Annotated in this window: 45 protein-coding genes (2 of these 45 only partly in view); 16 read left to right on the forward strand and 29 right to left on the reverse strand. The window is 70.9% G+C overall.

What is annotated here, in order from left to right; genetic code table 11:
* Positions 1 to 1,158, reverse strand: the 5' portion of a protein-coding gene (locus H577_RS15685) for an MDR family MFS transporter (protein WP_051191874.1). The gene continues 477 nt to the left of window position 1, outside the view; 1,158 of the gene's 1,635 nt are visible here — the first part of the coding sequence; its start codon is at positions 1,156 to 1,158; its stop codon lies beyond the left edge, outside the window.
* A 218-nt stretch (positions 1,159 to 1,376) separates the two neighbouring features.
* On the opposite strand from H577_RS15685, the gene H577_RS0108350 reads away from it, so the two are divergent.
* Positions 1,377 to 2,069, forward strand: coding sequence for a GTP pyrophosphokinase (locus H577_RS0108350; protein WP_029145579.1), 693 nt, complete (start codon positions 1,377 to 1,379; stop codon positions 2,067 to 2,069).
* Positions 2,070 to 2,475: 406 nt separating this feature from the next.
* On the opposite strand, the gene H577_RS17365 is transcribed toward H577_RS0108350, so the two are convergent.
* Positions 2,476 to 3,153 carry a cutinase family protein gene (locus tag H577_RS17365; protein WP_169566271.1) on the reverse strand — a complete coding sequence of 226 codons (678 nt, stop codon included), beginning with the start codon at positions 3,151 to 3,153 and terminating at the stop codon, positions 2,476 to 2,478.
* A gap of 454 nt (positions 3,154 to 3,607) precedes the next feature.
* On the reverse strand, positions 3,608 to 4,954 hold the full coding sequence (locus tag H577_RS15690) for an IS1380 family transposase (protein WP_051191875.1): 1,347 nt from the start codon (positions 4,952 to 4,954) through the stop codon (positions 3,608 to 3,610).
* 739 nt (positions 4,955 to 5,693) lie between these two features.
* Here H577_RS15690 and H577_RS0108360 point away from each other — a divergent pair.
* The 7 genes from H577_RS0108360 (at position 5,694) to H577_RS18175 (ending at position 15,294) form a co-directional block, all read left to right on the forward strand.
* On the forward strand, positions 5,694 to 6,176 hold the full coding sequence (locus tag H577_RS0108360) for a hypothetical protein (RefSeq protein ID WP_029145580.1): 483 nt from the start codon (positions 5,694 to 5,696) through the stop codon (positions 6,174 to 6,176).
* A gap of 84 nt (positions 6,177 to 6,260) precedes the next feature.
* Positions 6,261 to 8,429 (forward strand): glycogen debranching protein GlgX, encoded by a 2,169-nt coding sequence (glgX, locus tag H577_RS0108365; protein ID WP_036284286.1) that lies wholly within the window; start codon positions 6,261 to 6,263, stop codon positions 8,427 to 8,429.
* A gap of 91 nt (positions 8,430 to 8,520) precedes the next feature.
* A complete protein-coding gene (locus H577_RS0108370; RefSeq protein ID WP_029145582.1) occupies positions 8,521 to 9,132 on the forward strand; it encodes an RNA polymerase sigma factor in 612 nt (203 codons plus the stop codon).
* Entirely contained in the window at positions 9,122 to 9,577 is a 456-nt protein-coding gene (locus tag H577_RS0108375) for a hypothetical protein (RefSeq protein ID WP_029145583.1), read from the forward strand. Before H577_RS0108370 ends, H577_RS0108375 begins: the two co-directional genes overlap by 11 nt.
* A gap of 46 nt (positions 9,578 to 9,623) precedes the next feature.
* The gene (locus H577_RS17625; RefSeq protein ID WP_029145584.1) at positions 9,624 to 12,206 is read left to right on the forward strand and encodes a CHAT domain-containing protein; all 2,583 of its coding nucleotides are present in this window, start codon (positions 9,624 to 9,626) and stop codon (positions 12,204 to 12,206) included.
* 252 nt (positions 12,207 to 12,458) lie between these two features.
* A complete protein-coding gene (locus H577_RS15695) occupies positions 12,459 to 14,030 on the forward strand; it encodes a S8/S53 family peptidase (protein ID WP_051191876.1) in 1,572 nt (523 codons plus the stop codon).
* 418 nt (positions 14,031 to 14,448) lie between these two features.
* Complete coding sequence (locus tag H577_RS18175) at positions 14,449 to 15,294, forward strand: LysR substrate-binding domain-containing protein (protein WP_084516001.1); 846 nt, start codon at positions 14,449 to 14,451, stop codon at positions 15,292 to 15,294.
* A gap of 122 nt (positions 15,295 to 15,416) precedes the next feature.
* Here the strand turns inward: H577_RS18175 and H577_RS0108395 are convergent, their stop codons facing one another.
* Together H577_RS0108395 and H577_RS0108400 are read right to left on the reverse strand one after the other, a co-directional pair.
* Positions 15,417 to 16,820, reverse strand: coding sequence for an aspartate aminotransferase family protein (locus H577_RS0108395; protein WP_029145585.1), 1,404 nt, complete (start codon positions 16,818 to 16,820; stop codon positions 15,417 to 15,419).
* Positions 16,817 to 17,290, reverse strand: a complete 474-nt coding sequence (locus tag H577_RS0108400; protein WP_029145586.1) for an Lrp/AsnC family transcriptional regulator — start codon at positions 17,288 to 17,290, stop codon at positions 16,817 to 16,819. Before H577_RS0108400 ends, H577_RS0108395 begins: the two co-directional genes overlap by 4 nt.
* 109 nt (positions 17,291 to 17,399) lie before the next feature.
* Here H577_RS0108400 and H577_RS0108405 point away from each other — a divergent pair, with 109 nt between their 5' ends.
* Positions 17,400 to 18,764: an NAD(P)/FAD-dependent oxidoreductase gene (locus tag H577_RS0108405; RefSeq protein ID WP_211217905.1), complete on the forward strand. Its 1,365-nt coding sequence runs from the start codon at positions 17,400 to 17,402 to the stop codon at positions 18,762 to 18,764.
* A 38-nt stretch (positions 18,765 to 18,802) separates the two neighbouring features.
* Here H577_RS0108405 and H577_RS0108410 read toward each other — a convergent pair whose 3' ends face one another.
* The 7 genes from H577_RS0108410 to H577_RS0108440 all read right to left on the reverse strand — a co-directional run bounded on the left by H577_RS0108410 (position 18,803) and on the right by H577_RS0108440 (position 27,081).
* Entirely contained in the window at positions 18,803 to 20,221 is a 1,419-nt protein-coding gene (locus H577_RS0108410) for a gamma-aminobutyraldehyde dehydrogenase (protein WP_036284237.1), read from the reverse strand.
* A 17-nt stretch (positions 20,222 to 20,238) separates the two neighbouring features.
* Positions 20,239 to 21,606 carry an aspartate aminotransferase family protein gene (locus H577_RS0108415; RefSeq protein WP_029145589.1) on the reverse strand — a complete coding sequence of 456 codons (1,368 nt, stop codon included), beginning with the start codon at positions 21,604 to 21,606 and terminating at the stop codon, positions 20,239 to 20,241.
* Between the two features lie 18 nt (positions 21,607 to 21,624).
* Complete coding sequence (locus H577_RS0108420; RefSeq protein ID WP_051191877.1) at positions 21,625 to 23,196, reverse strand: CoA-acylating methylmalonate-semialdehyde dehydrogenase; 1,572 nt, start codon at positions 23,194 to 23,196, stop codon at positions 21,625 to 21,627.
* Between the two features lie 450 nt (positions 23,197 to 23,646).
* Positions 23,647 to 24,054, reverse strand: coding sequence for a transferase (locus H577_RS0108425; RefSeq protein WP_029145591.1), 408 nt, complete (start codon positions 24,052 to 24,054; stop codon positions 23,647 to 23,649).
* 56 nt (positions 24,055 to 24,110) lie between these two features.
* Entirely contained in the window at positions 24,111 to 25,886 is a 1,776-nt protein-coding gene (locus tag H577_RS0108430; RefSeq protein WP_211217906.1) for an MFS transporter, read from the reverse strand.
* A complete protein-coding gene (locus tag H577_RS17025; RefSeq protein WP_051191878.1) occupies positions 25,883 to 26,710 on the reverse strand; it encodes a TetR/AcrR family transcriptional regulator in 828 nt (275 codons plus the stop codon). The genes H577_RS0108430 and H577_RS17025 overlap by 4 nt, the downstream gene beginning before the upstream one ends.
* A complete protein-coding gene (locus tag H577_RS0108440; RefSeq protein ID WP_029145593.1) occupies positions 26,707 to 27,081 on the reverse strand; it encodes an SPW repeat protein in 375 nt (124 codons plus the stop codon). The genes H577_RS17025 and H577_RS0108440 overlap by 4 nt, the downstream gene beginning before the upstream one ends.
* A 473-nt stretch (positions 27,082 to 27,554) precedes the next feature.
* On the opposite strand from H577_RS0108440, the gene H577_RS0108445 reads away from it, so the two are divergent.
* Positions 27,555 to 29,297: a PucR family transcriptional regulator gene (locus tag H577_RS0108445; protein WP_245570364.1), complete on the forward strand. Its 1,743-nt coding sequence runs from the start codon at positions 27,555 to 27,557 to the stop codon at positions 29,295 to 29,297.
* A 101-nt stretch (positions 29,298 to 29,398) separates the two neighbouring features.
* Here the strand turns inward: H577_RS0108445 and H577_RS0108450 are convergent, their stop codons facing one another.
* The 11 genes from H577_RS0108450 to H577_RS15725 form a co-directional block, all read right to left on the reverse strand.
* Positions 29,399 to 29,746: a cupin domain-containing protein gene (locus tag H577_RS0108450; protein WP_029145595.1), complete on the reverse strand. Its 348-nt coding sequence runs from the start codon at positions 29,744 to 29,746 to the stop codon at positions 29,399 to 29,401.
* Positions 29,743 to 31,173 carry an NAD(P)/FAD-dependent oxidoreductase gene (locus H577_RS0108455; protein ID WP_029145596.1) on the reverse strand — a complete coding sequence of 477 codons (1,431 nt, stop codon included), beginning with the start codon at positions 31,171 to 31,173 and terminating at the stop codon, positions 29,743 to 29,745. The genes H577_RS0108450 and H577_RS0108455 overlap by 4 nt, the downstream gene beginning before the upstream one ends.
* Before the next feature lie 117 nt (positions 31,174 to 31,290).
* Positions 31,291 to 32,937 carry an amidohydrolase gene (locus tag H577_RS0108460; RefSeq protein WP_029145597.1) on the reverse strand — a complete coding sequence of 549 codons (1,647 nt, stop codon included), beginning with the start codon at positions 32,935 to 32,937 and terminating at the stop codon, positions 31,291 to 31,293.
* A gap of 275 nt (positions 32,938 to 33,212) precedes the next feature.
* Complete coding sequence (locus H577_RS15710) at positions 33,213 to 34,166, reverse strand: ABC transporter permease (RefSeq protein WP_084516005.1); 954 nt, start codon at positions 34,164 to 34,166, stop codon at positions 33,213 to 33,215.
* Positions 34,163 to 35,053, reverse strand: a complete 891-nt coding sequence (locus H577_RS15715; protein WP_156876593.1) for an ABC transporter permease — start codon at positions 35,051 to 35,053, stop codon at positions 34,163 to 34,165. Before H577_RS15715 ends, H577_RS15710 begins: the two co-directional genes overlap by 4 nt.
* The gene (locus H577_RS0108475) at positions 35,046 to 36,239 is read right to left on the reverse strand and encodes a polyamine ABC transporter substrate-binding protein (RefSeq protein WP_029145598.1); all 1,194 of its coding nucleotides are present in this window, start codon (positions 36,237 to 36,239) and stop codon (positions 35,046 to 35,048) included. Before H577_RS0108475 ends, H577_RS15715 begins: the two co-directional genes overlap by 8 nt.
* A gap of 108 nt (positions 36,240 to 36,347) precedes the next feature.
* Entirely contained in the window at positions 36,348 to 37,526 is a 1,179-nt protein-coding gene (locus tag H577_RS15720; RefSeq protein ID WP_051191880.1) for an ABC transporter ATP-binding protein, read from the reverse strand.
* A 177-nt stretch (positions 37,527 to 37,703) separates the two neighbouring features.
* The gene (locus tag H577_RS0108485; RefSeq protein WP_029145599.1) at positions 37,704 to 38,477 is read right to left on the reverse strand and encodes a DNA-formamidopyrimidine glycosylase family protein; all 774 of its coding nucleotides are present in this window, start codon (positions 38,475 to 38,477) and stop codon (positions 37,704 to 37,706) included.
* Positions 38,478 to 38,491: 14 nt separating this feature from the next.
* Positions 38,492 to 38,764 carry a hypothetical protein gene (locus tag H577_RS0108490; protein WP_029145600.1) on the reverse strand — a complete coding sequence of 91 codons (273 nt, stop codon included), beginning with the start codon at positions 38,762 to 38,764 and terminating at the stop codon, positions 38,492 to 38,494.
* A 6-nt stretch (positions 38,765 to 38,770) separates the two neighbouring features.
* Positions 38,771 to 39,004, reverse strand: coding sequence for a hypothetical protein (locus H577_RS0108495; RefSeq protein WP_029145601.1), 234 nt, complete (start codon positions 39,002 to 39,004; stop codon positions 38,771 to 38,773).
* A 94-nt stretch (positions 39,005 to 39,098) separates the two neighbouring features.
* A complete protein-coding gene (locus tag H577_RS15725) occupies positions 39,099 to 44,165 on the reverse strand; it encodes an Lhr family ATP-dependent helicase (protein ID WP_084516007.1) in 5,067 nt (1,688 codons plus the stop codon).
* Positions 44,166 to 44,251: 86 nt separating this feature from the next.
* Between H577_RS15725 and H577_RS0108505 the strand changes: the two genes are divergently transcribed.
* Together H577_RS0108505 and H577_RS0108510 are read left to right on the forward strand one after the other, a co-directional pair.
* On the forward strand, positions 44,252 to 44,665 hold the full coding sequence (locus tag H577_RS0108505; RefSeq protein WP_029145602.1) for a GreA/GreB family elongation factor: 414 nt from the start codon (positions 44,252 to 44,254) through the stop codon (positions 44,663 to 44,665).
* 223 nt (positions 44,666 to 44,888) lie between these two features.
* Complete coding sequence (locus H577_RS0108510) at positions 44,889 to 45,842, forward strand: 1-phosphofructokinase family hexose kinase (RefSeq protein WP_029145603.1); 954 nt, start codon at positions 44,889 to 44,891, stop codon at positions 45,840 to 45,842.
* Positions 45,843 to 46,004: 162 nt separating this feature from the next.
* On the opposite strand, the gene H577_RS0108515 is transcribed toward H577_RS0108510, so the two are convergent.
* Complete coding sequence (locus H577_RS0108515) at positions 46,005 to 47,657, reverse strand: ABC-F family ATP-binding cassette domain-containing protein (protein ID WP_029145604.1); 1,653 nt, start codon at positions 47,655 to 47,657, stop codon at positions 46,005 to 46,007.
* A gap of 446 nt (positions 47,658 to 48,103) precedes the next feature.
* The gene (locus H577_RS0108520) at positions 48,104 to 48,769 is read right to left on the reverse strand and encodes an alpha/beta hydrolase (protein WP_029145605.1); all 666 of its coding nucleotides are present in this window, start codon (positions 48,767 to 48,769) and stop codon (positions 48,104 to 48,106) included.
* A gap of 141 nt (positions 48,770 to 48,910) precedes the next feature.
* Here H577_RS0108520 and H577_RS0108525 point away from each other — a divergent pair, with 141 nt between their 5' ends.
* Together H577_RS0108525 and H577_RS15730 are read left to right on the forward strand one after the other, a co-directional pair.
* Positions 48,911 to 49,540: an NUDIX hydrolase family protein gene (locus H577_RS0108525; RefSeq protein ID WP_029145606.1), complete on the forward strand. Its 630-nt coding sequence runs from the start codon at positions 48,911 to 48,913 to the stop codon at positions 49,538 to 49,540.
* A gap of 269 nt (positions 49,541 to 49,809) precedes the next feature.
* Entirely contained in the window at positions 49,810 to 51,300 is a 1,491-nt protein-coding gene (locus H577_RS15730; protein WP_156876594.1) for a DivIVA domain-containing protein, read from the forward strand.
* 80 nt (positions 51,301 to 51,380) lie between these two features.
* Here the strand turns inward: H577_RS15730 and H577_RS0108535 are convergent, their stop codons facing one another.
* The 4 genes from H577_RS0108535 to H577_RS0108550 all read right to left on the reverse strand — a co-directional run bounded on the left by H577_RS0108535 (position 51,381) and on the right by H577_RS0108550 (position 55,672).
* A complete protein-coding gene (locus H577_RS0108535) occupies positions 51,381 to 52,451 on the reverse strand; it encodes a threonine aldolase family protein (protein WP_029145607.1) in 1,071 nt (356 codons plus the stop codon).
* 31 nt (positions 52,452 to 52,482) lie between these two features.
* Positions 52,483 to 52,905, reverse strand: coding sequence for a hypothetical protein (locus H577_RS0108540; protein WP_029145608.1), 423 nt, complete (start codon positions 52,903 to 52,905; stop codon positions 52,483 to 52,485).
* Between the two features lie 420 nt (positions 52,906 to 53,325).
* Positions 53,326 to 54,015, reverse strand: coding sequence for an SDR family NAD(P)-dependent oxidoreductase (locus H577_RS0108545; protein ID WP_029145609.1), 690 nt, complete (start codon positions 54,013 to 54,015; stop codon positions 53,326 to 53,328).
* 220 nt (positions 54,016 to 54,235) lie between these two features.
* Positions 54,236 to 55,672: a DUF6421 family protein gene (locus H577_RS0108550; protein WP_051191881.1), complete on the reverse strand. Its 1,437-nt coding sequence runs from the start codon at positions 55,670 to 55,672 to the stop codon at positions 54,236 to 54,238.
* A 95-nt stretch (positions 55,673 to 55,767) separates the two neighbouring features.
* Here H577_RS0108550 and H577_RS15735 point away from each other — a divergent pair, with 95 nt between their 5' ends.
* Together H577_RS15735 and acnA are read left to right on the forward strand one after the other, a co-directional pair.
* Positions 55,768 to 56,292: an Lrp/AsnC family transcriptional regulator gene (locus tag H577_RS15735; protein WP_051191882.1), complete on the forward strand. Its 525-nt coding sequence runs from the start codon at positions 55,768 to 55,770 to the stop codon at positions 56,290 to 56,292.
* Between the two features lie 180 nt (positions 56,293 to 56,472).
* Positions 56,473 to 57,671, forward strand: partial view of an aconitate hydratase gene (gene acnA / locus H577_RS0108560; protein ID WP_036284240.1) — the 5' end (the start) only. The gene runs 1,606 nt beyond the window's last position; 1,199 of the gene's 2,805 nt are visible here — the first part of the coding sequence; its start codon is at positions 56,473 to 56,475; the stop codon falls past the right edge of the window.

Below are 57,671 nucleotides of genomic sequence, written 5' to 3' on the forward strand. Positions count from 1 at the left end.
GCACAGCCCGAGGCCCAGGCCCATGACACCCAGGTACACGCACATGATCCACACCGGCAGCGTGCTGGTCATGGTCGACAGCAGCAGCATGCCCCCGGCGGTGACCAGCGTTCCCGCGATCGGCGCCCACTTGTAGCGCCCGGTGCGGCTGACCAGCGCCCCCGAGACGATCGAGGCCACCAACACGGTTCCCATCATCGGGATCATGAGCAGCCCCGACTGCGTGGCGTCGGCGCCGGTGACCATCTGCAGGTACGTCGGGATGTACCCCAGCGCACCGAACATCGCCACTCCGATCACCAAGCCGGCCGCGGTCATCAGGTTGAAGTTCAGCTTGCGGAACAGGTGCAGCGGCATCACCGGCTCGGCGGCGCGCAGCTCGACGATCACGAACAGCACCGCGGCGACCACGGTGCCGACGATCAGCCCGATGATCTGCGGCGAGCCCCACGGGTAGCCGTGCGGCTCGTCGTGTCCGCCCCAGGTGCTGATCAGCACGATGCCGGTGGATGCCAGGGCCAGCAGCGCGATGCCGAGCACATCCAGGCGCACCTTGCGCTTCGGCCCGGCCGGCAGGTGCAGGAACACCGCGGCGGCGACGATCGCGAGCAGGCCGAGGGGGATGTTCATCCACAGTCCCCACCGCCAGCTGAGGTCGTCGGTGAACCATCCGCCCAGCAGCGGCCCGGCCACCGACGAGATCGCGAACACGCCGCCCATGATGCCCATGTAGCGGCCGCGCTCGCGGGCCGGAACCACGTCGGCGATGATCGCCTGCGACAGGATCATCAGGCCGCCGCCACCCAGGCCCTGCACGCCACGGCCGATGATCAGCCAGGTCATGTCCTGGGCCCATCCGCCGATGATCGAGCCGAGGATGAACACCGTGATCGCGGCGATGAAGATGCCCTTGCGTCCGATCAGGTCGCCCAGCTTGCCGTAGACCGGCAGCATGATCGTCGACGCGAGGATGTAGATCGTGATGACCCAGCTCATCTCGTCGACCCCGTCGAGGTCGCCGACGATGGTGGGCAGGGCGGTCGAGAAGATGGTCTGGTCGAGCGATGCCAGCAGCATCGTGACCATGAGGCCGGCGAACACCAGCAGCACGTTGCGCGTGTGGTGGGGGTCGGTGGCGGGTTCGGGCGTCGTGCTCATGGGTGCCTTTCGCGGGTGTCGGGACCGTCCGCCCGGGATGTGGCATCCACCCGGGTGCAGGCAAGCGGGGACCGCAGAAGTCTGCACCCCTGCCCGGGTCGGCGCAAGCACCGACGACGAACGCGTGCCATGGCTCGGCACGGGTGCGGTGCCACGGTTCGTGACGGATTCATAGGTGCGCAAACCGCACTGTCAGAGACCGGGCCTATGGTGTCGCCATGCTCGATGACACCGACGTCGACGCCCCCGTCGAGATCTCACCGGCGCAGCTGCGCAGCCTCAGCGACGAGCTGCAGCGGTTCCTGCTGCCGTACCGGTTCGGCCTGCAGGAGGTGGCGACCAAGATCGACATCCTGCGTGACGAGTTCCTGTACCTGCACGACTACAACCCGATCGAGCACGTCTCCAGCCGGGTCAAGTCTCCGGACAGCATCGTCGACAAGGTGGGGCGCAAGGGCATCGAGCCCGACTTCGACAGCATCCGTCGCCGTATCACCGACATCGCCGGCATCCGCATCACAACGAGCTTCACCGCCGACGCGTACCGGCTGTTCGACCTGCTCACCGCGCAGGCCGACATCTCGGTGCAGCGCGTGAAGGACTACATCGCCCGGCCCAAACCGAACGGATACAAGAGCCTGCACGCGGTGGTGCAGGTGCCGGTGTTCCTGTCGACGGGACCGGTCGACGTGCCCGTCGAGGTGCAGTTCCGCACGATCGCGATGGACTTCTGGGCGAGCCTGGAACACAAGATCCACTACAAGTACCGGCAGCAGGTGCCGCCCGAGCTACTGGCCGAGTTGAAGGATGCCGCCGACTCGGCCGCCGTGCTCGATGAGCGCATGGAGCGGCTGCACCGGGAGCTGCACGAGGGGCCGCGTCCGCAGGATCCGCGGCTGCTCACCGTCTGACCTGACTTCACACAGGAATCCGCGAGGCGCGAAAGCAGGATGGTGATTCAATGTCCCGTTGCCTGACCATATAGGGCCGCGGCGAGAAAGTATCCAACAAGTATGAGAAGAGCGCCCAGGGCAGGGACCCAGGTGAAGTCACGGTCGGTGCGGAGGCTTCCAATGCAAGCGACAAGAGTACTCGCAAAGGACACGCTCACGATACCTAGATAGAGTGTATTGGCAATTCCGGCTGCCTGCCAGTTACACTGGCTTCCACACCTCTCGCCTGTACTGAAATGTATCCACCACCACGCGACGCCGGTGATTCCGAGCGCGAAGAACTGGAGTGAGGACATTGCCAGGACCGCCAGAAGTGCGTGCTTCGGCTGTCTGTGAGAGCATTTATTCATCTTCACAGATTCGCTCACCGCGTGTCGGTTATCAGATAATACATCCAATTGTATGCATCCTCGGCCTTCGAAGTGTATGCGTTGTGGGCTGACGCGTCCCAAAGGCCGGCGATTGGATTCCTGCAAGCCCAGTCGTCCTTGTTGCAGTATGCCCGCACTCGGGGATAGTGCTTGGGTGTTGCAATCGTCGGATTATCGTACGACCATCCGAAGTATGTATAGCTGTTATTGATGGTCGTGGTCTGCGCGTCCGTGCGATGGAAGACCCCCGTCGATGAGGTTACCCCCTTTGCGTTATATGTTTGCTTAGAGTTGGTCGACGGATCTCCGTAGACGACAGCACCCTTGATGGCAAGCGCCGTCGACGTACCAGCAAGATTGTAGAGAGTGTGCGTCACGATGTCCGCGCCACCAGAATGGCCCGCAAGGAATATGTGTGGAACGACTGAACATTCGCTCACGATCGATTGGATTTCCTGCGTTAGTAAGTTCATTCCTTCGTTGACGCGTGCCGCGTAGAAGTTATCACCCGAACTAAGGTTTGCATTCCAGGCGAGGCTCTCGGTCCACACAGGAAATGGCGAGAGAGACTTGAATTCTGAAACAAGGGGTTCAAGCTGGGCACCGTTGCCGCCGGAAAGCCAGACGCGTCCATTCTGTGGGTTTGTTTCGGGATGGCGCGTTGATGCCACGCACAGTGATCAGGACGGCAAATGTGGCGCACTTGCCAGACGATGTCTTTGCCGAAGCGGCCGAAGGAACACCCACCTGGGCTAATAATGCTATGCATGCTGCAACACTGAATAGAAACATTCTGACTGCGCCTTTACTCACTACACCCTGCTCGTCCGTCCCTTTCGGGGCGCCTGAAACCATACTGCGAAGGCCCTCTTGGTTCAAGAGCAGTAGACGCTCGCATGGTGATCTACGCGCGTAATGTTCAGTGTGGCCACCTCTTGCTCTCATGTCAAGAGCTCGACGAGACTCAGTCTGCCTCGATCTTTCGTCGGGCTGTTGAGTCGTCGCGTTGGGCGTCGTTGCCGGGGTCGTGGTGCTGATTTTGGCGTGCGGGTATGACAGTGGCCGCGTTGCGCTGCGGTGGCGGGTCTCCGGTCTTGGTCGTGATGGTCGGCGGGATTGATGTCCTCAGCCGGAGGGTGCGGGCAGGGCGCGGATCTTGTGGATCCCGGCGAGCATGGTGGCCGCCCAGCGGGTCCGGTTCGAGAAGTGCAGGATCGTGCGTCGTCCGTGGCGGGCGATGGTCGCTGGGATCGTGAACAGCCGGTGCCTGAGGCGTTTGGGTTCCCACCGTCTGGCCTCATGCGTCGGGTGGGCGAGGATGCCGGTCCAGGCGAGTAGGTCGCTCGCGAGGGCGACGATGGCGCACCAGATCCGGTTCTGGTCGAACCCGTGCAGGGGCAGGTTGCGCAGCCCGGTGTCTTTGGCGTGCCGGATGCGGTCCTCGCAGCGGGCCCGGCGGCGATGCCGCAGCTCGAGTTGCTGCAGTTGGCCTCTCCTGCTGTTGGTGGCGAACGCGGTCAGCCGGTACCCGTCGACGTCATCGAACCGGAGCTGCGCTCCGGGGTGGGGGCGTTCTCGCCGGACGATCACGCGCATGTCTTTCGGCCACCCGTCCAGGTCGAGGATCCCGGTCAGTTCCGCGACCGCGGCCCCGTCACGGACATCGCCATCGGCGTCGAGCGCGGGTTCCCACGCATTGTGGTCGGTGAGGAGCCGGTAGAGCTCGGGGGTGTGGAACGGGAGCGTGTATCCGACCGAGTACGACAACCTGCGCTTGGTGAGCCAGGTGACAAACTCCTTCGTCCCGCCGGCACCGTCGGCGCGGATCAGCACGCTCTTCCCCGGCCGGGAGGCGCCGCCGGGCAGTTGCTTCAGCGCGTCCTTGACGACGTCGATGTGATCGGCCGCGGTGTTCGACCCCGCGTTCCCTGGCCGGAGTTTGACCGCGAGCATCTCCCCCGTGCCGGACGTGCCGTGATCGGCGAACGCGATCAACGGATGGAACCCGAACCCGCGTTTGAACGTCGCAGCCGCCTGTTCCTTCTCCGAGTGCGCGGTCAGCAGCGTCGCATCCAGATCGATCACCAACGGCGCGTCCGTACTGGTCGCAGCATCGGGTGCGTGTGTGTCGGCCAACACCCACGCCCTCTCCCTCGCTGCTCGCCGAGCGGAATCGATCGCGGCCAGGGCACGCACCGGGTCCGCGGCGAGGGCCGTGATCGTGCGGGACACGGTCGGATCCGACGCGACCAGACCGTAGACGCCTGGTTCGGTGCGGACGGTCGCGATGTCGCTGAGCGCGTCGCCGCCCAGGGCGAGCGTGACCGCGAGGTCGAGGACAACCTTGCCCGGCTCGTGCTTGGCCATCGGTTTCCGCCACGGCCCCAGCGCTTCGGACAGTGCCCGGTCCAGGCCCGTCGCACGGATCGCCTCGGTCAGCAGCACCCCGCCCGCATAACCGATCGCGGACACCGCCGCAGCATCAACACGGACACGGGAAACGCTCCGGTATTCTTCACCCTGAAGGTGCTCCTCGAACTGAGAGAACTGGCTTCTAGACAATCCCAATTCTCCCAGATCAGGAGCACTTTCCACGTCTACACCACCACACCACGGGCCATCAACCACGAAAGCCCGAGGCTAGCCGACCAAACGGTATCAGCCAGACTCGCCATACCCACTGCGGTGTGCCGTCGCAGAGCGCCGCCTCGGCGACTCCGCGGCCCTCAACATACGGCCAGGGAGCGTTCAACCTGTCCATCACATGATCTTGGAGGACGGAGGCGACCTCCACGGAAAGAGCCGGCCGGTCAGATACGTCGCCCGCGAGTGAAGTGATGTTCCTGTCGTACAGCAAGACAACCTGCGTTTCTCGGTCTTCTGGGACCCAGTCTCGCCAATCAGGAATCGTTGTCTCCACAACTGTGTCCGGAGCCCGATCCAACACGGCGAGCTGAAGCCGAATGCCCGGGTGAAGGGCATTGGAGAGTCAGCGAAAACGTCTGGCAGGACGTCTGCCACCGAGAGTAGGCGGCTCATCCACGCGATTTTACACTTTGCGGAGAACGTCGGAGGATCGCGCCCTCTTCGGAGGGATCGGGCCGAATCCTCCGAACCTGACGCGATCCTCCGAACCCTGTGGGGGCAGCCCGGGCCGGCGACCCGGCCCGGCCCGTGACCCGGGGTGCGGCGGCGTCGGTATCCTGGCCGGGTGCAGGTGGCCGAGATGCTGGATGCCACGAGGCGGCGTCTGGCGGACGTTCCGCTCGAGCGGCTCGGCGAGCTGGTGCCGGCCCGGCGCGTGCTCGGGGTCCGTCGCGCCGCACGCATCGTGCCGGCCGGGAGCGCCTGGCACCTGGGCGTGCTGCTGTTGACCGGCGACGGGGTGCTCGCCACGGGCGACATCCTGCGGGCGCGCGCCGAGGTGCGCCGCGGCTTCACCGCCGAATCCCAGCGTGAACGGGCGGCCCTGGCCGCCGCGGCGCGCCGCGGCGGGTTCGCCGAGGGCGAGACCGTGCACCTGGGCTGGACGGTGATCGACCTCGACGTGCTCGCGCGCACCGGAGCATCCGGTCCCCTACGCATGGTCGACGGTGTGCCGCAGATCCGCTGGAGTCGCACCGGCGGCCTCGCGCCGTTGCAGGGCTACCTCGACGATCGCATCGCGCTGTTGAGTCATCCGGCACCCGACTGAGCCCGTGACACACACGCCCGGCCACGGCCGGAACGGCGCCGCGCCCCCGGCAGGGTAGCCTGAGACGGACAGAGGAGGATGCCGGTGGAGACGTGGCCCGGAACGGCCTACCCCCTGGGTGCCACGTACGACGGCAACGGGACCAACTTCGCGCTGTTCAGCGGTGGGGCCGAGCGTGTCGAGCTGTGCCTGTTCGGCAAGGGCGGCGCCGAGACCCGTGTCGACCTCGTCGACGTCGACGCCTACGTCTGGCACGCCTACGTTCCCCACATCGCGCCGGGCCAGCGCTACGGCTATCGCGTGCACGGGCCGTACGATCCGGCGACCGGCCGACGGTTCAACCCGAACAAGCTGCTCATCGACCCCTACGCGAAGGCCACCTCCGGCCGCACCCGATGGGGCCAGTCGCTGTTCGGCCACGACCTCGCCGACCCCGCGGTGCGCAACGACGACGACTCGGCCGCGGCGATGATGAAGAGCGTCGTGGTCAACCCCTACTTCGACTGGGGCGACGACCACGCCCCGCGCACCCCCTACGCGCAGACGGTGATCTACGAGGCACACGTGCGCGGCCTGACCCGGCGGCATCCCGACATCCCCGAAGAGATCCGCGGCACCTACAGCGCCCTCGCCCACCCCGCGATCATCGCCCACCTGCACAAGCTCGGCGTCACCGCCATCGAGTTGATGCCGGTGCACCAGTTCATGGATGCCGTCGCCCCGGGCGATGAGGCACGGTCGAACTACTGGGGCTACAACACGGTGGCCTTCCTCGCCCCCCACAACCGGTATGCGTCGACCGGCGACCGGGGCCAGCAGGTGCAGGAGTTCAAGGCGATGGTCAAGGCGCTGCACGCCGCCGGCATCGAGGTGATCCTCGACGTCGTCTACAACCACACCGCCGAAGGCAACGAGCTGGGACCGACGCTGTCGCTGCGCGGCATCGACAACCGCGCCTACTACAAGCTCGACGAGGCCGACCCGTCGAAGTACACCGACTACACCGGCACCGGCAACAGCCTGAACGTGAGCCATCCACACACGCTGCAGCTGATCATGGACTCGCTGCGGTACTGGGTGCTCGAGATGCACGTGGACGGATTCCGGTTCGACCTGGCCTCGACCCTCGCACGCGAGTTCTACGAGGTCGACCGGCTTTCCGCGTTCTTCGACATCGTGCAGCAGGACCCGGTGATCTCGCAGGTCAAGCTCATCGCCGAGCCGTGGGACGTGGGCCCCGGCGGCTACCAGGTCGGCAACTTCCCGCCACTGTGGACCGAGTGGAACGGGCAGTACCGCGACACCGTCCGCGACTTCTGGCGCGGCGAGCCCCAGGCGCTCGGCGAGTTCGCGTCGCGGCTGACCGGGTCGAGCGACCTGTACGCGCACTCGGGGCGGCGGCCGGTGGCATCCGTCAACTTCGTCACCGCGCACGACGGCTTCACGCTGCGCGACCTCGTCTCGTACAACCAGAAGCACAACGAGGCCAACGGCGAGCAGAACCGCGACGGCACCGACGACAACCGCTCGTGGAACTGCGGCGTCGAAGGACCCACCGACGACCCCGAGATCCGGGCGCTGCGGGCGCGGCAGCAGCGCAACTTCATCGCCACGCTGCTGCTGAGTCAGGGCGTGCCGATGATCTCGCACGGCGACGAACTCGGCCGCACCCAGCAGGGCAACAACAACGCCTACAACCACGACGACGAGCTGACCTGGATCGACTGGGACACCGCAGACCAGCCGCTGATCGAGTTCACCGCGAAGCTCGCCGCGCTGCGCCGCGAGCACCCGACCTTCCGCCGCCGCCGGTTCTTCGACGGCCGCCCGGTGCGCCGCGAGGCGGGCGCACCGTTGCCCGACATCGCCTGGCTGCGGCCGGACGGCACGCAGATGCAGCCCGAGGACTGGGAGTCGGGCTTCGGGCGTGCGATCGGCGTGTTCCTCAACGGCGACGGCATCCGAGAGCGGGATGCTCGGGGCCGGCCGATCACCGACCGGCACTTCATCGTGCTGTTCAACGCGGGCGACGAGCCGATCGAGTTCCGCATCCCCGAGGTCGACGACAGTCCCACCTGGGACCTGCTGGTCGAGACCGGCGCGCACGGCAACGGCGTGCACCCGGTCGAGCCCGGCGGTACGGTCACGTTGCAGGCGCGGGCGCTCGCGGTGCTCGGCGCGCACACCGATACGGCGGCCGATGCCGACCACTCGGTGGAGGCATCCCTGGCCGCCCCGAACACCCCCGCCTGAGCGGGGCGGGGGCCGACCCGCGTTCCCGAGCGTCCGGTGTATCACGCACACCGGTTTCGTGCTCTAGGCCTTTGTGGAGACAATTGTCGATGTGACGACGCCGAGCGGGCCGGACGAGGCCACCGCCGACGAGCCGACCCGCTGGGAGCTCGCCGGCACGCTGTTCGCGGCGTGGCGCGAGGGGGATGCGCGCGCCATGGACGACCTCGTCCGCCTGATGACGCCGACGCTCTGGCATGTGGTGCGGGCGTACGGGCTCGATGCGGCGCTCGCCGAAGACGTCGTGCAGACCACCTGGCTCACGCTCGTGCGCCGGCATGACACGATCGCAGACCCGCGCGCCGTGTCGGGGTGGCTCACGACCTGCGCGCGCCGTGAGGCGTGGCGTGCCGGGCGTGCGCAGCGGCGCGACGACGCGGCCGACACCGACGATCTCGAACCGCGGCTTCCGGTGCACGAGTCGGCTGAGGCATCCGCCGCCCGCAGCGACGAGGCCCACGTGCTGTGGGAGGCGATCGCGCAGCTGACCGAGCGTTGCCGCCGCCTGCTGCGCGTGATCGCGTTCGACGACCGCCCCGACTACGCCCGCATCGCCGACGACCTGCAGATGCCGATCGGCTCGATCGGACCCACCCGGCAGCGCTGCCTGCAGAAGCTGCGCTCACTGCTCGACGAGCAGGGGGTGACCGCATATGGCACGTGATGACGACGCCCTGTTCGCACGCCTGCGCGCCGCCTATGAACAGCGCGACCCCATGCCCGAAGGACTGGTCGAGCGTATGGTCGCCGCCGTGGCCGTCGCCGACATCTCGCGCGAGTACGCGCTGCTCACCCTGGTCGAGGGCGAGTACGCCGAGGTGCGCGGCGAGGGCGACACCTCGACGTTGCAGTTCAGCGACGGTCGCACCAGTGTGCTGCTGCACGTCACGGTCACCGAGGGCGACGGCCGTCGTGTCGACGGGTGGGTGGATGCCACGGCCCTGACCGTGCGGTTGGTGCAGGGCGAGAACGAACTGACGGCCGACGTCGACGAACAGGGGCGGTTCGCGTTCCCCGATGCGCGTCCGGGAATCGCCCGGGTGCGGCTGACGGTGCGCGCAGCCGACGGATCGACACGCGAGTTCCAGACCCCGCAGTTCGAGGTGTGAGCCCGGTTCCGAGGCGCGTGTCGCACGCCTGGGCCAAGATGGGAGCGTGACCCCCACCGCCGCCGAGCTGCACCGTCGCGCCGTCGACGAGAGCATCCGCGGCCGCTATGCCGCCGCCGAGCGTACGCTGCGGCGCGCGGCAGCCGCCGAGGCCGGCGACGTCGATCTGCGTGCCCGCATCATGGGCACACAGGCGATCGTGCTGCGTCACACCGGCCGTGCCGAACAGGCGGAACGGTTGTGTGACGAGGCGCTCATGCTGCCGGGCCTGCACGACGGCACGCGCGCGGTACTGCTCGGTCAGCTCGGTTTCCTCGCGAACCTGGGCGGGCGGCTGCACGATGCCGAACGGCTCCTGACCGAGGCGGTCGACGCCCTCGGGGCAGACCCGGTCGCGCAGGCGCGCGTGCACGTGAACCGCGGGCACACCCGGCTGCAGCTGCGCAACCTCGATGGGGCCGCCGACGACTTCGAGCGCGCCGCGGCCGCGTTCGACGCGGCCGGGCTGACCGTCGACGGGGGACAGGCCGCGCACAACCGTGCGTATGTCGCCCTGCTGCAGGGTGACCTGGTCACGGCGCTCGAGGGGATGCAGAACGCCCGGCCATATGCCGCGGCATCCCCCGTCGCCGCCGGCATCTGCGATGCCGATCGCGCTGAGGTGCTGCGCGACGCCGGGCTCGCCCGCGATGCGGAGCGCCTGCTGGAGTCGGTGGCACTCGTGTTCGGCACGCACCGGATGCCGCAGCTGCGCGCCGAAGCCGAGTATCAGTTGGCGTCTTCCCAGCTGCTGCACGACCCCGCGCGCGCCCGGCGCACCGCCGCCGCCGCAGCCCGACGGTTCCAGTCCACCGGCAACGCGACATGGCAAGCCCGGGCCGACGCCGTGCGCATGCGCGCCGCACTCGCACTGGGCCGAGGCATCCCCAGCGTCGACGAGGTGGCGGCACTCGCCGCCCGACTTCGCCGCGTCGGATTCCCCGCCGACGCCGCCGCGCTGCGGCTCAGCCTCGAGCTGTGGCGCGCAGGCCACGGCCAGTCGCCGGGTGCCGTGCGGGTGCCGCCCGGCGCGCCCGTGCAGGTGCACCTGCTCGCCCACGAGGTGCGGGCCGTGCGTGCGGCGGCACGGGGGCAGGATGCCGCGGCGCGACGGCACGCGGCATCCGGGCTCGATCAGCTGGCCGAATGGCGCGAATCGTTCGGCAGTCTCGATCTGCAGAGCTCGGTCGCCATGCACGGCAACGGGCTTGCGCGGGTCGGGCTGCGCAGTGCGCTGCGCTCGCAGCGCCCCGATGTCGTGTTCGAGTGGTCGGAGCGTACCCGCCACCTCACCCAGCAGGTGGTTCCGCTGCGACCGCCGCCCGACCCCGAGCTGGCCGCCGACCTCGCCGAGCTGCGCATGCTGCGCGCCGACGACCCCGCGTGGGCGACCACTCCGCGCGGCGTGGCGCTGCGTGAGCGTGCGCGCGCCCGGCAGTGGGCCGGCACGGGCGCCGGCGGCGTGTACCGCCGCATCACGCTCGACGAGTTGTGCACCGCGCTCGATGCGCGCACGGCGCTGATCTCGTACGTGTTCTCGGGCGACCGCCTGGCCGCCCTCGTCGTCACCGACGACACGCGGCGGGTCGTCGCGCTGCCGGATGTCGCGGCGATCCGCGAGCTCATGGACGGGCTGCGCGCGGACCTCGACATGTCAGCCAGCGTGCGCACCGGGCCGATGGCCGCGATCGTGCAGCGCTCGCTGAACGGCCGCCTGCAGAAGCTTGCCGGCGTGCTGCTGGACGAGCCGTTGCGCGCGGTGGGCGACCGGCGCCTGGTGATCACCGCGCCCGGCCTGCTCTCGGGCATCCCGTGGGGGATGCTGCCGGGCATGGCCGCGCGCCCGTTCACCCTCGCGCCGTCGGCCTCGCAGTGGGTGCGGGCGCGCGGCGGGTCGACCGGTGGCGCTGGGCCGGGCGCTCGCGGCGATGCGCGGGTGGGGGGCGGGGCGGTCACGGGGCGGAGCCCCGGTGCCGCAGACGCGGGAGTGCCGGTCGACGGTGCCGCGGTTGCGGGTGCGCCCGTGGGTGGCGCTGGGCCGGACGCTCGCGGCGATGTGCGGGTGGTCTTCGCCGCCGGGCCCGGTGTCGCCCGAGGTGACGAAGAGGTGCGCACCGCGGCGGCGGCGTGGGCGGGCTCACGCGTGGTCACCGGCGAGGCGGCCACGGTCGACGCGGTCACCGCGCTGGCCGCCGACGCCGATGTGCTGCACATCGCCGCCCACGGCCAGCACGCGGTCGACAACCCGCTGTTCTCGGGCTTCGAACTGGCCGACGGCACGCTGTTCGGCTACGACATCGACCGCATCGCACACGTGCCCGACACGGTGATCCTCTCGGCATGCGAGTCGGGCCGGTCGTCGGTGCGGTGGGGTGAAGAGGCGATCGGCATGGCGCGCATCTGGCTGGCAGCGGGCGCCCGGTGCGTGGTCGCCACCCCGGTGGTGGTCGATGATGCGACGGCGTGCGAGCTTCTGAAAGCCATGCACACCGAGCTGGCCGCCGGTGTGGATGCCGCCGAGGCGCTGGCTGTGGCATCCGCTCGCACCGGGCTGGTGACCCCGTTCCAGGTGCACGGCGCGGGGTTCTGACCCCATCGCGGCCCGGCGCGGAATCGGATGTATCAGGGGCGGATGCCGAGGCTCTGACACTGTGGGACGTTCGCCGTGTGGGCCGCACGACTGGGGAGTCGGGTCCGGTTTGGGGATGCGGCGAGTGGGGGACGGTGCACTGGGGGCACCGTCCACCGGACCCACCGGGGAGGACACCGGCTCGGCCGGGGTCCTCCCTGTGTGTGGGGGACCGCTAGAGTTCGTGCGAACCGACACGGCGAGGAGGCCGGCATGGACGACGGAACGAGCAAGGACGTCGGGCGCGAGGGCCGCGGCGGCGGCGCGAGCTGGCAGGAGCGCGAGCACGCGATCAAGCCGCTCGGGGTGGTGCTGCAGCCGCCGGCGCTGCCCGACCACAACCAGGTCTTTCCGACCGTGTACATCCCCGATCGGCTGCTGGTGTCGGGTCGGCGCGATGTGAACGAGGTGGTGCGCGAGTTGAACCGCGCGTTCGTGAGCGCCGGGTGGGAGTTCCACCCGCAGCCGGTGGTGACGATCGAACGACGGGCCGCGCGGCGGGCGCGGGCCGCCGCGGTCACACGGGTGCAGGTCGTGGGCGCGGGGGCGACGGCCGCAACCGCGCCCGATGCCTGGGCCGTGCTCGACGCGGCCGCGCGGCAGGGCGTCGACCTCGACGGCGTCGGGCTCGACCATCTGCTGACGGTTGCGCCGATCGGCATGAACCCGTTCACCTCGACCAACCCGTTCGGGTCGACCAACCCGTTCACCTCGACCAATCCGTTCACGTCGACCAATCCCTTCACCTCGACCAACCCGTTCGGGTCGACCAACCCCGCGTCGGCGGGGCTCGGCGCCTACGCGCTGCCCGGGTTCGGTGGCCGGCAGGCGGTGACCTGGGTGGGGGCACCGCCGCACCGTTCGGCCCGGCGCCGCGGTCGGCCCGTGGTGATGATCATGGACACCGGCTGCGCCCCGCACCGCTGGTTCGCTCCCGGGGTGGTGCGCACCCGCGTGGAGCTGGACGGTGTGCCCATCGGGTTGGACGATCCGTGGCAGGACCCCGAACTCAATCCCGATCTGGTGGGGCCGCTCGACGGGCAGATCGATCCGGTCTCAGGCCACGGCACGTTCCTGGCCGGCATCGTGCACCAGGCGTGCCCGGATGCCGACATCCTCGCCCCGCGGATCGCCGACAGTCTCGGCCGGGTCGTCGAGTCCGACCTGATCGAGGCGATGGACAAGGTCGCCGAACTCGTCACCCGCCACGCGAACGGTGAGAAGGGCGGGCAGCGGATCGACGTGCTGAACCTGTCTCTCGGCTACTACCACGAGACGCCCGACGACGTGCTCTACAGCGCCGCGCTCCGGCAGGTGCTGCTCGAGATCGCCGCGGCCGGCACGACCATCGTGTGCAGCGCCGGCAACGATGCCACCGACCGGCCGATGTTCCCGGCGGCGTTCCCCGGCGAAGACGGGTGTGCGCCGTTGGTGTCGGTCGGGGCGAGGAATCCCAACGGGCGGTCGGTGGCGTTGTTCAGCAACACCGCGCCATGGGTCGACCTGTACGCGCGCGGCGTGTCGGTGCTCTCGACGTTCCCGTCCTTCGACGGCGGGGCGCAGGCCGTCACCCGCCGCGACGCGCACGGACAGCGACGCGAGTCCCTCGACCCGGACGACTTCACGGGTGGCTTCGCGGTGTGGAGCGGCACCTCGTTCGCGGCGCCGCTCGTGGCCGGCACGATCGCCGCCCGGCTCGACGCGCTCGACGAGGCGACGGATGCCGCAGCCCGCGCTGCGCGCGCCACCGAGATCGTCGAGGAGCTGAAGGCCGAGGAGCTGTAGGGCGCGGGCCGCCGCCCGGTCGTTGAGCGGGGCCGCCGCCCGAGTCGAAACGCCGCCACACCCACGGTGCAGAACTCCTCCACTTTCGGCCCGAAGGCCGCCCAGACGGGGCTCTTGCGGCCTGCATCGCCCGGATCGGAGGAGTTGTGCACGCGCGACACCCCGCACCGCGTGCGGACATCTTGTGAGACACGGTGGCGGGGTGTGTCTCAGAAGATGTGACCTGCGCGGCCCGCAACCCGCATCTTGTGGGACACGGTGGCTGGGTGTGTCTCAGAAGGTGCGACCTCCGGGCCGCGGTGTCCGCATCTTGTGGGACACGGTGGCGGGGTGTGTCTCAGAAGATGTGACCTGCGGGGCCCGCAACCCGCATGTTCTGAGACATGCCCCTGTGCCCCTGCGCGGCTATCGTGAAGGGATGCCGCGACGCGCTACGCCGAAGCCGGGCAGGCCCGGAAAGGGCACCGGGCGCAGTCGGGGGACGCCGACCCGCGCGCAGCGGCCCCGGCATCCCTCACCGAAGCCCGGGTCCGCCGCGAAGCCCGGGTCCGCCGCGAAGCCCGGGCCTGCCGCGAAGCCGGGGTCCGCCGCGAAGCCCGGGCCTGCCGCGAAGCCCGGGCCTGCCGCGAAGCCCGGGTCCGCGCCGGGGTCGCAAGCTGCCCCCGCACCACCGCCCGGGCCGTTCCGGCTCGGCGCCATCGAAGGTGCGACGCCGGGCAAGTGGATCGACATCTGGCGCGAACGGATGCCACGCACCCCGCTCGAACTCGTCCCCCTCGCCGTCGCCGCACAGCGTGACGCGATCCTGAGCGGTGAGGTGGACGCCGCGCTCGTGCGCCTGCCGATCGACCGCGACGGGCTGCACGTAATCGCCCTGTACGACGAGGTTCCGGTGGTCGTGTTCCCGGCCGACTCGCACCTGGCTGCCGCCGACGAGCTCGAGGCCGCCGACCTCGCGGGCGAGGTGCTCGTCGCCGCGCGCGACGACGTGCTCGGGTTCGAGGCATCCGGCACCCGGGCGCCGGCGTTCGACCCGCCCGAGACGACGAAGGATGCCATCGCCACGGTCGCCGCCGGAGTCGGGATCGCCGTCGTGCCGATGTCGCTGGCGCGATTGCACCACCGCAAGGACGTGGCCCACCGGCCGCTGCGCGGCGGACCGGTCTCGACCGTCGCACTCGCGTGGGACGCCGACCGTACGACCGCGCTCGTCGAGGCGTTCGTGGGCATCGTCCGAGGCCGCACCGCCAACTCGTCGCGGTGAGCGTCGGCACCGGTGCCCGTACAGCCAACCCGTCGCGGTGAGCCCGCGGCCGTTCGCACCGCGAACCTGTCGCGGTGAGCCCGCGGCTGCTCGCATCGCAAACCCGTCGCGGTGAGTCCCGCCTACAGCCGCGACCAGGCCTCGGTGAGCACGCCCCGCAGGATCTGCTCGATCTCGTCGAACTCGGCCTGTCCGATCGTCAGCGGCGGCGCAAGCTGGATGACGGGGTCGCCGCGGTCGTCGGCCCGGCAGTACAGCCCGGCGTCGAACAGCGCCTTCGACAGGAACCCACGCAGCAGCCGCTCTGACTCGTCGTCGTCGAAGGTCTGCTTGGTGGCCTTGTCTTTGACCAGCTCGATGCCGAAGAAGTAGCCGTCACCGCGCACATCGCCGACGATCGGCAGGTCGCGCAGCTTCTCGAGCGTGGCACGGAAGGCGGGGGAGTTCTCGCGCACGTGCTCGAGCAGCTTCTCTTCTTCGAAGATGTCGAGGTTCTCCAGCGCCACCGCCGCCGACACCGGGTGGCCGCCGAAGGTGTATCCGTGCGGAAAGGACGTGTGCCCGTGCGCGAACGGCTCGTACACCCGGTCGCTGACGATCGTGCCGCCCAGCGGCGAGTATCCGCTGGTGACCGCCTTGGCGAACGTGATCATGTCGGGCCGGTAGCCGTACGCATCGCAGGCGAAATACTCGCCGATCCGGCCGAACGCGCAGATGACCTCGTCCGAGACCAGCAGCACGTCGTACTCGTCGCAGATCTCCCGCACGCGCTGGAAATACCCGGGAGGCGGGGGAAAGCATCCCCCCGAATTCTGCACCGGCTCGAGGAACACCGCCGCGACCGTCTCGGGACCCTCGAACCGGATCATCTCTTCGATGCGGTCGGCCGCCCACAGCCCGAACTGCTCGGGGCTGCCGCCGGGAAAGCCCATCTCGCCGGCCCGGTAATAGTTCGTGTTGGGCACCCGGAACCCGCCCGGGGTGACGGGCTCGAACATCTCCTTCATACCCGGCAGGCCGGTGATCGCCAGCGCTCCCTGCGGAGTGCCGTGGTACGCGATGAACCGCGAGATCACCTTGTGCTTGGTGGGCCTGCCCTGCAGCTTCCAGTAGTGCTTGGCGAGCTTGAACGCGGTCTCGACGGCCTCGCCGCCACCCGTCGAGAAGAACACGTGGTTCAGGTCGCCCGGCGCGTGGTCGGCCAGCCGGTCGGCCAGCTCGATCGCCGCCGGGTGCGCATACGACCAGATCGGAAAGAACGCCAACTGCTCGGCCTGCCGCGCCGCGGCCTGCGCGAGCCGGGCGCGCCCGTGCCCGGCGTTGACCACGAACAGGCCGGCGAGCCCGTCGATGTAGCGCCGGCCCTGCGCATCCCAGATGTGATGGCCCTCGCCGCGCACGATGATCGGCACGCCCGGCCCCTCGGTCATCACCGACTGCCGGGCGAAGTGCATCCACAGATGGTCGCGCGCCATCTGCTGCAGTTCGGCCTCGCTGCGGACCGTCGCGGTCTGTGTGGAACTCATCGTGTCCCCCAGTTGTAGAGCTGCTTGTGGAGTTTGAGGTAGACGAACGTCTCGGTCGAGACGACGCCGTCGATTCCGCGGATGCGGGAGTTCAGGATGCCGATGAGGTCGTCGTCATTGGTGCACACCACCTCGATGAGCAGGTCGAACGACCCGGCCGTCATGACCACGTAGGTCACCTCGGGGATCTCGGCCAGCGCGTCGGCGACCACGCGGATGTCGCCCGAGACGTTGATGCCGATCATCGCCTGACGGGCGAACCCGACCTGCAGCGGATCGGTCACCGCGACGATCTGCATCACACCGCCGTCGACGAGCTTCTGCACGCGCTGGCGCACGGCGGCTTCGCTCAGTCCCACCGCCCGGCCGACATCGGCGTACGAGCGGCGCCCGTCCTCCTGCAACTGCTCGATGATCGCCTTCGCGGTCTCGTCGAGCAGAGCCCCGGTCGGTCGCGGCGTTCCGGACATGGATGCCTCCTTCGCGGTGCGCTCACGATATCAACGGCTGGATGCCACTGGCAAGACGGAATCCGAAGCTAGGCTATGGGCAAACAGCGGAAACCGCACAAGAGCGAGGATGGTCGACGTGCGCAACGGTGACGTGTCGTTCTGGTGGCGGCAGATCGGGATCCCCGCGGCGCGGGCACCGCTGCCCGGCGACATCGACGTGGACGTGTGCATCGTCGGCGCCGGATTCACCGGCCTGTGGACCGCGTACTACCTGCGCCTGCTCGACCCCTCGGTGCGGGTCGCGCTGGTCGAGGCGCGCTTCGCCGGGTTCGGGGCATCCGGCCGCAACGGCGGCTGGCTCACCAACTCGGTGACCGGCGGACGGGAACGGTACGGCCGGGACGGTGGCATCCGTCAGCAGGCGGCCATGAACGCGGCGGTCGACGAGGTGATCCGGGTGACGGATGCCGAGGGCATCGACGCCGACGTCGCCACCGGCGGCGAGCTGAACGTCGCGTACACACCCGCGCAGCTGGCGCGGCTGCGCGCGTTCGTGCGCGATGAGGCCGGCTGGCCCGGGGCCGACGTGGTCGAGCTGTCGGCCGACGAGACGGCGGCGCGCGTGGCGGTGCATGCGCCGCTGGGCGGCATGTGGCATCCACACTGCGCCCGCGTGCACCCGGCCAAGCTGGTGCGCGGGCTCGCCGAGGCGGTCGAGCGCGCCGGCGCGCGGATCTACGAGGACACGACGGTGCGGACGATCTCGTCGGGCCGGGTCGAGACCGACCGCGGCACGGTGCGCGCTGGCCACGTGATCCGCGCGACCGAGGGGTTCACCGCGAACCTGCGCGGCGAGCACCGCACCTGGCTGCCGATGAACTCGTCGATCGTCGTCACCGACCCGCTGCCGGATGCCGCATGGCAGCGCATCGGCTGGGGCGAAGCCGACACCCTCGGTGACATGGCGCACGTGTACACCTACGCGCAGCGCACCGCCGACGGGCGCATCGCCTTCGGCGGGCGCGGCGTGCCGTACCGGTACGGCTCGCGCGTCGACACCGACGGGCGCACGCAGCGGCGCACGATCGCAGGCTTGACCCGGCTGCTGCGCACGGCGTTCCCGGATGCCGCGGACGTGCCGATCGCACACGCCTGGTCGGGCGTGCTCGGTGTGCCCCGGGACTGGGCCGCGTCGGTCGGGTACGACCGGGCGAGCGGCCTCGGTTGGGCGGGCGGGTACGTCGGCACCGGGGTGACCACCACGAACCTCGCCGGGCGGACGCTGGCCGATCTGGTGCTCGGCCGCGACACCGACCTCGTGCACCTGCCCTGGGTGGGGCACCGCGCGAAGCGGTGGGAGATCGAGCCGCTGCGCTGGGTCGCGGTGAACGCGATCTACGCCGCGTACGGTCTCGCCGATCGGCAGGAGGCGCGCGGCCGCGCGCGCACGGCGGCCGTCGCGCGGGTCGCCGACCTCATCTCGGGCCACTGAGGCCGGGGAATCCGCTCGCCGCGCGCTCTGCCGGGGGTCTACTCGAGGCTCGACATGACGTGCTTGATGCGCGTGTAGTCCTCGAAGCCGTAGACCGACAGGTCTTTGCCGTACCCGGACTGCTTGAACCCGCCGTGCGGCATGTCCGACACGAACGGGATGTGGGCGTTGATCCACACGCAGCCGAAGTCCAGGGCGCGGCTCATCCGCATCGCGGTGGCGTGATCGGTGGTCCACGTCGACGCCGCCAACGCATAGGGAACGCCGTTGGCGAGGGCGAGAGCATCCGTCTCGGTCTCGAACGGCTGGACGGTGAGCACCGGGCCGAACACCTCGGACTGCACGATCTCGTCGTGCTGCCGCACCCCGGTGACCACCGTCGGCTCGAAGAAGAAGCCCTGCTCGCCCTGGCGGCGCCCGCCGATCTCGACGCGCGCGTGCGCGGGCAGCCGGTCGATGAACCCGGTCACCCGCTCGAGCTGCGCCGCATTGTTCAGCGGCCCGAAGAACGCGCCCGAGTCCGGCGCGCCGGTGCGGATGTTCTCGCGCACGTAGGTCACGAGCTCGCGCACGAACGCGTCGTGCACCGAGGCGTGCACGATCACGCGGGTCGCGGCGGTGCAGTCCTGCCCGGCGTTGAAATACGCGGCCTCGGCGATGCCTTTCGCCGCCCGCGCCAGGTCGGCGTCGGCGAAGACGACCGCCGGCGCCTTGCCGCCCAGCTCCAGGTGCACGCGCTTGAGCTGCGTCGCCGCCGACGCCGCCACGGCCATGCCGGCCCGGACCGACCCGGTGATCGCCACCAGCTGGGGCACCGGATGCTCGGTCAGCAGCGCGCCGGTGGACCGGTCGCCGAGCACCACGTTGAACACCCCGGCGGGCAGGATCTGTGCGGCCAGCTCGGCCAGCCGCACCGTCGTCGACGGAGTCGTCTCGCTGGGCTTGAGCACGACCGTGTTGCCGGCGGCCAGCGCCGGCCCGATTTTCCAGATCGCCATGTTCAGCGGGTAGTTCCACGGCGTCACCTGCGCGACCACGCCGATCGGTTCGCGCCGCACGTACGAGGTGAAGCCCTCGGCGTACTCCGCGGCCGCGCGGCCGTTCAGCTCGCGCGCGGCCCCGGCGAAGAACCGCAGCTGGTCGACGGACTGGTCGATCTCGTCGGCGACGAGGCTCGCGCGCGGCTTGCCGGTGTCGCGCGACTCGAGGTCGGCGAACTCGTCCGCGTGCTCGGCCAGCGCGTCGGCCAGCCGGAACAGCGCCAACTGGCGCTGCGCGGGCGTCGCGTCACGCCAGGCCGGAAAGGCGCGGGATGCCGCGGCGAATGCCGCGTCGACCTCTGCGGCCGTCGAGATCGGGGCCCGACCGTGCACGGCACCGGTCGAGGGGTCGATCAGGTCGTAGGTCTCGCCGACGGAGGCGGTCGCCCGGCCGTCGATGATGTTCTGCAGGGTCATGGTTCCATCCTCCCCGGTCACAGGTACTCGTCGGCGGCGTGCAGGGCGGCGTCGATCACGTCGAGGCCCCGCACCAGGTCGTCCTCCTCGATCACCAGCGGGGGTGCGACGTGCACGCGGTTGAAGTGGGTGAACGGCCACACCCCGGCCTTCTTGCAGGCTGCGGCGACCGCGGCCACGGGCGCAGCATCCGCCCCCGCCGCATTGAACGGCACGAGCGGTTCACGGGTCTCGGCGTCGCGCACCAGCTCGATGGCCCAGAACAGCCCCATGCCGCGCACGTCGCCGACCGACGGGTGCCGGCGGGCGATCTCGCGCAGCCGCGGCTCGACCACCCGCACGCCCAGGTCGCGCACCCGCTCGAGGATGCCGTCGCGCTCGAACACCTCGAACGTCGCCACACCTGCCGCACACGCGAGCGGGTGGCCCGAATAGGTCAGTCCGCCCTGGAACGAGACCGTGTCGAAGTGCCCCGCGATGCGATCGGCGATGACCACACCGCCCAGCGGCACGTACCCGGAGTTGACGCCCTTGGCGAACGTGATCAGGTCGGGCACGACGTCGAACGCCTGGAACGCGAACCACTCGCCGACCCGGCCGAACCCGACCATCACCTCGTCGGCGATGTAGACGATGCCGTACCGGTCGCACAGCTCGCGCACCCCGGCGAGGTAGCCCGGCGGCGGCACCAGCACGCCGTTGGTTCCCACGATCGTCTCGATGATGATCGCCGCGATGGTCTGCGCGCCCTCGAGCACGATGGTCTGCTCGAGGTGCTCCAGCGCGCGCTGGGTCTCCTGCTCGGGCGAGTCGGAGTGGAACGGCGAGCGGTACGGGTACGGCCCGAAGAAGTGCGCCACGGAGCCGTCGCCGGGCTCGTTCGCCCAGCGCCGCGGGTCGCCGGTGAGCGAGATCGCGGTGGTGGTGTTGCCGTGGTAGCTGCGGTACATCGCCAGCACCTTGCGCCGCCCGGTGACCGCCCGGGCCATGCGCACGGCGTTCTCGTTCGCGTCGGCGCCGCCGTTGGTGAAGAACACCTTCGTGAACCCGTCGGGCGCGACCTCGCTGATGCGCCGGGCGAGCTCGCCGCGCACGTCGTTGGCCAGCGCGGGCTGGATCGTCGCGAGTCGACCCGCCTGCTGCCGGATGGCGGCGACGAGATCGGGATGCTGGTGCCCGAGGTTCAGGTTCACCAGCTGACTCGAGAAGTCCAGGTAGGTGTTGCCCGCGTAGTCCCAGAAACTCGCGCCCTCGCCGCCGGCGACCGGCAGCGGGTCGATGAGCGCCTGGGCGCTCCACGAGTGGAACACGTGGCCGCGGTCGTCGGCGCGCACGCGCGCGTCGGCGGCCAGGTCGACGCGGGCGCGGGTGAGGGTGTCGGTCATGATGTGTCTTCCGGTTCGTCAGTTGTTCTGGGGGAAGCCGAGGTTGATGCCGCGGTGGTGGTGGTCGGTGGCGGGGTCGGTCCAGCGGCTGGTGATGGCCTTCTCGCGGGTGAAGAAGTCGAATCCGTGGGTGCCGTACGCTTTCGCGTCGCCGAACAGTGAGGCCTTCCATCCGCCGAACGAGTGGTAGGCGACCGGGACCGGGATCGGCACGTTGATGCCGATCATCCCGACCTGCACCTCGGACTGGAACCGGCGGGCGGCGCCGCCGTCGTTGGTGAAGATCGCGGTGCCGTTGCCGAACATGCCGGAGTTGATCAGTTCCAGTCCCTCCTGGAACGAGCCCACCCGCACGATCGAGAGCACCGGTCCGAAGATCTCCTCGGTGTACGCGCGGGAACCGGTGGGGAGCCGGTCGATCAGGGTGGGTCCGAACCAGAACCCGTCCTCGTGCCCGTCGACGGTGAACCCGCGGCCGTCGACGACGATCTGGGCGCCGTCGGCTTCGGCGGCATCCACGTATGAGGCGACCTTGTCACGGTGCGCGCCCGTGATCAGCGGACCCATGTCGGGTTCGGTGCCGTCGGCGGTGCCGGCGCCGTTGCCGATGCGCAGCTTCGCGATGCGCTCCTGGATCTTCGCGGACAACTCGTCGGCCACCGGTTCGACGGCCAGCACGACCGACACGGCCATGCACCGTTCCCCGGCCGCCCCGTATCCGGCGTTCACGGCCTGGTCGGCGACCAGGTCGAGGTCGGCGTCGGGAAGCACCAGCATGTGGTTCTTCGCACCGCCCAGAGCCTGCACCCGCTTGCCGGTGCGCGACGCGGTCTCGTAGATGTACTGGGCGATCGGGGTGGAACCGACGAACGAGATCGACTGCACCGCATCCGCATGAAGCAGGCCGTCCACGGCCTGCTTGTCGCCCTGCAACACCGTGAACACCCCGTCCGGCAGCCCCGCCTCCTGCCACAGCCTCGCCAGCCACAACGCCGCCGACGGGTCTTTCTCAGAAGGCTTCAGGATGACACTGTTGCCGGCTGCGATCGCGACGGGGAAGAACCACAACGGCACCATCGCCGGGAAGTTGAACGGGCTGATGATCCCCACCACACCCAGGGGCTGTTTCAACGTGTACACGTCGATGTTCGTCGACGCGTTCTCACTGAACCCGCCCTTGAGAAGCGCCGCGAACCCGCACGCCAGCTCCACCACCTCCAGGCCGCGGGCGATCTCACCGGCAGCATCCGAGAGCACCTTGCCGTGCTCGGCGGTGATGATCTGGGCCAGCTCGCCCCGTCGGGCGTTGAGCAGCTCCCGGAACGCGAACAGCACCGACTGCCGTTTCGCGATCGAGAACCGCGACCACACCTCGAACCCGCGCTGCGCCGACTCCAGTGCCGCATCGATGTCGGCCTGATCGGCCAGCACCACCCGAGAGATCACCGCACCGGTGGCCGGATTGAACACCGGCGCGGTACGCCCGCCCACAGGCTCACGCACCGCACCGTCGATCCAATGCCCGATCACAGGAACATCGGTGCTCGATGCGGTCGGGGCGGGGGCGAGGTCGGGCTGCGCGATGCTCATGGTGTCCTTCCGGGTCGGTGCGGGAGGCTCCGACCCGGGCGGGCCGGGACGGTGTCGGCCGATCCGGACAGATCGCCCGAGGCGCACTCCCGCGTGCTGATCCCAGTGTTCCAGCGTGTGGCAGCGTGCAGCAGTCCCGATCCGTCGCGAACTCGCCGGCTGCCCGGACGCTCTGTCCGATCGACCTCCTCGGGCCGTCCGGCACGGGCCCGTGGCCCGTGGCGGTGCCCGCCGGGTGTGGGGCGGCGCGACGACCGCCCGCTGGGCAGTGCCAGGTGCAGGCGGCATCAGCCCGGTTTGGGGCGCATTCGTGCGAGATCGCGTGCACACACGCGCCCCAAACGTACAGATCCGCCCCAAACCCGAGCGCCGGGGCGCTGGTGGCGCCCGCGCGGGTGTGGGGCGGGTCTCAGCGCGACCAGAGGGCGCGCCCGGCGCGCCCGGCCGGACTCAGGCGGCCAGGCGCAGGCCGCGTCGGTCGGTGGCGATGCGTTCGCCATCGGCGACGGTCTCGTCGTCGCCGATCAGCGAGCCGACCGCGACGACGGCGTGGTCGCCGACGTGCGTGCGCACCCCGATCTTGGCCCGCGCGCCGATGGACGCGTGGGGCCCGATGTGGGCGTGCGGGGCGATCTCGGCGCCCTGGCCGACGACGGCATCCTGCTCCACCCATGCACCGCGGCCGATGTGCGCCCCGGCGGCGATCTGGGCACCGGGTTCGACATACGCGCCCGCCTCGACGACGGCGCTCGGGTGCACCTTCGCCCCATGGGCGATCAGACCGCGGCCGTTCGCGTGCTTGCGATAGCGCAGCGTCTCGCCCTGGTCGTTCTCGATGTCGACGTAGTTCTTGCCCACTGTGTCCTCCTGCGGCATCCACTCGACGCCGCTATTGGGAATAACCCTGTAAGAAATCATCTCATTCCCGACCGCGGCGGTGAAGTGGGTTCGTCGTAGGCGTACTTTCCGCCGCGCAGCGCCGACGCGATCGCCGCCACCACGCAGGCGGTGATCGCGAACGCGAACGCCACGGTCAGCCCGTCGGCGAACGGCTGTGAGATCAGCGCGGGGAAGAATCCCCGTCCGGTCAGGTATGCGGCGCTGGATGCCGGCAGCTGCGCCAGCACGTCGGGGCCGAGCAGCGTCTGCACCGGGTTGTAGCCGAGCAGCGACGCGAACAGCACGCTCACCGGCGGCAGTGCCGCGACCTTGGCGGCGGCGGCGGCCGGAACCCCGTGCGCGACCAGTCCCGCCGACAGCGTCTCGGGCAGCGACCGGGCGAGTCCGGTGATCATGAGTGAGAAGAACACCCCGATCGACAGCACCATGGCCGCGTTCTGGAACACCGTGCTCATGCCGGCGCCGACGCCGCGTTCGCCCGGTGGCAGGCTGTTCATGATCCCGGCCCGGTTCGGTGCGGCGAACACGCCCATGCCGAGCCCGTTCACCAGCAGCGCGGCCGCGAACGGCGGGTAGGTGAAGTCGACCGGCAGCACGAGCAGCCACACGAACGACAGCGCGGCCACGAGCATCCCGCCGGTCGCGAATGTGCGCGCGCCGAACCGGTCGCTCAGCCAACCCGACACCGGGCCGGCGATGAGAAAGCCGACCGTCAGCGGCAGCATGTAGATGCCCGCCCACAGCGGCGTCGACGCGAAGTCGTAGCCGTGCCGGGGCAGCCAGATGCCCTGCAGCCAGATGATCAGCACGAACATCAGCCCGCCTCGCCCGAGCGACGAGAGCAGCGAGGCGAGGTTGCCGGCGGTGAAGGCGCGGATGCGGAACAGCGCGAGATGGAACATCGGCTCGGCGACCCGCGTCTCGATCACGCAGAACACGACGAGGGTCAGGATGCCACCGCCCAGCGCCGCGAGCACCGCGGGGTTCGTCCAGCCCATGGTGTGCCCGCCGTACGGCTGGATGCCGTAGGTGATGCCCACCAGCACGGCGATCAGGCCGACCGCGAACGTGAGGTTTCCCCACCAGTCCATGCGCGCGCGGCGGCGCACCCCGGTGTCGTGCAGGCTGACGTAGGCCCAGACGGTGCCGGCGATGCCCACCGGCACCGACACCAGGAACACCAGGCGCCAGTCGACCGGGCCGAGCAGGCCCCCGATGATCAGGCCGAGGAACGATCCGGCGATGCCGGCGACCTGGTTCAGCCCGAGCGCCAGGCCGCGCCGGTGCACCGGGAACGCGTCGGTGATGATCGCGTTCGAGTTGGCCATGAGCATCGCCCCGCCCACACCCTGCAGGATGCGCATGACGATCATGAACACCGCGGCCGCAGGCCCGTGCATCCATGTCGCCGCCAGCAGGATCGAAAAGACCGTGAACACTGCGAACCCGGCGTTGTACATGCGCACCCGGCCGTACATGTCGCCCAGGCGCCCGAAACCGACCACCAGCACGGCGGTCACGACCATGTAGCCCATGATCAGCCACAGCATGAGGCTGGTGTTGCCCGGCTCGAGCGGATCGACACCGATGCCGCGGAAGATGTCGGGCAGCGCGATCAGCAGGATCGACGCGTTGATCGAGGCCATCAGCACGCCGAGCGTGGTGTTCGACAGCACGATCCACCGGTAGTGCGGGCTCGCGGTGCGGATCGCGGCCCGACGTGCCCGCGCGGCCGCGCGCGTGCTGAGGGTGGCGCGGCGGGGCAGCGGCCGCACCTCGCGCACGGTCATGCGCGGTCCGCCTGTCGGGGCTCGGTCGGTCGGGGATCGGTCGAGGTTGGGCCGGTCTGCGGCGGTTCGGTCGGCCGCGGCTCGGCCTGGCGCGGTCCGGGCGGCGTCGACTCGGCCCGCCGTAACCCGGTCGCGAGCAGCCCGGCCACCAGCAGCCGGGCGATCGCGCCCAGGCTGGTCGCCCCGTGCAGCCGGGCGGTGTCGCCGGACGCCTCGAGCGGCCGCGCCGTGATGGTCGCCGCCCAGGCCGCGGCGGCTGCCCGCACCGCGTCCCCGTCGACGGGCGCGGGCAGGCTCGCGTTCAGGGCGCGGGCGATCGTGTCGTGCAGGGCGTGCCGGTAGCGGGTGAGGGCGACACGCACTTCGGGTCGGGTGTGCGACTCGTGCCAGATGATCTCGCGCAGCACATCGGATGCCTCGTGCTCGCGCAGCACCCGATCGCCGATGTTCACGAGGGTCTGGGTCGGATCGTCGGGTGCGGTCAACGACGCTGGGTCGAGGTCGGCGGTGCCCAAGCGCTCTTCGAGCAGCGTGGACAGCAGATCGGGCTTGGTCGGAAAGTAATAGAACAGCAGCCCCTTCGGCACCGCGGCGGCGTGCGCGATGCGCGCCGTCGAGGTGCCGTCGAAGCCGTGCGTGGCGAACAGGTCGGCGGCGGCATCCAGGATCCGGGTGCGGGTCGTGGCATCCGGCTCTCGGACGCTGCCCGTGGCATCCGGCTCTCGGGTGCGGGCCGTGGCATCCGTCGCCGCCGCGGCGCGGCGCTGCCCGGTGGCGCGACGGCGTGCCGTACCGCCGGACAGCGGTCGGGCGGCGTCGGTCACGCGTGCGCCGCCCGCGGTCCGCCGTGCGAGCTGTGGTGCGCCTTCTCGGCGGGGGCCAGGGCCCACAGGCCCATCACCACACCGACCGCGCCGCAGATCCACGACGTCCAGGCCGCGCCCATGTTCGCCGCGTAGGCACCCACCCACGGCGAGATGAACAGGAGCGCGCCGAGCACGGCGACGATCCACTCCATCGAGACCATGGCGGGGGCGGCGAGGCTCCACAGCGACGCGGCGATCATCAGCACACCGAAGACGATCATCAGCGTCATCGAGGCGCCGGTGCGCGGGGTCGTCCAGATGCTGGCGAGGGCGGCGTACAGGCCCGCCACGGCCGCGACCCAGTCCTGCCAGCGCGTCCACCTCTTCATCGAACTCATCCTCCTTCTGCCTGACGGCTGTTCTGTCAGATGGCTCCCGAATCGGGGGTCGGTGCACATTCTACGCTCTTGATTGACCGGTCGGTCAAGAATTGTCTTGACGTGATGGTCACGAAGTCGGCGCGAAGTGCGGGTGCGGGATGCTCAGACCCGCCGTTCGCGCCGACTTCTTCGGGAAGCAGCCTCACATCGCGGGAAGCAGCCTCACATCGCGGGGAACGGCGTGTCCCAGAAGGTGCGGGATGCCGCGGCCGGAGGTCGCGCTTTCTGAGACACGCGGCGTGGGTGTGTCCCACAAGATGCGGGATGCCGCGGCCCGAGGTCGCGCTTTCTGAGACATGTCGCCTGGGCGTGTCCCAGAAGATGGGGGAGCCGAGACGCCGGGCCGCGACCGTCGGACGGATCGACCGGAGACGTCTAGGCTGGCAGGTGGGGGACCCGACCCCGACGAGAGGATGCCTGTCATGGCGGGCGAACACACCCACGCGCGAATCGAGACGGATCGTCCGGACGCGGATGTCGCCCTGCCCACGGTGCGGGATGTGCTGCGCCTTCCCGCGCTGGCCGAGGGACTGCCCGAGGTGCTGGCCGGTGAGGCCGGGCTCGACGCGCGGGTGCGCTGGGCGCACGTCTCCGACAGTGCTGCCGTGGCGCGGCTGCTGAACGGCGGCGAACTGCTGCTGTCCACCGGGTCGGGCTGGCCCGGCGACCCCGAGGCGCTGCGCGAGTTCATCGCCGGACTCGTCGACGCGCACGTGGCCGCGCTCGTTCTCGAACTCGGCACGCACTACCGCTGGGTCCCTGCCGTGATCGTCGAGGCCGCGCGCGAACACGGGCTGGTGCTGGTCGCCCTGCACCGCGAGGTCAAGTACGTGTCGGTCACCGAGGTCGTGCACCGGCTGATCATCGACAAGCAGACCGCCGCGCTGCGAGCCCGCGACGAGGTGCGCGACCGGTTCACCGCGCTCACGCTGCGCGGCTCACCCGCCGACTTCGTCGTGCAGCAGCTTGCGGTCACCCTGGGCGCCCCGGTCGTGCTCGAGAACCTCGCGCACGAGGTCGTCGCCGCCGAAGTCCCGCCGGCGATCGAAGAGGACCTGCTCGGGGACTGGGAACGCCGGTCGCGCGCCGCCCATCATGCGGCCGCCGGGCGGACGACCGCCGCTCGCGCGGCCACCCCGGGCACAGCGACTCGGACCCCGACCACCGATCGTGCGGCCACGCCGGGGGCCTCCACTCCCGGCACGACCGCCGGCGATGTCGGTGACACGGACGTCGCGGACTGGCTCGTCGTACCGGTCGAGGCCCGTGGCATCCGCTGGGGCCACCTGGTCGCCCTGCCCGGGCCCGAGCATCCCGCCGGACGCGCCGGTGTGCTGCAGCAGGGTGCCATCGCGCTCGCGCTCGGGCGTCTCGCCGACGGCCCGGCCGACGAATGGGAACGGCGGGCGCGGCGCCGGCTGCTCGACCGACTGCTGTCGGGCCGGTTCGCGAGCACCGCGGGCGCGGCGGCCCGGCTCGCGGCCGCCGGCGTGCCCGTCGACGGCCGCACGCTGTACGGCGTGGTCGTCTCTCGCGCGCGCGTCACGCCGGAACGAACGGATGCCGCGGCCCGCGCGCTCGGCGGACGTGCGGTCGCCGGATCCGGTCCGGCCCAGGTGGCCGCGCCGGCGGCGACGATCCTGCTCTCACTGCCGCGTGAGGCCGTGTTCGACGATGCGGCCGCGCTCGCGTTCGGCGCGTGCGCCGCCGAGCCGGCGGAGCGGGTCGTCGTGTCGGTGGGGTCGGCGGCATCCGACCTCGACGGCGCGCTGAGATCGCTGCACGAGGCCGCCGACCTGGCCCGCACCCGCGTGCGCGGCGAGCGGCCCGGCACGCAGCTGCGCCGCGCAGACGGTCGGCCGCTGGTGCGGCTGGTCACCAGCCTGCGGGACGACCACCGGCTGCTCGAACACGGCGAACGGATGCTGGCGCCGCTCATCGAGTACGACCTCAACCGCGACGGGGACCTGCTCGACGTGCTCGCCGCCGCGCTCGCGCATCCGGCCAACCGCACCGCGGCGGCCGCGGCGTCCCACCTGTCACGGTCGGTGTTCTACCAGCGGCTCGCGCTGATCGAGCAACTGTTGGGAGTCGATCTCGACGACGGCGAGACGCAGACCGCGTTGCACCTCGCGCTGCTGGTGCGGCGCAGCACCGGTCGGTGAGGTCGGGCGCGGGGTGCCGCCCGCGGCGCTGATCGCCCGACCGTTCGGCGCTGATCGAGCGACGCGCCGACGTCGACCGGGCGGGTGCGCCCGCCCGGGTGTCAGATCACGTACACCTTGCGCAGTGTGTCGTGCACGGTCCACACCGTGCGCATGCCCGCGGTCAGCCGCACGATGACTCCGGGGCGCAACTCGATCGCGGGCAGTTCCGGGTCGACGAACTCGAGCGTGGCGGCGCCGGCGACCACGACGAACACCTCGTCCGATTCCACATCGGTCGACACCCCGGGCGTGTGCTCCCACAGCCCGATCGTGCGCGAGTCGGTCTCGTCGAGGTCGACATACCCCGCCCGCGGCGCTCCGGCGCGCACCTGCTCGGCTGCGATCGCTTCGTCGTCGAGGGCGAAGGATGCCGCGACCACCGCGGCACCGGCATCCATTCGCGTCATGAGTCGAACCCCAGACCGAGCGCGTCCAGTGTCTTCAGCAGCAGGTTGCGGCGGCCCTCGCGGTGGTCGGCGCGGTCGAGCGCCCAGCGTGTGGCGTTGATGCCGAGGGCCGCGGCCGGCTCGGGCGGGAAGGGAAGCGGGCGCTTGCGCACCATCTCGAGCCGGGTGCGCTCGTTGTCGACGCCGTCGAGCAGGTCGAGCATCACCTCGCCGGCGAACCGGGTCGACCCGACACCCAGCCCGGTGAAACCGGCCGCGTAGGCGACCCGCCCGCGACGGGCGGTGCCGAAGAACGCCGTGAACTGCGTCGAGGTGTCGATCGCCCCGGCCCACCGGTGGCTGAACCGCAGCCCCTCCAGCTGGGGGAACGTGGTGAAGAAGTGGCTCGCCAGACGCTCGAAACTCTCCCGCCGGTCCTCGTACTCGGCCCGCACCTTGCGCCCGTAGTGGTAGACCGCGTCGTAGCCGCCGAACAGGATCCGGTCGTCGCGGGTGAGCCGGTAGTAGTGGAACTGGTTCGCCATGTCACCGATGCCCTGACGGTGCTGCCATCCGATCGCCGCCTTCTGCTCGGCATCCAGCGGCTCGCTCATCAGCACGTAGTCGTACACCGGCACCGTCATCAGCCGGTTGCGCTTCAGCAGCGACGGGAACACGTTGGTCGCCAGCACTGCCCGCGCCGCGCGCACCTGCCCGCCGTCGGTGAGCACCCTCACGCCGTCGCCGGTGCGCAGATCGCGCACGCGGGAGCGTTCGAAGATCACCACGCCACGCTCCTCGCACACGCGGGCGAGTTCGGCGGCCAGACGGGCCGGATGCAGCATCCCGCACGAGCGCTTCTCCCACATGCCGCCCAGATACGTCGGCGAGTCCACCTCGCGCCGCACGGCCTGTTCATCGAGCAGCACGAGATCGTCACCGGGCTCGTCGTCGCGCCACTCGCGCAGCCACTCCAGCTGGTGCGGCTCGGTCGCAGGGGCGAGCTGCCCGGTGCGCTCGAAGTGGAAGTCCATGCCGTAGCGCGCCTGCGCCGCCTCGATCTCGTCGAGGTTGGCCATGCCCAGCCGCTCAAGCACGGGCATCTCGTCGGGCCACCGTGCCAGCCCGTTCTCACGCCCGTGGGTCAGGCTCGCCTCGCAGAACCCGCCGTTGCGGCCCGACGCGGCCCAGCCGACACGCTGTGCCTCCACGACGACGATGCGCGAGCCCGGCATCCGCTCGCTGGCCAGCAGCGCCGACCACAACCCGGTGTACCCGGCACCCACGATCACCAGGTCGGCGTCGACGACACCCCGCAGCGGCGGCCGGTCGGGCATGAGGTCGACGGGCAGGTCGTCGCGCCAGAACACCGAGTGTGCGGTGTGCTCGAGCGCGTGCGCGACCACCGACGCGGCCGGGCGGTGGCGTTCGAAGACGGTGGATGCCATGTCAGCTCCCAGGGGGTACGGGGTTCGTTCAGTCGGTGGTGGCTGCAGGGGAATCGGGCCAGAGCAGGAGATTCCAGCGAGATTCCTCCTGCAGCGGGCGGATGCTCCTGATCCGGGCTACGAGCTCGCGTACACCCGCTCACCCTCGACGAACGTCTGCAGCACGCGGGTGGCCCCGATCTGGTCGGCGGGGCCGGCGAACGGGTCACGGTCCAGCAGCGCGAGGTCGGCGTACTTGCCGACCTCGATGGTGCCGGTGTCGGCGTCGAGGTGGTTCACCCACGCCGAACCGGCCGTGTACGCGGTCAGCGACGTGGCCAGGTCGATCGCCTGCTCGGGCAGGAACGGGTCGTACTCGCCCTCCTCGTATCCGGGCGCGGCGGTGCGGTTCACGGCGGTGTGGATCGCCGCGAGCGGGTTCGGGCTCGACACCGACCAGTCGCTGCCGGCGGCCAGCACGGTGCCGGCCCGCAGCAGGTCGCCGAACGGGTACTGCCATCCCGCCCGCGGCTCGCCGAGGAACGGCAGGGTCAGCTCCACCATCTGCGGCTCGAGTGTCGCCCACAGCGACTGCATGTTCGCGGCCACGCCGAGTTCCCGGAACCGCGGCACGTCGTCGGGGTGCACCACCTGCAGGTGCGCGATGTGGTGCCGGTTGTCGCCCCGCCCGTTGCGGGCGAGCGCGTGGGCCACCGCATCCAGGCACTGCCGCACCGCACGGTCGCCGATCGCGTGGAAGTGCACCTGAAAGCCGAGCGCGTCCAGCTGCGGCACCGCCTCGTTCAGGATCTCGGGGTCGACGAACGAGATGCCCGAGTTGTCGGTGGGATGCCCGTGCCCGTCGCCATACGGTTCCAGCATCGACGCGGTGAAGTTCTCGGCCACGCCGTCCTGCATGACCTTGACGCTGGTGGCGGCGAACCGTCCGCCGCGGTAGCGCTCGCGCCGCTCGACGATCGAGGGGATCTGCTCGAGCCCGGCGGTGCGGTCCCACCAGATCGCACCGACCACGCGGGCGGTCAGCCGCCCGTCGGCGCCGGCGGTGACGTACGCGGGACCGGGGTCCCCGGCATCCCCATACGACCCGATGATGGCGTCCTGCCACCCGGTGATGCCGAACGAGTGCAGGTAGCGCTGCCCCTCGAGCAGCGCCTCGACCAGACGCTCGGGCGGCTCGACCGGCAGCAGCCGGTTCACCAGGCTCATCGCGCCCTCGTGCAGGGTGCCGGTGGGGATGCCGTCGGCGTCACGCTCGATGCGCCCGTCGGCCGGGTCGGGGGTGTCGCGGTCGATGCCCGCCAGCCGCAGCGCGGCCGAGTTCACCCACGCGCCGTGCCCGTCGCGGTTGGGCAGGAACGCGGGGCGGTCGCCCACCACGGCGTCGAGTGCGGCGGCGGTGGGGGTGCCGCCGGGGAACGCCGACATCGCCCAGCCGCCGCCGAGCACCCAGGGGTCGTCGGGGCGGGATGCCGCGTACCGCCCGATCGCGTCGAGGTAGTCCGCCGCGGTGTCATAGGGCGACAGGTCGCAGCGCAGCCGGTCGAGCCCGCCCCACACCGCGTGCACGTGCGCGTCCTGAAAGCCGGGCACCAGCATCCGGCCACGCAGATCGACCACCTCGGTGCGGGGCCCCACCAGGTCTGAGACGTCGTGGCCGACGGCGACGATGCGCCCTGCGCGCACCGCCACGGCGCCGGCGCGGGAGCGGACGGTGTTCGCGGTGAACACCGGCCCGCCGGTGAAGACGAGATCGGCGTACGGCATGGGGACTCCTTCGATCGGGACGAAGTGGATGAGGGGAACGACGGGCGCGGGTTTCACCTCGGGCGCGCGCGAGTTGCACCTGCGGCGCGCGAGTTGCACCTCGGTTGCACGCGAGTCTCACCGGCGGAACTGCGGCGTGTCTCAGAATTCGTGGGTTGCGCGCTCCGCAGGCCGCAGATTGTGGGACACGCCCCACGACCGCGTCTCACAACGTGCGGGTTCCGGTGCCGGGATGTCGCAGGTTGTGGGACAGGCCGCAGGGTGCGCGACACGTCCTAGCCGCCCGCCATGGTGCGGGCGATGTCGGCGGCCGAGTCGCCGGCGCGCTTGAGCACGACCCACACCACCGACAGGGCGATCAGGGTGACGATCAGCATGATCGTCGACACGCCCGCGATCTCGGGGCGCAGCCCGCTGCGCAGCGAACTGAGCACGTACACCGGCCACGGCGTCGACCCCGACACCTGCACGAACGCCGAGACCACCGTGTTGTCGAGGCTGAACGTGAACGACAGCAGCAGCCCGGCGAGCACCGCCGGCATCGCCAGCGGCAGCGTGACCTTGACGAACGTGCGCAGCGGGGGCGCGTACAGGTCGGCCGAGGCCTCTTCGAGGTTCGCGGGCAGCCCGACCAGCCGGGCCCGCACGATGTAGGTGACCACGGCCACCGAGAACAGCGAGTGCCCGACGACCAGGCGCACGGTGCCGTCGTTGAAGATCGACATCCCCAGGTCCTGACCGAGGAACACCAGCCACGGCAGCAGCGAGACCGCGTCGACGATCTCGGGGGTGACCGCCACGAGCAACAGCATCCCGACGAACCAGAACGTCCATTTGCCGGGCTTGCGGGCCAGCGCGATGCCGGCGAGCGTGCCCAGCAGCGATGCCAGCACGGCCGCGATCGCGCCGGTGCGCAGCGACACCATCACCGCGTCGGCGATCGCCGGCTTGCGGAACAGGGCCAGGTACCCGTCGAAGCCGAAGCTGTCGAACGCGACCAGCAGCCGGCCGTTGTTGAACGAGTAGATCACGATCACGAGGATCGGCGTGAACAGGAACACGTACACGAGCACGCTCCACGCCGTCAGCAGCCGGTCGGTGAGCGCACGGCGCTGCCGGTGCTCGGGCGGCCGGCGGCGGTCGGCGCCGGCATGGGTGAAGTCGACGCCTTCTTCGAGGTCGACCGCGGCGGCCGGGATGCTGCCCAGTCCGGGCTCGACGGAGGTCATGACGCCACCTCTTCCAGACGGATGCGGTTGCGGGTGCGCGCCGGCAGGGCGATCAGCCACAGCAGCCCCGCCATGATCGCCACCGAGGCGAGGATGATGAGGATCAGCATGATCGCCATCGCCGAGCCGAGCGCCCAGTTCTGCGCGGTCTGGAACTGGGATGCCACCAGCTGGCCGACCATGTTGCCCTTCGCGCCGCCGAGCACGGTCGCGGTGATGTAGTCGCCCATCAGCGGGATGTACACCAGCAGCGCACCCACGATGATGCCCGGACGGGCCAGGGGGAAGGTGATGCGGGCGAAGGTGCGCCAGCGGTTGGCGCCGAGATCCTTGGATGCCTCGCGCAGGGGCAGTTCGACGCGGTCGAACGCCACGAACAGCGGCAGGATCATGAGCGGCAGGTAGTTGTACACGACGCCGAACAGCACGGCCGGGCGGGTGTAGAGCACGTCGAGCGGCGAGAACCCGATCGCCTGCAGGGCGTGCGAGATCCACCCCTCGGGCGAGAGGATCACCATCCAGCCGATCGTGCGCACAAGGAAGTTGGTCCAGAACGGCACGAGCACGAGCGCAAGCAGGATGCCCTTCAGATGCACCGGCGCCTTCAGCGCCATCCAGTACGCGACCGGGGCGCCGATCAGAAAGCACAGCAGGGTGCCGGCGATGCCGATCCACAACGTGTTCGTGAACGTGTCGAAGAACGTCGGGGTGAGCACCTCGGCGTACCGCTCCAGCGACAGCCGGTCGTTGGCATGCGTGCCGAACAGGCCCGGCTTGTAGCCGAAGCTGTACCAGAACACCACCAGCACGGGGGCGACGAAGAAGGCCAGCAGCCACAGCCACGCCGGGACGGCGAGGATGAAGCCGGGCAGCCGGACTCTACGCACCGGCGGCCGCCTTGGCCTTGTTGTAGATGTCGACGGTGCGCGTCTGCGCCTCGTTGACCTCGCCGTCGTGCATGGTGGCCAGCTGTTCCGGTGTGAAGAAGACGAGGTCCAGCATCTCGAGGCCGGCCTTCTTCGCGGCATCCTCGATGTCTTTCGCGCCGGTGTGGTAGCCGATGTAGTCGACGTTCTTCAGCTGGTTCTCGGGGGTCAGCACGAAGTTGATGAACGCGTGCGCCGCCTCGGGGTGCGGGGCGCTGGACGCGATCGCCCAGTTGTCCATCCACAGTTCGGTGGCCGGCGACCCGAGCACCCACTGCCACTTGTCGGGGTTGTCGGAGTTCATCATGCCCTGCCGGGCGTCGCCGTTCCACACCTCGATGAGGGCGTGCGAGCTCTGCGGGATCGCCCCGCTGCCGGGGTACGAGTCGAACGCGGCGATGTGCGGGGCGAGGGTGTTGACGATGAAGTCCTCGCACTTGTCGATCTGGGCGGTGTCGGTGGTGTTCCAGTCGATGCCGTGCGACCAGTAGTACATGCCGGTGATCTCGGCCGGGTCGTCGAGCACGCTGGTCTTGCCGCTGGCCTCCTTCTGGGCGCAGTCGAGGAAGTCGTTCCAGGTCTTCAGGTCCCGTTTGATCTGGGTCTTGTCGTACACGAAGCCGGTGGTGCCCCACGCCTTGCAGATGGAGTAGTCGTTGTTCTTGTCCCAGCTGCGGCCGAGGAAGGCCGGGTCCATGTGCGACAGGTTCGGGATGAGGTCCTTGTTGAGCTTCATCAGCAGGTTGTTCTGCACCATCTGCGGGATGAACGCCCCGGTGGGGACGATGATGTCGTAGCCGCCGGTGCCCTTGGCGGCGACGAGCTTGGCGATGAGCTCTTCGTTCGAGCCGAACGCGTCGACGGTGAGCTTGGGGCCGAGCTGCGCGGTGAACGCGCTCAGCACGTCGGGCGCGTCGTAGTCGCCCCACGAATAGATCGACAGCTTGCCCTCGAGCTTGCCGCCGGTGGCCTTCGGGCCGGGGTTGCCGCCCGGGCCGGTGTCGCCGCCACCGGAGCAGGCGGCCAGCAACGCGGTGCCGCCGACGACACCCACGAGCGAGAAGAAGCCGCGGCGGGTCATCTCGTTCACGACGCGGCCTGCCGACGCGCGGTCGGCGAGGATGCGGACGGTGCTGTTCTCGGTCATGGGGTGTTCCTCTCGCCGGGGTCTGGAGGTGCGGGTGGATGCCGGTGTGTCCAGCGGTGCTCGGATGGTGTGGTGTTGGGGTGTGCCGGGCCGGTGGTGTGCGGTCGTTCAGGCGGTGCGGATGCTGCGCGTGGTGGGCGGTTCGACGAAGCCGCCGTGTTCGGCGGACTCGTCGACGGGGAAGACCTGCACGGACTCGGCGCGCCAGGTGGCCCAGACCGTGTCGCCCACCGCGACGCGGGGCGCGTCGGGGGTGGGCCGGCGCGAGATGATCGACATCTCGCGGCCGAACTGCACGAGGAACTGCATCGTCTCGCCCAGGTGCGAGACGCCGATGATGCGGCCTTCGGCGACGTTGACGTCGGATGCGGGGCGTTCGGTGGCGATCTCGACGAACTCGGGCCGCACGGCCGCGCGCGCCTGCACGCCGGCAGGGATGCCGCTGATGCGCTGCGCCGGGCGGATCATCGCATGCGCGGACTCGACCGCGGTGCCGTCGGCGTTCACGACGCCGTCGAAGAAGTTCTGCTGACCGACGAACGCGGCCACGTACGCCGACACCGGGGCGCTGTAGATGGTGTCGGAGTCGGCGAGCTGCTCGATGCGGCCGGCGCGCATGACGGCGATGCGGTCGCTCATCGACAGTGCCTCGCCCTGGTCGTGGGTGACGAACACGAACGTGATGCCCAGCTGTGACTGGATGAGTTTGAGCTCGAGCTGCATCTCTTCGCGCAGCTGGCGGTCCAGCGCCCCGAGCGGCTCGTCGAGCAGCAGCACCGCGGGGCGGTTGACCAGCGCCCGGGCGAGGGCGACGCGCTGCTGCTGCCCGCCCGAGAGCTGGGTGGGGCGGCGGTCCGCGAAGGTGCGCATCTGCACCATCCCCAGCGCGGACGCCACCCGCTCCCGGATCTCGGCCTTGGGAACGCGCTTCTGCTGCAGCCCGTACGCGACGTTCTCGGCGACGGTCATGTGTGGAAAGAGGGCGTACGCCTGGAACACGGTGTTGACGTTCCGCTTGTACGGCGGCAGCCCCAGGACGGATCGTCCGGAGATGCGGATGTCACCGGCATCCGGCTGCTCGAAGCCCGCGATCATGCGCAGGGTGGTGGTCTTGCCGCAGCCGGACGGGCCGAGCAGCGACAGGAACTCGCCGGGTCGGATGTCCAGCGAGAGGTCGTTCACGGCGATCTGGTCGCCGTACCGCTTGGTGACGCGGTCGATGACCACGGCCCCGGCGGCGTCGGCGGTGCCGGCTTCGGGTCTGGCCGGGCTGGTCGTCGTGGACACCTGTACCTCCCTCTGGGCTGCATCGCCCTGCGTGGGGCGGCCTCGCCCCTTGCCTGGAGATTCAATCCGAACCGGGGTGTCCGGGCAAGGCGGCGGGTCGGGAATAAGACGATCCGGCCTTCCCGCGACGCTGGTCAGACAATCTGTCCGGGCGCGGCGGCGTTGCCGCCACGCGGCTCAGCGCTGGCAGTCCGGGCACCAGAACACGATGCGCTCGCGGGTCGGGTCGGCGCCCAGGCTGCCGCCGCGGATGAGCGCGCCGCAGCGCCGACAGGGCTGTCCTTCGCGCCGGTACACCCAACGGCTGTGGCCTCGCCGGGTGTCGCCGGTGAAGGTGCGGACGACGCGATCACGGTTGGCGCGCAGCATCCGTGCCGCCGTGTCGACCAGGCCGGCGGCGTCGACCGTGTCGGCGGGGGTGGTGGGCAGGATGCCACGGACGAACAGCACCTCGTTGACGTACTCGTTGCCGAGGCCGGCCATGATGCGCTGGTCTTGCAGCGCGACGTGCACCGGTCGCGGGTCGGCGGCGAGTCGGCGGGCGGCCTCGGCCGGGTCCCAGTCCGGCTGCAGCGGGTCGGGCCCGAGGGGAGCGACCAGGGATGCCTCGTCGCGGGTGGGTACGACCGCCACCTCGGCGAGGTCGAATCCCACGGCGTCGCACGATGCCGTGGACAGCACGACGCGGGCGGTGTGCGCGGGCCGCGGCCAGCGGCCGCCCGTCGGCAGCACGACCCAGACGCCCTCCATCTTCAGGTGCGAGTGCAGCGTGTAGCCGCCGGTGCGCAGCAGCAGGTGCTTGCCGCGGGGCACGACCTCGCGCACGGTGGTGCCGGACAGATCGACCGTCGCCGCCCGGGGCACGCGGATGTCGCAGCGGGTCAGTTCGCGCCCGGCGAGCGCCTGGTGCAGCCGCCGGGCCGTCTGCCAGACGGTGTCGCCCTCAGGCACGGGTCAGCCGTCTGTCATGCCGATGCACGGTAGCGCTGGCGAGCGGCCTCACCACTGGTGCCGATCGCTTCGCCGACTTCGCGCCACGACAGCCGTTGTTCACGCGCAGCGTGCACTGCGTCCGCGAGCTCTTTCTCAGCGGCATCGCGTCGCCATGCGGCGAGCTTCACCGCGATGACAGCGGGGAGGGGGGCGTCCCGTTCGCTGGGCTTCGGGTCGTAGGCCTCGAAGGCGTCGGCGAACTCGTCAGCCCGCGCTGTGATCTCGTCGAGAGAGCGTCGAGTCATTCTTCTTCACCTCACATATTTGGATCGGGCCGGGCGCATCGCGTGTGCGATGGCGATGACGCCGTGCCACTCGATCACGCCGACCTCCACAAGGGTGCCGGTCTCATCGGGGCCGATGAACATCGTCATCGAGTCGCTTTGCACGAAGTGGCGGACAGGGAATCGGAGTGCATGGAGCATGGCCTCATCCGTGACGCCGTGCCGGTAGGCACTGTGGAGGATGACGGGTTCCGACTCCATGTCACAAGTTTACTTGGCGCAAGGTAACTTGTCACTGGCTGGTGGGTGGCAACGCCGAGCTGGGGGTGAGGCGCGGAGGCGCAGGCGGTCGCACTCAGGCACGGGCGGGTGCCTTGCGCAGGGTGAGGCCGCGGGTCGCCTCGACGAAGCCCGCCGCCCGCAGCGCGCGGCCGAGCGGTGTGCCGAACACGACGGCGCCGTTGACCTGCTCGATGGTCAGCGTCTCGAGTCGTCGCGCGCGTGAGGTGGAGGCGAGGGCGCGGGATGCGGCATCCATCACCTGCTCGTCGTCGCGGAACAGCAGTGCGGTCTTGCCGCCGCGTTCCAGGTACAGCACCAGCTCACCGTCGACGAGCACCACGAGCGCCCCGGCCTTGCGGCCCGGACGGTGGGTGATGCCGTCGAGGGTGGGCCAGGGCAGGGCGGCGCCGTAGGGATTGGCCGGGTCGGTCGCAGCGAGCACGACCGCGGCCAGCGGGGGCGGGTCGGGCAGGCCGGCGAACTCGCGCAGCCGGTCGATCGTGGTGGATGCCGCGAACTGCGCGGCGCCGAGCTTCTCGATGACGTACCCGCGGCGGCAGTGGCCGGCCTGCTCGAACCCGGCGAGCGTGCGGTACATCTGCGCGAACCCGCCCGGCACCTGTTCGGCCTGCACCGATCCGCGGGTGACCACCCCGTACCGGTCGAGCAGTAGGCTCGCCGTGGCCGTCGCGCGCAGCGTCGGGTCGGTCTCGGGATCGGGCAGCAGCGACCAGCGCCCGCCGATCGCCGGCGGTCGCGGCGGTGCGCTCGGCCGGGCGATCGGCGTGCCCCGGTACAGGCGCGCACGTGGGGTGCGACGCGAGATCTTGTGCGCCTGCGAGCCGCCGCCCAGCAGCGTGCGCAGCGGCGCGAAGGTGTCGTTCGTGACCCGCCCCGCCCAGGTCAGCGCCCACAGCGCCTCGACCACCGACTGCTCGTTCTCGGCATCCGCGAGCGTCTTCAACTGCCCGGCGAAGTAGGCGCCGCCGGCGCCGAGGACGTTCACCAGGCGCTCTTCGAGCGACCCGGGCGCGATCTCGCCGACCGGGTCGGCGAGGGTGAGGGGCGCGCCATCGGTCGGGTGCAGTGCCACCCACCCGTCGCGGCCCGGCAGGGCACCGTGCCCCGACCAGATCACCTCGCCGGTCGCGGTGAGCTCGTCGAGCATGCCGGGCGTGTAGTCGCGCACGCGTGACGGCAGGATGAGGGATTCCCACGCGCTTGCGGGGATCGGAACGCCGGCGAGCTGGTCGACGACCGCGGCGACGCCGTCGATGCCGTCGAGCGGCCGGGTCAGGTGCTGCCAGGCCGGCAGGAACCGGGCGAACGCGGCCGGCGGAACCGGTTCGACGCTGCCGCGGATGGCGGCCAGGCTGCGCATACGCAGTCGCCGGAGCGCCTCGGTGTCGCACCATTCGGTGTCGTCGGTGCGGGATGCCGGGGCCTGCTCGGGCAGGAAGAAGCCGCTCGTCACGCGGCCGGCCGCCTCGAGCCGTTGCAGCGTGTGCCGGGCGACGGCGACGCCCACCCCGAGCCGGTCGGCGACCGCCTCGACGCGGAACGGTCCGTGCGTGCGCGCATACCGGGCGACGAGGTCGCCGAGCGGGTCGGCGACCGGCTCGAGGAACGCGGTGGGGATGCCCACCGGCAGCGCGGTGCCGAGCGCGTCGCGCAGCCGGCCGGCATCCTCGATCGCGGCGACCCGGGCGACGCCGCCGACCGTGACCGGGATGGCCCGGCGCGCCGCGATCAGTGCGGCCAGGTGATCTGCGGCGTCGGTCGGGTCGCTCGCTCCGCGAGTGGCGGTGGTGCCGGCCTCGTCGGTCGCGCCGTGAGCGGAGCGAGTCGAGGTGGCGCCGGCGGGGTCGAGCCGGGCGGTGACCTCGGCGGCATCGAGCGGCCCCAGCATCCGCAGCAGGTCCGCCACCCCCTCGATGCCGCGCACGTGTCGCTCGGGATCGAGTCGCTGCACCTCGCGTTCGTACTGCGCGATGATCTCGGGGTCGAGCAGCTCGCGCATCTCGACCTTGCCGAGCAGCTCACTCAGCAGCGCCGGATCCACCGACAGCGCCGCAGCGCGCCGCTCGGCCAGCGGCGAGTCGCCCTCGTACATGAACGCGCCGACATATCCGAACAGCAGGTCGCGGGCGTACGGCGACGGCTGGGACGTCTCGACCTCGACCAGCCGGATGCGGCGCTCGCCGATGCCGCGCATCATCCGCAGCAGCGCGGGCAGGTCGTACACGTCCTGCAGCACCTCGCGCAGCGTCTCGAGGATGATCGGGAACGTCGGGTGCCGTCGGGCGACCTCGAGCAGCTGCGCGGCGCGCTGCCGCTGCTGCCACAGCGGGCTGCGTCGTCCCGGGTTCAGCCGCGGCATCAGCAGCGCCCGCGCCGCGCACTCACGGAACCGCGATGCGAACAGCGCCGACCCGCCGACCTCGTCGGTGACGAGTTGGTCGATCTCATCGGGTTCGAAGACGAACAGTTCCGCGCCCGGCGGGTCGGTTGTGGCATCCGGGATGCGCGCGATGATGCCGTCGTCGCTCGCCACCGCCGACCCGTCGACCCCGACGCGCTCGCGGATGCGGGCGTTCACGGCCAGCGCCCACGGTGCGTGCACCTGCATGCCGTACGGGGAATGAAGGATGACGCGCCAGTCGCCGACCTCGTCTCGGCCGCGCTCGACGGTCAGCGTCGTGTCGGTGGGCAGGGTGCCGGTGGCCGCGCGCTGCTCGGCAAGATAGTCGAGCAGATTGCCGCGCGCGTTGTCGTCGAGACCGGATTCCGCCAGGCGCATACGTGCCTTCTCGGGGTCGGCTGCGGCGACCTCGCGCGAGAACCGCCCGAGCGCCTCGCCCAGTTCGGCGGGTCGGCCGATGCCGTCGCCGTGCCAGAACGGCACCTTGCCGGGCTGTCCGAACGCGGGCACCACGTTGACCCGGTCGTGGGTGATCTCGACGATGCGCCAACTCGTGGTGCCGAGGGTGAACACGTCGTTGACCCGCGACTCGTACACCATCTCTTCGTCGAGTTCGCCGACGCGGGCGCCGACCTTCTCGCCGGCGACGAACACGCCGAACAGGCCCCGGTCGGGGATGGTGCCCCCGCTGGTGACGGCGATCCGCTGCGCGCCGGGCCGCCCGGTGAGCGTGCCGTGATCGCGATCCCACACCACGCGCGGCCGCAGTTCCGCGAACTCGTCGGACGGGAACCGGCCGGCGAGCAGGTCGAGCGTCGCCTCATACGCCGATCGGGGCAGCGTGCGGAACGGGGCGCTGCGGCGCACCGTCTCGTACCAGCCCTCCACCTCGACCGGGCCCAGCGCGCAGGCGGCCACGGTCTGCTGGGCGAGGATGTCGAGCGGGTTCTGTGGCACGGCGATCGCCTCGATCTGACCGGCCAGCATCCGCTCGGTGACCACCGCCGTGTGCAGCACGTCGCCGCGGTGCTTGGGGAACAGCGCCGCCCTGCTCGTCTCGCCGACCTGGTGCCCGGCGCGGCCGATGCGCTGCAGCCCGGATGCCGCCGACGGCGGCGCCTCGACCTGGATCACCAGGTCGACCGCGCCCATGTCGATGCCGAGCTCGAGGCTCGAGGTGGCCACGACGCAGCGCAGTACGCCGCTCTTGAGCTCGTCTTCGACCTGCGCGCGCTGCTCCTTCGACACCGAGCCGTGGTGCGCCTTGGCGAGCACCGGGGCGATACCGGCGGATGCCTCGGCCTGCGCCACCCCGGCGGCTCCGCCGGACGGAGCACGGGTGCCGTCGGCGCGCGCCTGCGCGCGGCCCGGTGCCTCGGCTGCACGGGCCATCGTCTCAGCCGGAACGGTCGGCTCGACGACGGCGAGGTCGAGTCGTTCGGCATAGATCTCGTTGAGCCGGCCGGTGAGCCGCTCCGCCAGCCGCCGCGAGTTGGCGAACACGATGGTCGACCGGTTCTGCAGCACCCGGTCGACGATCGCCTCTTCGACGTGCGGCCAGATCGAACCGGTCATCTCGGTGCTCTCGGGGCGCGGCGCGTACCAGTCGTCGGATGCTGTGTCGGCATGACCGTCCGATGCCGATGCCGATGCCGATGCCGATGCCGATGCCGATGCCGATGCCGGTGCCGATGCCGCGCCGTCCGCGGCCGGTGCGGTGGCGCGCAGCCCGTCCCGGTCCGCTCGCATCCCGTCCGCTCCGGTCCCGTCCGGTCCGCCACTGTCGGGTCCGGTCCCGTCCGGTCCGCCACTGTCGGGTCCGGTCTCGTCCGCTCCGAACCCGTTCGATCTCGGCCGGGAACCGCCGCGCGGGCCGTCGGGCGGGGCCGCGCCGTTGCCCTCTGAAGCCGCGGAGGCTGAGGCATCCGGTGCCGGCGGTGGGTTCTGCATGTCTTCGACCGGCACGACCACCTGCAGGTCGAACGTCTTCGACGCGCGCGGGGCGACGATCTCGACCGGCGCGGCGCCGCCGAGGAACCGCGCCACCTCGTCGATCGGCCGCACCGTCGCCGACAGGCCGATGCGCTGCGCCGGCCGGTCGAGCAGGTCATCGAGGCGTTCGAGGCTGACGGCAAGGTGCGCTCCGCGTTTGGTCGCGGCGACGGCGTGCACCTCGTCGACGATGACCGTGTCGACCCCGCGCAGCGTCTGCGCGGCCTGGCTCGTCAGCATCAGGTACAGCGATTCGGGGGTGGTGATGAGGATGTCGGGCGGATCGGTCAGCAGCTTGCGACGGTCGGATGCCGGTGTGTCGCCGCTGCGGACTCCCACAGTGACCTCGGGCACCGGCATCCCGAGTCGTCGCGCCTGTTGCGCGATGCCCACCAGCGGTGACCGCAGATTGCGCTCGACGTCGACACCCAGTGCCTTCAGCGGAGAGATGTAGAGGACGCGGGTGCGGGTTGCCCTCGGCCGTGGTGCCGCGCCCGGGGCGAGCTGGTCGTGGAACACCCGGTCGATCGCCCACAGGAACGCCGACAGCGTCTTGCCCGACCCGGTCGGGGCGACCACCAGAGCGTGCCGACCGGCGGCGATCGCCTGCCAGGCGCCGCGTTGGGCGTCGGTGGGGCGCGCGAAGGCGCTACGGAACCACTCCCGCGTCGCCGCGCCGAAGCGGTCCATCACATCGTGCGCCGCGCCGGACGCGCTCTCGCCCATCCCTCCATCTTCGCCGGTGCCACCGACATCCGGGCTAAGCTGGAGATTCTTTGCCACGCACGTCAAGAGTGGGAAGGGAGCCGATCATGTCGGATCCGACATCGACGGACACCGTCTGGATGACCCCGGCCGCGCTCGCGGCCCTGCAAGCCGAGCTCGACGAGCTCACCGCCACGCCCGGCGACGACGCCGTGCAGGCACGCATCGTGGAGCTGCGTGAACTGATCCGCCGTGCCGAGGTCGGCACCAAGCCCGACGACGGCGTCGTCGAGCCCGGCATGCGCATCAGTGTGCGCTTCCACGCCGACGACGAGATCGAGACGTTCCTGCTCGGCAGCCGCGACCTGGTGCGCACCGACGGCGACATCGAGGTCTACTCGCCCACCTCGCCGCTGGGCGCGGCGATCAACGGGCACCGGGTGGGCGACGAGGTCTCGTTCGAGGCGCCCAACGGCGCCCGGCTCACCGTCACCATCGTCGCCGCCACCCCGTTCGGATAGGTCGCGGCCGGGCGATGCCCGGTCCGTGCGGCGACGTCGGGCCCGCCGGTCGGTGCCGCGCCCTTGCGGGTGTCCCACGGCGGGACGCGTGACGGAGGCCGGGCCCGCGCAGCGACGTCGGGTCCGCCGTTCGGTGCCGGGCCCCGCGCGGATGGGTCCCACGGCGCGACACGTGACGGATGCCGGGCCCGCGGCATCCACTCGCCCGGCCTACACTGCGGGCATGCCCGCCTCGCCGCACGCCCCGATCCTCACCGTCACCCCCAACCCTGCGCTCGACGTCTCGACCGGCGTGGACCATGTGGTGGCCGAGCACAAGATGCGGTGCGGGCCGACCCGGCTCGACCCGGGCGGCGGCGGTGTCAACGTCGCGCGGGTGGTGCGCAACCTCGGCGGCAGCGCGCTCGCCGTCTACACCGCGGGCGGGCCGACCGGGCAGGCGTATCGCGAGCTGCTCGAGCGCGAGGGCATCGCCGGGCGTGTGGTGCGGATCGCCGGCAGCACCCGTGAGAGCTTCACGGTCGACGAGATGTCCACCGGCCGCCAGTTCCGGTTCGTGCTGCAGGGGCCGCACCTAGCCGAGCCGGAGTGGCGGGCGCTGCTGTCGGCGGTCGCCGACGATCTGCCGTTCGGGGGATACCTCGTGCCCAGCGGCAGCCTGCCGCCAGGGGTGCCGGTCGACTTCTACGCGAGGCTCGCGCGCCTGGCCCGTGACAACGACGCCCGATGCGTCGTGGATGCCTCGGGCGAGGCGCTGCGGGCGGCGCTCGACGAGGGGGTGTTCCTCGTCAAGCCGAGCCGGCGCGAACTCGGCGAACTGGTCGGCGGGGCGGTCGACGACGAGGTCGAGCTGATCGGTGCCGCGCGCGAACTGGTCGGCCGTGGCGCCTGCAGGATGGTCGCCCTCACCCTGGGCGGCGCCGGCGCGGTGCTCGTCGATGCCGAGCGGGCGCTGCGACTGCCCACCCCGCCGGTGCAGGTGCGCAGCGCGGTCGGGGCCGGCGACAGCTTTCTGGGGGCGTTCGTCCTGCGCCTGGCCCAGGGCCGCACACCCGCCGAGGCGTTCCGCACCGCGGTGGCCGCCGGCAGCGCGACGGCGGCGCTCGAGGCGACCGAGCTGTGCGGGGCGGATGCCGTCGCCGCACTCGAGCGCGGACTCGAGCCCGTGCCGGCCTGAGCCTCACAGACCTGCGGAGGTGCCGCGTGCCGTCGACAGGCTGGATCGGCCTTTCGTCCGGCCGACGGCGCCCGTGGCGTCGTTTGAGCCTGTCGACGGCACGCCCGGACCGCCCGCGCGCGCACCGTCCGCCCGCGCGCGCGGCGCACCGGCGCTGTCCGGTCACGTCCGCTCGGCGAGCCGGCCGTGACGGAGCTCGAGCACCAGGTCAGGGCCGAGCCGGTCGAGGAACACGTCGTCATGGCTGACCATCAGTACCGCGCCGCGGTAGGCGTTCAGCGCCTCGACGAGCCGGTCGACGGTGTCGAGGTCGAGGTTGTTCGTCGGCTCGTCGAGCACCAGCAGCTGCGGCGGCGGGTCGGCCAGCAGCAGCCGTGCCAGCGCGACCCGGAACCGCTCGCCGCCCGACAGTGACGCGACCGGCCGGGCCGCGGCATCCCCCCGGATCAGGAACCGCGCCAGCCGGTTGCGGATCTCGGCGGGCGGCACGGCGGGGGCCGCGGCCCGCACGTTTTCGAGCACCGACGCGGCGTCGTCGAGCCCGTCGACCCGCTGCGGCAGGTACCCGATCCGGTCGGTGTGCGCCCGCGCGTGTGCAGAACTCCGCCAATGTGTTCCCGAACCGGCCGTAGCGGCGGATTCCGGTACCGAACGGTCGGAATCGGAGGAGTTCTGCACGGCGGATGCCACCAACTGCTCCAGCAGCGTCGTCTTGCCGGCGCCGTTCGGGCCGACCAGCGCGATCCGCTCGGGTCCCTGCACGACCCAGGTGCGGGTGTCGTCGCCGAGTTCGGCGATGCGGCGGCCGGCCGGCACCCCCGGGTCGGGCAGGTCGATCGTGACCGAGTCGTCGTCGCGCACCCTGCGCTCGGCGGCGTCGAGCGCGGCCCGTGCCGCGGCCTCCTTCTCGCCGACCTCGGTGCGCAGCCGCCCGGCCGACACCTGCGCCGCGCGCTTGCGGCCTCCCGCGATGATTCCGGGTACACGCTTCTCGATCTGAGCCTTGCGCCCGACAGCCGCGCGGTGCGCAAGCTTGGTCTCAGCCTCGATGCGCTGCCGCTTCTCGCGGGCGAGGGACTGGGATGCCGCGCGCTCGGCCTGCGCGGCGGCGGCCTGTTCGGATGCGAGCCACTCCCGCCACTGCGAATACGGCCCGCCGAACGTGGTCAACTCGTTGCCGTACAGCTCGGCCGTGGCATCCATCAGCTCGAGCAGCGCCACATCATGGCTGACCACCACGAGGGTGCCGTGCCAGCCGCGCACCATGTCATACAGGCGGTGCCGGGCATCGCGGTCGAGGTTGTTCGTCGGCTCGTCGAGCAGCGTGATGGGCGCGCGCCGCAGCCGGATGCCGGCGACCGCCGCGAGCACGGCCTCGCCGCCCGACAGTTCGCCGACCCTGCGGTCGAGCGCGCCGTCGGGGAGCCCCGCCTCGGCCAGGGCGGCGGTGGAGCGGGCCTCGATGTCCCAGTCGTCGCCGACCGCCTCGAAGTGGCGCGGGTCGGCGTCACCGGACTCGATCGCGCGCAGCGCGTCGAGCGTGGCGGCGACGCCGAGCAGTTCGGCCACGGGGCGATCGGTTCCCAGCGTCAGCTGCTGGGGGAGCAGACAGACATCGGATGCCGCGGTCACGCGCCCGCTCGTCGGGGTCAGCGACCCCGCGATCAGGCGCAGCAGCGTCGACTTTCCGGAACCGTTGCGGCCGACCAGACCGGTGTGGTCGGTGCCGAACGCGCCGGAGACCTCGTGCAGGGCGAGAGAGCCGTCGGGCCAGGTGAACGAGACGCGGTCCAGGACGATGGATGGGGTGGGCATGAATGTCCTCCTCGGATGTCGGGTGCGCCGACACCGATGCCCGAGGCAGCCCTGAAGAAGGGAACGAGATCGACGGTCGGCGCGTGAACGTGCTGCAGAGGCAGCGGATTGTTCGGTGACGGCGCGACACGTCGAGGATCGACGATCAGCGCAGCGTCAACGCGCGGCGGCGATCTCGGTCATTCCATTCCTCACGTCGGGGACAGGGACCGCCTACCTTAGCAGACGCGCCAGACCGGGCGGCTGTTCCCGTCCTCCGGTTCGGGCACGGGCCGACGTACTGACCCGCCCGTCCCGGTCGTTGAGCGAGCCGGAGGCAAGTCGGAATGACTCGATCCGAGTAGCGTCGTTTCGACTCGGGCCTTCGGCCCTCGCTCAACGGCCTGGGGCGACGACGAGCTCTCGATCGACGGCCTGGAGCGACGACGAGCCCTCGATCGGCCGGGTCAGAGCGCCGCGAGCCGCTTCTGCAGGAACACCCGCACATCGGCGATCTCGTCGTCCGACACGCTGTGTGTGAGGCCGGGATAGACCCGGCCCGACAGGTCGCTGTGCGCGGGCAGCCACTGCGCGGTGTGCTCGACCAGCGCCGGCGGGATGACCTCGTCGCGGGCCCCACGGCCCCAGAACACCGGCACCTTCGCCGCGGCCAACTCCGCATCCCGTGGCAGCGGCCCGGGCGCGGCATACCCCGACAGGTTCACGACAAACCTGAACCGCTCCGGCTGCAGCCGCATCGCCTGGATCGCGACCGACGCGCCCTGCGAGAACCCGAGCAGCCCGACCGCGGGCGCGGCGCCGGCCGCGGCATCCAGCCACGCGAGAAACGCGGATGCCGCAGCGGTCACCCGGCCCGGATCCCGCCCGGCCAGGTCCTCGTTCTGCACGTCCTCGATGGGGTACCACGAATAGCCCGGCATCGGCCACGGCGGGGTGTGCGGGGCGCGCACGGATGCCACGGTGAACGCGTCCGGCAGATACCCGGCCAGTCCGAACAGGTCGTTCTCGTCGGCGCCGTACCCGTGCAGCAGCACCAGCAGGGGCCGGTCGGTGCGGTCGGATGCCGGAGCCGACCACAGCGCGACGTCGGAATCGATGCGCAGCTCGTCCATGCGCCCAGTCTGCCAGCGACAGCGGGGATGCGAGCCGGCCGGCGTGGTCGGGCTCTGGGACGATGTCGATGCCGGACCCCGAGTCATCCATACCCCCACCCTGTCAGCCCGATCGGCACGGTCGTGGGGTATACAAGGAACATGCCCGTCCGCACGCCTGACCCCGAGCCGGAGCCCGAGGAGCCCGCCGGTGGTGAGCCGTTCGTGCCGGGCTCGCTGGGGTCGTTCGGCGGCCCGCCCGCGGCTGACGGCGCGAACCCGGGATGGCTGACCGAGCTCGAGCTCGCCGAGGCACGCCGCCGTCTGCCGATGCTGTACGTCGAGGCGGTGCCGGTGCGCACCGACGGCATGGGCGCGGTCACCCAGGTCGGCCTGCTGCTGCGCGCCACCGCCCTCGGCGAGATCACCCGCACGATCGTCTCGGGGCGGGTGCGGTACGCCGAGACGATCCGAGACGCCCTGTTCCGGCACATGGAGAACGACCTGGGGCCGATGGCCTTCCCCCAGCTGCCGCTGCAACCGGCGCCGTTCACCGTGGCCGAGTACTTTCCGCTGCCGGGGCTGAGTGCGTTCCACGACGACCGGCAGCATGCCGTGTCGCTCGCGTTCGTCGTGCCCGTCACGGGCACCTGCGACCCGCGGCAGGACGCCCTCGAGGTCACCTGGATGACGCCCGAAGAAGCGGCATCCGACACCATCGCCGCCGACATGGAGGGCGGCCGCGGCACCCTGCTGCGCATGGCCCTCGCCAGCGTCGGCGCCCTCCGCTGAGCTCGGGTCGCCGGCCCCGCTCGCCCGTGCACAACGGCGGGGATTTCGACGACACGCCGCGCGGCGGTCGCTGCGATCGGCGTGTCGGGCAGAATCCCCGCAGTTGTGCACATGGATGCCGCGGCGGTCGCGTGAGCGGTCACGTGCGGTGGCGGCGGGTGCGCGGTGGGCCGGCGGCCCTTTCCCTTCACACAGCCGGGCGGGATAGGGTTCAAGAGCCTCACTCCGCCGCGTCGTCGCGGCATCCACCCCCCCGCCGGAGACCCCCTATGTCCGACCACACGCCTGTTTCGTTCGAAAGCCTGCTCGCCGACACCGGCGCGGCGGCCACGGAGTTCACCACCGCGTTCCGCGGCTACGACAAAGACGAGGTCGAGGCTGCGCTCGGCGAGTTGAAGAACCGCCTCCGCACCGCCGGTGACGAGATCGCCACGCTCAAAGACGACCGTCACCGCACCACCGCAGAGCTTGCCCGCACCCGCGAACGCGTCGACGAGCTGCAGCGCCGCCTCGAGGCCGCGCGCGACGAAGAGGGCGACGAGCTCACCCGGCTGCGCGGTCAGATCGAGGGGCTGAAGGCCGACCTCGCGGCCGCGCATGCGCAGACCGCCGAATCGCAGAAGCAGGTGCAGGCGCTCACCGACGAGCTCAGCGGGTCGGCGGCCGAGTCCCCGAACCGGCACCAGTTCGAAGAGATCCTCCGGGTCGCCGAAGAGCAGGCGTCCACACTCATCCGCAACGCCAGCGTGCAGGGCGACCGGCTGCTCGAGGCCGCCCGCGAAGAGGCCGACAACCGCCGGGTCCAGGCTCAGGCCGAGGCCGAGCAGATCATCGCCCAGGCGCAGCACGAGGCGCAGCAGGCGCGGCTGCGCATCGACACCGAGCTGACCGCACACCAGGCGCAGCTCGAGCGCGAGGCCGCGCACGCCGCCGAGAAGGTCGACCAGGCCGAGCGTGAGGCCGCCGCCATCCGGTCCGAGGCCGAGAAGGGCGCCGCGGCCCTGCGTTCGATGGTCGCCCGCGAGACCGCGCGCGACCGCGCCGAGGCCGAAGAGGCCGTGCGCGAGCTGCGGGTGCGCACCCTGGAGTTCGAGGCATCCCTCACCCGTCGTCAGGATGACGCGCACCAGGAGTTCCTGGTGCTGCACAACCAGGCCGTCGCCCATGCCGAGCGCATCACGAGCGACGCGAACGAGCAGGTCGCCGCATCGGTCGAGCACGCCAAGCGCGTCACCGAGAAGGCCGACGACTACGAGAAGCTCGCCCGCGCCCAGGCGCAGCAGATCGAGGCCGACGCGCGCGTGCGTGCGGCCGAGCACCTCGAGCAGGCGCGGGTGAAGGCGCAGAAGATCATCGAGACGGTCACCACGCACGCCGACTCCGCGCTGCGCGACGCCGAGGACCGCGCCCGCCAGCTGCGCTGGCAGCAGCACCAGCTGAACAGCTTCATGGCCGAGGTCAAAGAGCTGATCCGGCCCTCCGCGGCGGCCCGTGTCGACGGGGCCCATGCCGCAGCCACCGACGACACCGTGGCGATGGACGTCGCCGAGGGGTTCGACGCGGTCGAGCTCGGGGCTCACGCCACCGGCGGGCCCGAGGGCGACGACACGGATGCCACCGGGACTGACGACTCGGCGACGGATGCCTCAGGGATTGACGACCGCGACGCGGCGGACGCCGACGCGGCACCCGATGAGGCGACGACCCTCGCCGAGGGGGACGACATCGACGACGAGCAGTTGGAGTCGGCCAGGAACTGACCGGCCGCCGCGCGGCCGAGTGGGCTGGGCTCGTGCCGGCCTGACCGCAACCGCCGCTGCGGGATGGGCAGCTCCGGTCGTCAGGCGGCCGAGGTCTCGCGCGCGATCGCGGCGACGAACGCGTCGATGTCGGCCTCGGCGGTGTCGAACGAGCACATCCAGCGCACCTCGTTGCGCGCGGCATCCCAGTCATAGAACCGGAACGACTCGCGCAGCCGGTCGGCGACCCCGTCCGGCAGGATCGCGAACACGCCGTTCGCCTGGGTGGCCTGCGTGAAGCCGACGCCGCGGATCGACCCGTCGGCCAGCCCCGCCTCGATGCCGGCGCGCAGGCGCTGCGCCATCGCGTTGGCGTGCCGCGCGTTGCGCAGCCACAGGTCGCCCTCGAGCAGCGCGACCAGCTGCGCCGACACGAACCGCATCTTCGACGCCAGCTGCATGTTGAGCTTGCGCAGATAGACCAGTCCCGCGGATGCCTCGGGGTTCAGTACGACGATCGCCTCGGCGCCCATCGCGCCGTTCTTGGTGCCGCCGAAGCTGAGCACGTCGACGCCGACGTCGCGGGTGAACGCCCGCAGCGGCAGGTCGAGGGATGCCGCGGCGTTCGCCAGGCGCGCCCCGTCGAGGTGCACGTGCATGCCGTGCCCGTGCGCGTGGTCGCAGATCGCGCGCAACTCGTCGGGCGTGTACAGCGTGCCGAGCTCGGTGGACTGGGTGACCGACACCACGAGCGGCTGGGCGCGGTGCTCGTCGCCCCAGCCCCATGCCTCGCGGTCGATGAGCTCGGGGGTCAGCTTGCCGTCGGGCGCCGGCACGGTGAGCAGCTTCATGCCGCCGACCCGCTCGGGGGCGCCCTGTTCGTCGACGTTGATGTGCGCGGTGGCGGCAGCGATCACGGCGCCCCACCGGGGCAGCATCGACTGCAGCGCGGTGACGTTGGCGCCGGTGCCGTTGAACACCGGGAACGCCAGGGCCCCGTCGCCGAAGTGGGTGGCCATGACCTCCTGCAGGCGGGCGGTGTAGACATCCTCACCGTACGAGATCTGGTGTCCGCCGTTGGCGGCGGCGATCGCGTCGAGGACCTCGGGGTGGATGCCGGCGTAGTTGTCGCTGGCGAAGCCGCGCAGCGCGGTGTCATGCAGAGGGGTCACGGGTATCCAGTCTAGTTCGCGGGGTCGGCCGCTAACTCCTCACCCAGGCGAACCACTCGTCGCCCACCCGCGCGAGCTGCGCGTCGCCGCATCGCAGGCGACCGTCGGTCAGCGGCTGCTTCGGCCACCAGTCGGTCGTGACGGTGGGTGTGAGCGGAGTGTCGCCGGCCACGGCGACGCACGCCTTCGAGGCGCTGACGCCGTCGGAAGATGCGAACTTCATGACGTAGTCGCCGTCGTCACCGACGTAGTCGATGAGGATGGTCGATGCGTCGTCGGGCACCCAGGATGGGATGTCTGTGCTCGAGTGGTCCGTGGCCTCGTGCTTGTCTTCGTACATGAGGCGGCCGGTGTAGCCCGAGCCGCCGAGCCCGGCACAGCCCGAGAGGGCGAGGGTGCCGGCGAGAGCCAGCGGGGCAGCCACGGCGAAGAGTCTCACGGAGTTCTTGTGCATGTCACTCACGCTAGGGAACCGCACCGCCCCGGCGGATCGGTCAGGAGGATGGCATCCGTACGCCGGAAGGATGACAATGCGCACGCGGGCGGGTCGCACAAGGTGCCGTCACGGGCGGTGGCGGGCGGCGCGTTCTGCGACCGGAGCGCGGGGTGGGTCGCACAAGGTGCCGCCGAGTACGGCGACGGGCGGCGTGTTGTGCGACCGGCGCGTCATTCGGCCGCCGCCCGACGCGATCACCGACGGACCGCACGTGCTGACCGGCGCCGGCCCGGGTCGCACAAGGTGCCGTCACGCGCCGCGGCGGGCGGCGTGTTCTGCGACCCGGGCGCCGGCCTGGGTCGCACAAGGTGCCGCCGCGTGCGGCGACGGGCGGCGCGTTCTGCGACCGGCGCGTCGTTCGCGGCCGTACACCCGCTCTCACCGACCGGATGTCAGGTCGATCACACTGTCGTTGACCTCGGCGGCGTCGGCGTCCCACAGGGCGACGAAACGGTCGGCGAGGGTCTGCTCGAGCCCGTCGAGCGCCTTCACACGGAAGACGACGGATGCCGCGCACAGCGGCCGGCCGGCATCCCGCGCCGTCTTCGCGAAGCCCTGCGCGACGGCCCGCGTCCACGCCTCGGCCGCGGCCTTCACCGTCGCGTAGTTCGCGCCGCCCGCGAGCGGCCGCGCCACAGCCGTCGACGACACGATCGCCAGGCGCGCCGCATCCGACGCGTTCAGGTCGTCGTCGAACGCCCGGGTCACGTGCCGCAGCGCGGTCAACGAGCGCTCGAGGAACCGGTAGTCCTCGTCGGTCTGCCCGGCCAGGCCCCCGCCGCCGCGCCAGCCGCCGACCAGGTGCAGCACCCCGTCGATGTGGATGCCGTCGCCGTGCAGCCGCTCGGCCAGCCCGAACACCGCCTGCTCGTCGGTCAGGTCGCACGACTCGGTCAGCCACTGCGGCCCGTCACCGCCGATCCGTTCGGCGAGGGCCTCGAGCTTCACCGGGTCATGGCCGACCGCGATCGCGCGGGCACCGGCATCCCGCAGCGCCTGTACGGCCGCCCGGCCGCTCTCGCTCGTCGCCCCGGCGACCAGCACCGTACGTGAACTCAGGTCGGTCATCTCGCTCCTTCGCGCCTCACAGGGTTCGGAGGATGTGGCGCGGCTCGGACGATTCCGCTGGAATCATCCGAAGTCCGTGCGATCCTCCGAACCCTGTTCGGGTAACAAGTCGGTCACCGCCGCGCCCCGGCAAGCCGCCGCGCGCGGGCAACCGCCGGGCCGGGCCGCTGCCGCGCGCCGGCAAGCCACGCGCCGGCCACCGCCGGGGCGGCGGGCGGGGTCAGTCGGTGCCGCGGATGCCGGTGGTCGAGGCGATCACGTCGCGCATCTTCTTCTCGAGCGCCTCGTAGAACATCGACAGCGGGAACTCGTCGTCCAGCACCTGGTCGGTGTAGCCGCGCGGCGGTCCGGCGAGCACCTCGTCCGAGAGCCCGCGCGCCCACACCGACGCCGGGTGCGGGGTGACCACCGAGCGCACCAGGTCGTACGCGGCCAGCCAGTGCGCGGTCTTGGGCCGGTCGATCGAACGCCAGTACAGCTCGTCGATCGCGTTGCCCAGAGCCACCACCGCGCCGGGCACCTCGTCCCAGTCGAACGCGAGCGCCGTGTCGGTCCAGTGCAGCACGTTGCGCTGGTGCAGCCAGGCGAACAGCAGCTGACCGCCGAGCCCGTCGTAGTTGCGCACCCGCGACCCGGTGATCGCGAAGCGGAAGATGCGGTCGAAGATCACCGCGTACTGCACGAGCTTCGCGTGGTCGAGGATCTGCTGCTCGGTCTCGCTGAGCGCCTCGGTCTCGGCCTTGGCCTGCAGCCGCTGCTGGATGCCGACGCACTCGCGGAACGCGGTCATGTCGCACCGCATCTCTTCGAGCGAGTACAGGAAGTACGGCATCCGCTGCTTGATCATGAACGGGTCGAACGGCAGGTCGCCGCGCATGTGCGTGCGGTCGTGGATGATGTCCCACATCACGAACGTCTCTTCGGCCAGCTTCTGGTCGTCGAGCATGCGGGCGGCGTCGGCCGGCAGGTCGAGCTTGGTGATCTCGGATGCCGCACGCACGACGCGGCGGTATCGTGCGGCCTCGCGGTCCTGGAAGATGGCGCCCCAGGTGAAGGTCGGGATCTCGCGCATCGCCACGGTCTCGGGGAACAGCACGGCCGAGTTCGTGTCGTAGCCGGGCGTGAAGTCGATCAGCCGCAGCGAGACGAACAGCTTGTTACCGTAGTCACCGGCCTCGAGCGCCGCGATGAACTCCGGCCAGATCACCTCGACGATCAGTGCCTCGACGTAGCGGTTGGAGGACCCGTTCTGCGTGTACATCGGGAACACGACCAAGTGCCGCAGCCCGTCGACCCGGTGCTGCTCGGGGTGGAACTCGACGAGCGAGTCGTAGAAGTCGGGTACGCCGAACCCCTCATCCGCCCACCGCTGAAAGTCGCGGACGGATGCCTGCAGGTACGCGTCGTCGTGCGGGAACGCCGGCGCCAGCGCGCGGATCGCCGCGACGATCTGGGCGACCAGCTCACCGGCGCGCGGTTTGTCGGCCTCCTCGGGCACCGACCCGTCCTGCGCCTGGATCTGCTGGAGCGCGGTCGCGGCATCCTTCAGCACCCGCCAGGCGGCACTGCCCTCGGCGGTGGTGGCGTCCTCGACGACCTCCGGCTCACCGACGACGGCCTTGTCCGCACGGATGTCGTGGGTCTGGCTGAGGGTCATGGGAAACCTCCGATCTTCGAAGCTCGCGCCGCCGTGGCGGCGATTCGATGGATTATTTACGGCTGCGATGCCGTACAACCGATAATATTACGGCGATGGCCGATGCGACACCCACCCCGGGACTCGATGCGATCGACACGCGACTGCTCGCGGAGATCTCGCGCGACGCCCGGGCCACGCTCGCGCAGTTGGCGGGACTGGTCTCCCTGTCGGTCTCGGCCGTGCAGGCGCGGCTGCGTCGGCTCGAGTCGCGCGGCGTCATCGCGGGGTATCGCCCGATCCTCGACGCCGAAGCGGTCGGCAAGCCGCTGGCCGCGTTCGTCGAGATCACGCCGCTCGACCCCGCCCAGCCCGACAACGCGCCCGAGTTGCTCGAGCACCTCTCCGAGATCGAGGCGTGCCACTCGATCGCCGGCGACGCCAGCTACATGCTGTTCGTGCGGGTCGCGTCACCGCGCGAGCTGGAACGGCTGATCGGGCAGATCCGCCAGGCCGCCTCGGTGCGCACCCGCACCACGATCGTGCTGCAGACCTTCTACGAGCACCGACCGCTCGTGCCGGCGACATCCACCGATCCTGATCGCCCTGCCGCCGGAACGGGCCGAGGAGACGCGGGCTGACCAGCGGCGTTCCGACGCGGTCGCCGGGTCCTCCCCTGCACAGACGGGGGTGGCCGAAGTGCGCGGTCGGGGGCATGATGGGGCCAGAGGGGCGGCACCGAGCCGCGCCGCCCGCATGCAGGTCACGGCGACGCCGTGTCGACGGCCGTCGCCGCACGCAGGTGCCGGGAGGCGATATCGATGCTCGACAGTTTCGGATCCACAGACACCCTCACGGTCGGTGACCGGAAATACGCGATCCACCGGCTGGACAGCATCCCGAACAGCGATCGGCTGCCCTACAGCCTGAAGATCCTGCTCGAGAACCTGCTGCGCAACGAGGACGGCACGACGGTCACCGCCGACCAGGTGCGCGCCCTGGCCGCGTGGAACCCGCAGGACGTCGGCCATGCCGAGATCCAGTTCACCCCGGCACGGGTGCTGCTGCAGGACTTCACCGGTGTGCCCTGCGTGGTCGACCTGGTCGCGATGCGCGACGCGATGGACGAACTGGGCGGCGACCCGCAGCAGGTGAACCCGCTCATCCCGGTCGAGCTGGTGATCGACCACTCGGTGATCGCCGACAGCTTCGGTCGTCCGCAGTCGGCGCGCATCAACGCCGACCTCGAGTTCGAGCGCAACCGCGAGCGCTACCAGCTGCTGCGCTGGGCCCAGCACGCGTTCGACGACTTCGTGGTGGTGCCGCCCGACACCGGCATCTGCCACCAGGTCAACCTCGAGTACCTCGCCCGCGTCGTGTTCGGTGCCGATGCCGGCACGGCAGGCGACGGGATGCCGCAGGCCTACCCCGACACGCTGGTGGGCACCGATTCGCACACGCCCATGGTCAACGGGCTCGGCGTAGTGGGCTGGGGTGTGGGCGGCATCGAGGCCGAGGCGGCGATGCTCGGCCAGCCGGTGTCGATGCTGCTGCCCGAGGTGATCGGATTGAAGCTGGTCGGCGAGCTGCGCGAGGGCGTGACCGCCACCGACATGGTGCTCACCGTCGCCGAACTGCTGCGGCACACCGGCGTGGTCGGCAAGTTCGTCGAGCTGTTCGGCCCGGGTGTGGCGAACGTGCCGCTGGCCAACCGTGCCACGATCGGCAACATGAGCCCGGAGTACGGCTCGACGGTCACGATCTTCCCGATCGACGACGAGACCCTCGACTACCTGCGCTTCACCGGGCGCAGCCCGGAGCGGGTGGCGCTGGTCGAGGCGTACGCCAAGGAGCAGGGGCTCTGGCACGACCCCGACCACGAGCCCGACTACTCGCAGGTGGTCGAGCTCGACCTCGGCTCGATCGAGCCGTCGATCGCCGGGCCTCGCCGCCCGCAGGATCGCATCCCGCTCGCACACGCGGCCCGCACCGTCGAGCACCTGCTGGCCGACCCGACTGC

The sequence above is a fragment of the Microbacterium luticocti DSM 19459 genome, assembly GCF_000422405.1.
Taxonomy (GTDB): Bacteria; Actinomycetota; Actinomycetes; order Actinomycetales; family Microbacteriaceae; genus Microbacterium; species Microbacterium luticocti.

Coding starts and splice junctions, on each gene's coding strand:
- H577_RS0108350 (WP_029145579.1), top strand. CDS start 1,377: ATGCTCGATGACACCGACGTCGACGCCCCCGTCGAGATCTCACCGGCG.
- H577_RS0108375 (WP_029145583.1), top strand. CDS start 9,122: ATGGCACGTGATGACGACGCCCTGTTCGCACGCCTGCGCGCCGCCTAT.
- H577_RS15695 (WP_051191876.1), top strand. CDS start 12,459: ATGGACGACGGAACGAGCAAGGACGTCGGGCGCGAGGGCCGCGGCGGC.
- H577_RS18175 (WP_084516001.1), top strand. CDS start 14,449: ATGCCGCGACGCGCTACGCCGAAGCCGGGCAGGCCCGGAAAGGGCACC.
- H577_RS0108395 (WP_029145585.1), bottom strand. CDS start 16,820: ATGAGTTCCACACAGACCGCGACGGTCCGCAGCGAGGCCGAACTGCAG.
- H577_RS0108400 (WP_029145586.1), bottom strand. CDS start 17,290: ATGTCCGGAACGCCGCGACCGACCGGGGCTCTGCTCGACGAGACCGCG.
- H577_RS0108405 (WP_211217905.1), top strand. CDS start 17,400: ATGGTCGACGTGCGCAACGGTGACGTGTCGTTCTGGTGGCGGCAGATC.
- H577_RS0108410 (WP_036284237.1), bottom strand. CDS start 20,221: ATGACCCTGCAGAACATCATCGACGGCCGGGCGACCGCCTCCGTCGGC.
- H577_RS0108415 (WP_029145589.1), bottom strand. CDS start 21,606: ATGACCGACACCCTCACCCGCGCCCGCGTCGACCTGGCCGCCGACGCG.
- H577_RS0108420 (WP_051191877.1), bottom strand. CDS start 23,196: ATGAGCATCGCGCAGCCCGACCTCGCCCCCGCCCCGACCGCATCGAGC.
- H577_RS0108430 (WP_211217906.1), bottom strand. CDS start 25,886: ATGACCGTGCGCGAGGTGCGGCCGCTGCCCCGCCGCGCCACCCTCAGC.
- H577_RS0108440 (WP_029145593.1), bottom strand. CDS start 27,081: ATGAAGAGGTGGACGCGCTGGCAGGACTGGGTCGCGGCCGTGGCGGGC.
- H577_RS0108445 (WP_245570364.1), top strand. CDS start 27,555: ATGGCGGGCGAACACACCCACGCGCGAATCGAGACGGATCGTCCGGAC.
- H577_RS0108450 (WP_029145595.1), bottom strand. CDS start 29,746: ATGACGCGAATGGATGCCGGTGCCGCGGTGGTCGCGGCATCCTTCGCC.
- H577_RS0108455 (WP_029145596.1), bottom strand. CDS start 31,173: ATGGCATCCACCGTCTTCGAACGCCACCGCCCGGCCGCGTCGGTGGTC.
- H577_RS0108460 (WP_029145597.1), bottom strand. CDS start 32,937: ATGCCGTACGCCGATCTCGTCTTCACCGGCGGGCCGGTGTTCACCGCG.
- H577_RS15710 (WP_084516005.1), bottom strand. CDS start 34,166: ATGACCTCCGTCGAGCCCGGACTGGGCAGCATCCCGGCCGCCGCGGTC.
- H577_RS0108475 (WP_029145598.1), bottom strand. CDS start 36,239: ATGACCGAGAACAGCACCGTCCGCATCCTCGCCGACCGCGCGTCGGCA.
- H577_RS0108490 (WP_029145600.1), bottom strand. CDS start 38,764: ATGACTCGACGCTCTCTCGACGAGATCACAGCGCGGGCTGACGAGTTC.
- H577_RS0108495 (WP_029145601.1), bottom strand. CDS start 39,004: ATGGAGTCGGAACCCGTCATCCTCCACAGTGCCTACCGGCACGGCGTC.
- H577_RS15725 (WP_084516007.1), bottom strand. CDS start 44,165: ATGGGCGAGAGCGCGTCCGGCGCGGCGCACGATGTGATGGACCGCTTC.
- H577_RS0108505 (WP_029145602.1), top strand. CDS start 44,252: ATGTCGGATCCGACATCGACGGACACCGTCTGGATGACCCCGGCCGCG.
- H577_RS0108510 (WP_029145603.1), top strand. CDS start 44,889: ATGCCCGCCTCGCCGCACGCCCCGATCCTCACCGTCACCCCCAACCCT.
- H577_RS0108515 (WP_029145604.1), bottom strand. CDS start 47,657: ATGCCCACCCCATCCATCGTCCTGGACCGCGTCTCGTTCACCTGGCCC.
- H577_RS0108520 (WP_029145605.1), bottom strand. CDS start 48,769: ATGGACGAGCTGCGCATCGATTCCGACGTCGCGCTGTGGTCGGCTCCG.
- H577_RS0108525 (WP_029145606.1), top strand. CDS start 48,911: ATGCCCGTCCGCACGCCTGACCCCGAGCCGGAGCCCGAGGAGCCCGCC.
- H577_RS15730 (WP_156876594.1), top strand. CDS start 49,810: ATGTCCGACCACACGCCTGTTTCGTTCGAAAGCCTGCTCGCCGACACC.
- H577_RS0108540 (WP_029145608.1), bottom strand. CDS start 52,905: ATGCACAAGAACTCCGTGAGACTCTTCGCCGTGGCTGCCCCGCTGGCT.
- H577_RS0108545 (WP_029145609.1), bottom strand. CDS start 54,015: ATGACCGACCTGAGTTCACGTACGGTGCTGGTCGCCGGGGCGACGAGC.
- H577_RS0108550 (WP_051191881.1), bottom strand. CDS start 55,672: ATGACCCTCAGCCAGACCCACGACATCCGTGCGGACAAGGCCGTCGTC.
- H577_RS15735 (WP_051191882.1), top strand. CDS start 55,768: ATGGCCGATGCGACACCCACCCCGGGACTCGATGCGATCGACACGCGA.